The organism is Luteimonas sp. Soil_C_16 (genome assembly GCF_057657295.1).
The window spans coordinates 170,858-227,401 of the sequence record NZ_JBDGIS010000007.1 but is presented as its reverse complement, the minus strand read 5'-3'; the positions used below and the strand labels follow the sequence as shown (position 1 = coordinate 227,401).

The 56,544-nt window shown below is 67.9% G+C and carries 52 protein-coding genes (1 of these 52 running past the window's edge); 34 read left to right on the top strand and 18 right to left on the bottom strand.

Annotated elements, in window-relative coordinates; translation table 11 throughout:
• Positions 1 to 332 precede the first annotated feature (332 nt).
• The 7 genes from rpsM to AC3A5T_RS14285 all read left to right on the top strand — a co-directional run bounded on the left by rpsM (position 333) and on the right by AC3A5T_RS14285 (position 5,543).
• Entirely contained in the window at positions 333 to 689 is a 357-nt protein-coding gene (rpsM, locus tag AC3A5T_RS14315; RefSeq protein WP_232134471.1) for a 30S ribosomal protein S13, read from the top strand.
• Positions 690 to 700: 11 nt separating this feature from the next.
• A complete protein-coding gene (rpsK, locus tag AC3A5T_RS14310) occupies positions 701 to 1,093 on the top strand; it encodes a 30S ribosomal protein S11 (RefSeq protein ID WP_232134472.1) in 393 nt (130 codons plus the stop codon).
• A gap of 14 nt (positions 1,094 to 1,107) precedes the next feature.
• Entirely contained in the window at positions 1,108 to 1,743 is a 636-nt protein-coding gene (gene rpsD, locus AC3A5T_RS14305; protein ID WP_159679869.1) for a 30S ribosomal protein S4, read from the top strand.
• A 55-nt stretch (positions 1,744 to 1,798) separates the two neighbouring features.
• Positions 1,799 to 2,797 (top strand): DNA-directed RNA polymerase subunit alpha, encoded by a 999-nt coding sequence (locus AC3A5T_RS14300; RefSeq protein WP_232134473.1) that lies wholly within the window; start codon positions 1,799 to 1,801, stop codon positions 2,795 to 2,797.
• A 269-nt stretch (positions 2,798 to 3,066) separates the two neighbouring features.
• On the top strand, positions 3,067 to 3,447 hold the full coding sequence (gene rplQ / locus AC3A5T_RS14295) for a 50S ribosomal protein L17 (RefSeq protein WP_332076391.1): 381 nt from the start codon (positions 3,067 to 3,069) through the stop codon (positions 3,445 to 3,447).
• A gap of 130 nt (positions 3,448 to 3,577) precedes the next feature.
• Positions 3,578 to 4,078 (top strand): disulfide bond formation protein B, encoded by a 501-nt coding sequence (locus AC3A5T_RS14290; protein WP_487629144.1) that lies wholly within the window; start codon positions 3,578 to 3,580, stop codon positions 4,076 to 4,078.
• Between the two features lie 67 nt (positions 4,079 to 4,145).
• Positions 4,146 to 5,543 carry a class II 3-deoxy-7-phosphoheptulonate synthase gene (locus tag AC3A5T_RS14285; protein ID WP_332076393.1) on the top strand — a complete coding sequence of 466 codons (1,398 nt, stop codon included), beginning with the start codon at positions 4,146 to 4,148 and terminating at the stop codon, positions 5,541 to 5,543.
• A 35-nt stretch (positions 5,544 to 5,578) separates the two neighbouring features.
• Here AC3A5T_RS14285 and AC3A5T_RS14280 read toward each other — a convergent pair whose 3' ends face one another.
• The 4 genes from AC3A5T_RS14280 to typA form a co-directional block, all read right to left on the bottom strand.
• Entirely contained in the window at positions 5,579 to 6,136 is a 558-nt protein-coding gene (locus AC3A5T_RS14280) for a hypothetical protein (RefSeq protein ID WP_487629143.1), read from the bottom strand.
• 72 nt (positions 6,137 to 6,208) lie between these two features.
• The gene (locus AC3A5T_RS14275; RefSeq protein WP_332076395.1) at positions 6,209 to 6,667 is read right to left on the bottom strand and encodes a DUF2127 domain-containing protein; all 459 of its coding nucleotides are present in this window, start codon (positions 6,665 to 6,667) and stop codon (positions 6,209 to 6,211) included.
• Entirely contained in the window at positions 6,667 to 7,251 is a 585-nt protein-coding gene (locus tag AC3A5T_RS14270) for a 2'-5' RNA ligase family protein (protein ID WP_487629142.1), read from the bottom strand. Before AC3A5T_RS14270 ends, AC3A5T_RS14275 begins: the two co-directional genes overlap by 1 nt.
• Entirely contained in the window at positions 7,248 to 9,077 is a 1,830-nt protein-coding gene (typA, locus tag AC3A5T_RS14265; RefSeq protein WP_332076397.1) for a translational GTPase TypA, read from the bottom strand. Before typA ends, AC3A5T_RS14270 begins: the two co-directional genes overlap by 4 nt.
• Positions 9,078 to 9,249: 172 nt before the next feature.
• Here typA and AC3A5T_RS14260 point away from each other — a divergent pair, with 172 nt between their 5' ends.
• From AC3A5T_RS14260 to prpE, 6 genes are all read left to right on the top strand, one after another.
• Entirely contained in the window at positions 9,250 to 9,744 is a 495-nt protein-coding gene (locus AC3A5T_RS14260) for a peptidylprolyl isomerase (RefSeq protein ID WP_332076398.1), read from the top strand.
• Between the two features lie 53 nt (positions 9,745 to 9,797).
• Entirely contained in the window at positions 9,798 to 10,586 is a 789-nt protein-coding gene (locus AC3A5T_RS14255; RefSeq protein ID WP_487629141.1) for a hypothetical protein, read from the top strand.
• A 104-nt stretch (positions 10,587 to 10,690) separates the two neighbouring features.
• Positions 10,691 to 11,890 (top strand): aminotransferase class I/II-fold pyridoxal phosphate-dependent enzyme, encoded by a 1,200-nt coding sequence (locus AC3A5T_RS14250; protein ID WP_487629140.1) that lies wholly within the window; start codon positions 10,691 to 10,693, stop codon positions 11,888 to 11,890.
• 70 nt (positions 11,891 to 11,960) lie between these two features.
• Positions 11,961 to 12,947, top strand: a complete 987-nt coding sequence (locus AC3A5T_RS14245) for a malate dehydrogenase (protein WP_487629139.1) — start codon at positions 11,961 to 11,963, stop codon at positions 12,945 to 12,947.
• A gap of 89 nt (positions 12,948 to 13,036) precedes the next feature.
• A complete protein-coding gene (locus AC3A5T_RS14240; protein ID WP_487629138.1) occupies positions 13,037 to 14,017 on the top strand; it encodes a hypothetical protein in 981 nt (326 codons plus the stop codon).
• A 99-nt stretch (positions 14,018 to 14,116) separates the two neighbouring features.
• Entirely contained in the window at positions 14,117 to 16,018 is a 1,902-nt protein-coding gene (gene prpE, locus AC3A5T_RS14235; protein ID WP_487629137.1) for a propionate--CoA ligase, read from the top strand.
• Between the two features lie 4 nt (positions 16,019 to 16,022).
• On the opposite strand, the gene AC3A5T_RS14230 is transcribed toward prpE, so the two are convergent.
• Complete coding sequence (locus AC3A5T_RS14230; protein ID WP_487629136.1) at positions 16,023 to 17,240, bottom strand: citrate synthase family protein; 1,218 nt, start codon at positions 17,238 to 17,240, stop codon at positions 16,023 to 16,025.
• A gap of 104 nt (positions 17,241 to 17,344) precedes the next feature.
• Between AC3A5T_RS14230 and prpB the strand changes: the two genes are divergently transcribed.
• From prpB to AC3A5T_RS14200, 6 genes are all read left to right on the top strand, one after another.
• Complete coding sequence (gene prpB / locus AC3A5T_RS14225) at positions 17,345 to 18,232, top strand: methylisocitrate lyase (RefSeq protein ID WP_487629135.1); 888 nt, start codon at positions 17,345 to 17,347, stop codon at positions 18,230 to 18,232.
• A gap of 52 nt (positions 18,233 to 18,284) precedes the next feature.
• Positions 18,285 to 19,445, top strand: a complete 1,161-nt coding sequence (gene prpC, locus AC3A5T_RS14220; protein ID WP_487629134.1) for a bifunctional 2-methylcitrate synthase/citrate synthase — start codon at positions 18,285 to 18,287, stop codon at positions 19,443 to 19,445.
• A gap of 161 nt (positions 19,446 to 19,606) precedes the next feature.
• Positions 19,607 to 22,204: a Fe/S-dependent 2-methylisocitrate dehydratase AcnD gene (gene acnD / locus AC3A5T_RS14215; protein ID WP_487629133.1), complete on the top strand. Its 2,598-nt coding sequence runs from the start codon at positions 19,607 to 19,609 to the stop codon at positions 22,202 to 22,204.
• A 21-nt stretch (positions 22,205 to 22,225) separates the two neighbouring features.
• A complete protein-coding gene (locus AC3A5T_RS14210; RefSeq protein ID WP_487629132.1) occupies positions 22,226 to 22,747 on the top strand; it encodes a 2'-5' RNA ligase family protein in 522 nt (173 codons plus the stop codon).
• A 37-nt stretch (positions 22,748 to 22,784) separates the two neighbouring features.
• A complete protein-coding gene (gene prpF / locus AC3A5T_RS14205) occupies positions 22,785 to 23,981 on the top strand; it encodes a 2-methylaconitate cis-trans isomerase PrpF (RefSeq protein WP_487629131.1) in 1,197 nt (398 codons plus the stop codon).
• Between the two features lie 151 nt (positions 23,982 to 24,132).
• Entirely contained in the window at positions 24,133 to 24,654 is a 522-nt protein-coding gene (locus AC3A5T_RS14200) for a hypothetical protein (protein WP_487629130.1), read from the top strand.
• A 66-nt stretch (positions 24,655 to 24,720) separates the two neighbouring features.
• Here AC3A5T_RS14200 and AC3A5T_RS14195 read toward each other — a convergent pair whose 3' ends face one another.
• From AC3A5T_RS14195 to AC3A5T_RS14185, 3 genes are all read right to left on the bottom strand, one after another.
• Complete coding sequence (locus AC3A5T_RS14195) at positions 24,721 to 25,335, bottom strand: glutathione S-transferase family protein (RefSeq protein WP_487629129.1); 615 nt, start codon at positions 25,333 to 25,335, stop codon at positions 24,721 to 24,723.
• A 76-nt stretch (positions 25,336 to 25,411) separates the two neighbouring features.
• Positions 25,412 to 25,891: a cell wall hydrolase gene (locus tag AC3A5T_RS14190; RefSeq protein ID WP_332076412.1), complete on the bottom strand. Its 480-nt coding sequence runs from the start codon at positions 25,889 to 25,891 to the stop codon at positions 25,412 to 25,414.
• A gap of 372 nt (positions 25,892 to 26,263) precedes the next feature.
• Positions 26,264 to 28,309 carry an oxidoreductase gene (locus AC3A5T_RS14185; RefSeq protein ID WP_487629128.1) on the bottom strand — a complete coding sequence of 682 codons (2,046 nt, stop codon included), beginning with the start codon at positions 28,307 to 28,309 and terminating at the stop codon, positions 26,264 to 26,266.
• A gap of 126 nt (positions 28,310 to 28,435) precedes the next feature.
• Between AC3A5T_RS14185 and AC3A5T_RS14180 the strand changes: the two genes are divergently transcribed.
• From AC3A5T_RS14180 to AC3A5T_RS14170, 3 genes are read left to right on the top strand one after another with little or no spacing between them, the layout of a single operon-like run.
• The gene (locus tag AC3A5T_RS14180; RefSeq protein WP_487629127.1) at positions 28,436 to 29,893 is read left to right on the top strand and encodes a hypothetical protein; all 1,458 of its coding nucleotides are present in this window, start codon (positions 28,436 to 28,438) and stop codon (positions 29,891 to 29,893) included.
• Entirely contained in the window at positions 29,890 to 30,612 is a 723-nt protein-coding gene (locus tag AC3A5T_RS14175) for a hypothetical protein (protein WP_487629126.1), read from the top strand. Before AC3A5T_RS14180 ends, AC3A5T_RS14175 begins: the two co-directional genes overlap by 4 nt.
• On the top strand, positions 30,605 to 33,415 hold the full coding sequence (locus AC3A5T_RS14170) for an AAA family ATPase (RefSeq protein WP_487629125.1): 2,811 nt from the start codon (positions 30,605 to 30,607) through the stop codon (positions 33,413 to 33,415). Before AC3A5T_RS14175 ends, AC3A5T_RS14170 begins: the two co-directional genes overlap by 8 nt.
• Before the next feature lie 36 nt (positions 33,416 to 33,451).
• On the opposite strand, the gene yczE is transcribed toward AC3A5T_RS14170, so the two are convergent.
• Both yczE and AC3A5T_RS14160 read right to left on the bottom strand, forming a co-directional pair.
• The gene (gene yczE, locus AC3A5T_RS14165) at positions 33,452 to 34,072 is read right to left on the bottom strand and encodes a membrane protein YczE (RefSeq protein ID WP_487629124.1); all 621 of its coding nucleotides are present in this window, start codon (positions 34,070 to 34,072) and stop codon (positions 33,452 to 33,454) included.
• A 95-nt stretch (positions 34,073 to 34,167) separates the two neighbouring features.
• Positions 34,168 to 35,187, bottom strand: coding sequence for a zinc-binding alcohol dehydrogenase family protein (locus AC3A5T_RS14160; RefSeq protein ID WP_487629123.1), 1,020 nt, complete (start codon positions 35,185 to 35,187; stop codon positions 34,168 to 34,170).
• A 105-nt stretch (positions 35,188 to 35,292) separates the two neighbouring features.
• On the opposite strand from AC3A5T_RS14160, the gene AC3A5T_RS14155 reads away from it, so the two are divergent.
• From AC3A5T_RS14155 to AC3A5T_RS14140, 4 genes are all read left to right on the top strand, one after another.
• Positions 35,293 to 36,225: a LysR family transcriptional regulator gene (locus AC3A5T_RS14155; protein WP_487629122.1), complete on the top strand. Its 933-nt coding sequence runs from the start codon at positions 35,293 to 35,295 to the stop codon at positions 36,223 to 36,225.
• Positions 36,226 to 36,526: 301 nt separating this feature from the next.
• Positions 36,527 to 37,600 (top strand): OmpA family protein, encoded by a 1,074-nt coding sequence (locus AC3A5T_RS14150; protein WP_487629121.1) that lies wholly within the window; start codon positions 36,527 to 36,529, stop codon positions 37,598 to 37,600.
• 237 nt (positions 37,601 to 37,837) lie between these two features.
• Positions 37,838 to 38,338, top strand: a complete 501-nt coding sequence (locus AC3A5T_RS14145; RefSeq protein WP_332076421.1) for a hypothetical protein — start codon at positions 37,838 to 37,840, stop codon at positions 38,336 to 38,338.
• A 58-nt stretch (positions 38,339 to 38,396) separates the two neighbouring features.
• Complete coding sequence (locus tag AC3A5T_RS14140; protein ID WP_487629120.1) at positions 38,397 to 39,167, top strand: pseudouridine synthase; 771 nt, start codon at positions 38,397 to 38,399, stop codon at positions 39,165 to 39,167.
• Here the strand turns inward: AC3A5T_RS14140 and AC3A5T_RS14135 are convergent.
• From AC3A5T_RS14135 to tdh, 4 genes are all read right to left on the bottom strand, one after another.
• Complete coding sequence (locus AC3A5T_RS14135; protein WP_487629119.1) at positions 39,127 to 39,522, bottom strand: HNH endonuclease; 396 nt, start codon at positions 39,520 to 39,522, stop codon at positions 39,127 to 39,129. The two genes, AC3A5T_RS14140 and AC3A5T_RS14135, sit on opposite strands and share 41 nt — an antisense overlap.
• Positions 39,523 to 39,525: 3 nt before the next feature.
• A complete protein-coding gene (kbl, locus tag AC3A5T_RS14130; protein WP_487629118.1) occupies positions 39,526 to 40,728 on the bottom strand; it encodes a glycine C-acetyltransferase in 1,203 nt (400 codons plus the stop codon).
• Between the two features lie 45 nt (positions 40,729 to 40,773).
• Positions 40,774 to 41,832 carry a hypothetical protein gene (locus AC3A5T_RS14125; RefSeq protein ID WP_487629117.1) on the bottom strand — a complete coding sequence of 353 codons (1,059 nt, stop codon included), beginning with the start codon at positions 41,830 to 41,832 and terminating at the stop codon, positions 40,774 to 40,776.
• Positions 41,833 to 41,944: 112 nt separating this feature from the next.
• Positions 41,945 to 42,979 (bottom strand): L-threonine 3-dehydrogenase, encoded by a 1,035-nt coding sequence (tdh, locus tag AC3A5T_RS14120; protein ID WP_487629116.1) that lies wholly within the window; start codon positions 42,977 to 42,979, stop codon positions 41,945 to 41,947.
• Between the two features lie 237 nt (positions 42,980 to 43,216).
• On the opposite strand from tdh, the gene AC3A5T_RS14115 reads away from it, so the two are divergent.
• From AC3A5T_RS14115 to AC3A5T_RS14090, 6 genes are all read left to right on the top strand, one after another.
• On the top strand, positions 43,217 to 45,304 hold the full coding sequence (locus tag AC3A5T_RS14115; protein ID WP_487629147.1) for a S46 family peptidase: 2,088 nt from the start codon (positions 43,217 to 43,219) through the stop codon (positions 45,302 to 45,304).
• A 136-nt stretch (positions 45,305 to 45,440) separates the two neighbouring features.
• On the top strand, positions 45,441 to 46,085 hold the full coding sequence (locus AC3A5T_RS14110; RefSeq protein WP_487629115.1) for a histidine phosphatase family protein: 645 nt from the start codon (positions 45,441 to 45,443) through the stop codon (positions 46,083 to 46,085).
• Positions 46,082 to 47,356, top strand: a complete 1,275-nt coding sequence (gene folC / locus AC3A5T_RS14105) for a bifunctional tetrahydrofolate synthase/dihydrofolate synthase (RefSeq protein ID WP_487629114.1) — start codon at positions 46,082 to 46,084, stop codon at positions 47,354 to 47,356. The genes AC3A5T_RS14110 and folC overlap by 4 nt, the downstream gene beginning before the upstream one ends.
• A gap of 55 nt (positions 47,357 to 47,411) precedes the next feature.
• Positions 47,412 to 48,446, top strand: coding sequence for an SPOR domain-containing protein (locus tag AC3A5T_RS14100; protein ID WP_487629113.1), 1,035 nt, complete (start codon positions 47,412 to 47,414; stop codon positions 48,444 to 48,446).
• Positions 48,447 to 48,521: 75 nt separating this feature from the next.
• Entirely contained in the window at positions 48,522 to 49,988 is a 1,467-nt protein-coding gene (purF, locus tag AC3A5T_RS14095; RefSeq protein WP_487629112.1) for an amidophosphoribosyltransferase, read from the top strand.
• A complete protein-coding gene (locus AC3A5T_RS14090) occupies positions 49,985 to 50,815 on the top strand; it encodes a ferritin-like domain-containing protein (RefSeq protein WP_487629111.1) in 831 nt (276 codons plus the stop codon). The genes purF and AC3A5T_RS14090 overlap by 4 nt, the downstream gene beginning before the upstream one ends.
• 95 nt (positions 50,816 to 50,910) lie before the next feature.
• Here AC3A5T_RS14090 and lpxH read toward each other — a convergent pair whose 3' ends face one another.
• Positions 50,911 to 51,657 (bottom strand): UDP-2,3-diacylglucosamine diphosphatase, encoded by a 747-nt coding sequence (gene lpxH, locus AC3A5T_RS14085; protein WP_487629110.1) that lies wholly within the window; start codon positions 51,655 to 51,657, stop codon positions 50,911 to 50,913.
• 80 nt (positions 51,658 to 51,737) lie between these two features.
• Between lpxH and gltX the strand changes: the two genes are divergently transcribed.
• Both gltX and AC3A5T_RS14075 read left to right on the top strand, forming a co-directional pair.
• Positions 51,738 to 53,150 carry a glutamate--tRNA ligase gene (gene gltX / locus AC3A5T_RS14080; RefSeq protein ID WP_487629109.1) on the top strand — a complete coding sequence of 471 codons (1,413 nt, stop codon included), beginning with the start codon at positions 51,738 to 51,740 and terminating at the stop codon, positions 53,148 to 53,150.
• Between the two features lie 608 nt (positions 53,151 to 53,758).
• Positions 53,759 to 54,259, top strand: coding sequence for a transcriptional repressor (locus tag AC3A5T_RS14075; protein ID WP_487629108.1), 501 nt, complete (start codon positions 53,759 to 53,761; stop codon positions 54,257 to 54,259).
• A gap of 24 nt (positions 54,260 to 54,283) precedes the next feature.
• On the opposite strand, the gene AC3A5T_RS14070 is transcribed toward AC3A5T_RS14075, so the two are convergent.
• The 3 genes from AC3A5T_RS14070 to AC3A5T_RS14060 all read right to left on the bottom strand — a co-directional run.
• Complete coding sequence (locus AC3A5T_RS14070) at positions 54,284 to 55,519, bottom strand: MFS transporter (protein WP_487629107.1); 1,236 nt, start codon at positions 55,517 to 55,519, stop codon at positions 54,284 to 54,286.
• Positions 55,516 to 55,965, bottom strand: coding sequence for a MarR family winged helix-turn-helix transcriptional regulator (locus tag AC3A5T_RS14065; protein ID WP_487629106.1), 450 nt, complete (start codon positions 55,963 to 55,965; stop codon positions 55,516 to 55,518). The genes AC3A5T_RS14070 and AC3A5T_RS14065 overlap by 4 nt, the downstream gene beginning before the upstream one ends.
• A gap of 163 nt (positions 55,966 to 56,128) precedes the next feature.
• Positions 56,129 to 56,544 carry the end of a TonB-dependent receptor gene (locus AC3A5T_RS14060; RefSeq protein WP_487629105.1) on the bottom strand. Its footprint extends 1,780 nt past the window's final position, so 416 of the gene's 2,196 nt are visible here — the last part of the coding sequence; the start codon falls outside the window, past its right edge — the gene reads right to left on this strand; it ends in the stop codon at positions 56,129 to 56,131.

Here is a 56,544-nt window from a genome sequence, read left to right as displayed (position 1 = left end):
CACTCCCCATGTCGCATCGCACCGCCCCGACGGGCGGCGCACGAAGTCCGGACCTACGCGCCGGACTTCAGATGGGCGACTCGCACGGCGGTCTCGTGTGCGGGTGGTCCAGGAAGATCCGCACGCCAGAGTAGCGCGCGGGGCAGGCGAGGGGGAGTTCCCCGAAAGCTGCCGGTCCTGGACTGTCGCCGGAGCATGGGCACGCTCCCCATGCCGGGTTCACTGGCGCCTTGGCGCCGTGGGCTTCCTGAAACCACGAGGCCCTGCTATTATTTCTTGTTCCCTTTTGCCGGGATTGAACCCCTGGCAGCAAACCAGTTGGAGATCCGCGCATGGCGCGTATTGCAGGTGTGAACCTGCCTGCCCAGAAGCATGTCTGGGTTGGGCTTCAAAGCATTTTCGGCATTGGCCGTACCCGTTCGAAGAAGGTCTGCGAGGCTGCAGGCGTGACCTCGACCACCAAGATCCGCGATCTGTCCGAACCGGAAGTCGAGCGTCTGCGCTCGGAAGTCGGCAAGTACGTGGTCGAGGGCGACCTGCGTCGCGAAGTCGGCATGGCCATCAAGCGTCTGATGGACCTGTCGTGCTACCGCGGCCTGCGTCACCGTCGTGGTCTCCCGCTGCGTGGTCAGCGCACCCGGACCAATGCCCGCACCCGCAAGGGTCCGCGCAAGGCCATCAGGAAGTAAGGAGTTAAGCCATGGCCAAGCCCGCAGCTACCAAGACCAAGAAGAAGATCAAGCGCGTCGTCACCGACGGCATCGCGCATGTCCACGCTTCGTTCAACAACACGATCATCACGATCACCGACCGCCAGGGCAACGCGCTCTCGTGGGCGACCTCGGGCGGTGCCGGTTTCCGCGGCTCGCGCAAGTCGACCCCGTTCGCAGCCCAGGTCGCCGCAGAGAAGGCCGGCAAGGTCGCGCTCGATTACGGCGTCAAGTCGCTTGAAGTCCGCATCAAGGGCCCGGGTCCGGGTCGTGAGTCGGCCGTGCGCTCGCTGAACAACGTGGGCTACAAGATCATCAACATCATCGACGTGACGCCCATCCCGCACAACGGATGCCGCCCGCCGAAGAAGCGTCGCGTCTAAAGGAGCGATTAGAAATGGCTCGTTACATCGGTCCTACCTGTAAGCTCGCGCGCCGTGAAGGCGCCGACCTGTCCCTCAAGAGCCCGACCCGCGCGCTCGACTCGAAGTGCAAGCTGGAGCAGAAGCCCGGCCAGCACGGTGCCGGTACCGGCGCGCGTCGCAGCAAGCTCTCGGATTACGCCACCCAGCTTCGCGAGAAGCAGAAGGTCAAGCGTATCTACGGTCTGCTCGAGCGTCAGTTCCGCAACTACTACAAGAAGGCGTCGAACAAGAAGGGCAACACGGGTGAAAACCTGCTGCAGCTCCTCGAGACCCGCCTCGACAACGTCATCTACCGCATGGGCTTCGCGGTGACCCGTCCGGCCGCGCGCCAGCTGGTGTCGCACCGTGGCGTCACGGTCAATGGCCAGTCGGTGAACCTGCCGTCGTACCAGGTCAAGGCAGGCGACGCGATCGCACTGTCGGAGAAGGCACAGAAGCAGCTTCGCGTGCAGGAAGCGCTCACCGTGTGGTCGACGATGGATCTGTCCCCGTCGTGGGTCGAAGTCGACTCCAAGGCGTTCAGTGGTGTGTTCAAGTCCGTCCCGGATCGTGCAGATCTGCCGGCAGACATCAACGAAGCGCTGATCGTCGAGCTGTACTCGAAGTAATTCAACCAGGTACCGCCGCGTCGTAAGCGCGGCGGTCCTCAGGAGACACACACACATGACGGCTACCGCCAACCAGGTCCTGCGTCCCCGCGGCCCTCAGATCGAACGTCTCGCCGGCAACCGCGCGAAGGTCGTGATCGAGCCGCTGGAGCGTGGGTATGGGCACACGCTGGGCAATGCCCTGCGTCGCGTGCTCCTGTCGTCGATTCCGGGCTTCGCGATCACCGAAGTCGAGATCGACGGCGTGCTGCACGAGTACAGCACCATCGAGGGCCTGCAGGAAGACGTGCTGGAAGTCCTGCTGAACCTCAAGGACGTCGCCATCCGCATGGGCACCGGCGAAAGCTCGACGCTGTCGCTGTCGAAGACGGGTGCGGGCGTCGTGACGGCCGCCGATATCAAGACCGACCACAACGTCGAGATCCTCAACGGCGAGCACATCATCTGCCACCTGACCAAGGACGCGTCGATCAACATGCGTCTGAAGATCGAGCGCGGCTTCGGCTACCAGCCGGCCTCCGCACGTCGTCGTCCGGACGAGGAGACCCGCGCCATCGGTCGCCTGATGCTGGACGCGTCGTTCTCGCCGGTCCGTCGCGTGGCCTATGAAGTCGAAGCGGCGCGCGTCGAACAGCGCACCGACCTCGACAAGCTGGTGCTGGACATCGAAACCAACGGCACGATCGATGCCGAGGAAGCCGTGCGCACCGCCGCCGACATCCTCACCGATCAGCTGTCGGTGTTCGGCGACTTCACGCACCGCGATCGCGGCGCGGCGAAGCCGCAGGCACCGGGCGTCGACCCGATCCTGCTGCGTCCGATCGACGATCTGGAGCTGACGGTGCGTTCGGCCAACTGCCTCAAGGCCGAGAGCATCTACTACATCGGCGACCTGATCCAGAAGACCGAAGTCGAACTGCTCAAGACCCCGAACCTCGGCAAGAAGTCGCTGACCGAGATCAAGGAAGTCCTGGCGCAGCGCGGCCTCGCGCTCGGCATGAAGCTCGAGAACTGGCCGCCGACCGGCGTGTCCGCTCACGGCATGCTTGGGTAAGCATCCCGCGTGCAGCCGATGCCGTCAGGCATCGGTTGCGGGATGAGAACGCCCGGTGTGCTTCGCCGGGCCGGGAGTGCAAACGCGGCGCGAGCCGCGGCTCCCGATCTGCATTGACGCTGTATGCAAGACCGCGCCGACGGGCAGAAGCCCGCGGCGTTGCCGGTGAAGGACGACCGGTTCCGGACCATCCGCAGTCCAAGTTCCAACGCCAGGACGGCGCCAAAGCCTCACACAGACCCACCATTCCAATCTGAAGGATCCATCCCATGCGCCACCAGAAAGCCGGTCGCAAGTTCAACCGCACCAGCGCCCATCGTGAAGCGATGTTCCGCAACATGGCCGCCTCGCTGATCAAGAGCGAACTCATCAAGACAACCCTGCCGAAGGCCAAGGAACTGCGTCGCGTCGCAGAGCCGCTGATCACCCTCGGCAAGATCGACAGCGTCGCCAACCGTCGTCTCGCTTTCGCGCGTCTGCGCGACAAGGAAGCCGTCGGCACGCTGTTCACCACCGTCGGCCCGCGCTACAGCGCGCGTCCGGGTGGCTACCTGCGCATCCTCAAGTGCGGCTTCCGCGCCGGCGACAACGCGCCGATGGCGTACGTCGAGCTGGTCGATCGCCCGCAGGCGTCGGTCGACGCCGAGTAATCCGCGTCGTGACGACCTGCGCCGCGTGCGCAGGTTCCCGTCATCGATGGAACGAAGCCCCGGCACATGCCGGGGTTTTTGTTTGCGCGGCGCGGGACGATAATCGCGACACCCTATCGACGGTCTGCCCATGAATCCTGTCCGCTGGTCGTTCCGCACGCTGATGTTCGTCGGCGCCGTCGCCTGTTTCGCCCTGATCGGTTTCGCGATCTATTCGCAGCTGCAGTGGGGGCTCGAACCGTGTCCGCTGTGCATCTTCCAGCGACTCGCCTTCGCGGCTCTCGGTGTGGTGTTGCTGATCGCCGGCATCCACGCACCGCGCGGACGCGGTGGCCGTACGGCCTACGGTCTGCTGGGCTTCGCAGCGGCCGCGGTCGGCATCGGCATCGCCGGGCGTCATGTGTGGCTGCAGATGCATCCGCCGGGCTTCGCGACCTGCGGCGCACCGTTCGCCTTCATGCGAGAGACCATGGACACGCCGACGCTGATCCAGAAGGTGCTGACCGGCTCCGGTGACTGCGGCACCGTCGACTGGACCTTCCTCGGCCTGTCGATGCCGGCCTGGAGCCTGGTGTGGTTCCTGCTGCTGGCGGCGGTCGCGCTGTTCGCCGGACTGCGCACACGCCGCTGAGCGGTTGCCTGCGTTTTGACGCAGGGCAGCAAACTGCGATGATGGCCGCCCGCGAGAGGAACACCCCATGTCGTCGTCCAACGAGCGCAGCCTGCATCCCGTGAACCTGCCCGAAGACTGGCAGCCGGAGAGCTGGCGCACGCGCCCGGCCAAACAGCTGCCGACCTATCCCGACCAGGCCGCGCTGGCGGCCGTGCAGGAAGAGCTGCGTGCGCTGCCGCCGCTGGTGACGTCGTGGGAGATCCTGAGCCTCAAGCAGCAGCTGGCCGAGGCCCAGGAGGGCCGCCGCTTCCTGCTGCAGGGTGGCGACTGCGCCGAGAATTTCGGCGACTGCACGTCCGACGTCATCTCGAACCGGCTCAAGGTGCTGCTGCAGATGAGCCTGGTGCTCGTGCACGGCATGCGGCTGCCGGTCGTCCGGGTCGGCCGGTTCGCCGGCCAGTATGCGAAGCCGCGCTCGGCCGACACCGAGACGCGCGATGGCGTGACCCTGCCGTGTTACCGCGGCGACGTGGTCAACGCGCCGGCGTTCACGCCCGAGGCGCGGACCCCGGATCCGCGTCGCATGGTGCGCGCGCATGCGCGTTCGGCGATGACGATGAACTTCGTGCGCTCGCTGATCGACGGTGGTTTTGCCGATCTGCACCATCCCGAGTACTGGGGACTGGAGTGGGTGGGCGAGTCGCCGCTGGCCGAGGAATACCAGCGCATGGTCTCCGGCCTCGGCGACGCCGTCCGTTTCATGGAGACGCTGGCCGGCACCCAAGTGCACAACCTCAACCGCGTCGACTTCTATACCTCGCACGAAGCGCTGCTGCTGCCATACGAAGAAGCGAACACGCGTCAGGTGCCGCGTCAGTGGGGCTGGTTCAACCTCAGCACGCACTTCCCGTGGATCGGTGTGCGCACGGCGGCGCTCGACGGCGCGCACGTGGAGTACTTCCGCGGCCTGCGCAATCCGATCGGCGTCAAAGTCGGCCCGACGTCGACGCCGGACGAACTGCTGCGTCTGATCGACGTGCTCAATCCCGATGACGAACCCGGCCGCCTGAGCCTGATCCACCGCATGGGGGCGACGCAGATCGCCGAACGCCTGCCGCCGCTGCTCGACGCGGTGCGCCGGTCCGGCCGTCGCGTGCTGTGGATCTGCGATCCGATGCACGGCAATACCGAGTCGACCAGCAACGGCTACAAGACGCGCCGCTTCGACAACATCCGCAGCGAGATCGAGCAGGCCTTCGACCTGCACGCCGCGGCCGGCACGCGCCTGGGCGGTGTGCATCTGGAGCTGACCGGCGAAGACGTCACCGAGTGCATGGGCGGCGCGCGCGCCTTGACCGAAACCGATCTCGAACGCGCCTACAAGAGCCAGGTCGATCCGCGTCTGAACTACGAACAGGCGCTGGAGACGGCGATGCTGATCGTGCGCAAGCAGGTGCAGGTCAGCGGGCTGTCGCGCCAGTAACGCCGCCGGCCGCCTGTCGCGGCAGTGCGTGCAGTTCAATCATCGGGCACTTCCGCCGCCGCGGCGGCGAGCATCGCAGCGGCCACGGCCGCCTCATGTGACGTCAGGACACGTCCGGATTCGGTACGCGCGTCGAGATCCAGAGCGCGCGCGTCGATGCGGGCCGCCGCCGCGGTGCACGTGGCGACATCGGCAATGCCGTCGGGGAAGTACCGGTCCCGGAACACGTGCGCTTCGTCGATGATCATGGCGTTCCGGCCCTCGACGAATTCGCGTCGGCTTCCTGCGATGCCGTGCGCGTCCAGCAGGTCTTCGAAGCGGGTCATCCAGCGCAGCGCGAGCTGGATCACGCCGTCATTGCGTGCCGCCCAGGCGGCGTAAGCGCGCTGCGCGTCCGTGCCGACAGGTGCTGGAAGCGCGCCGCAGGCGTCGACGAGTGAGGATCGGGCGAAGTAGGCCGCGGCCAGCGTCTGGACGGCGGCGAACGTCGGTTCGATCAGACGATCGTCCGCGCGCGCGTGCGGCAAGTTCGTAAGCAGCACGAGGCCGAGCGCCAGCGCCGGGTGGCGCGTCTTCAGGCTGGAAAGGACCATGGGCAGGACACTCCACGCGCGACGGATGTCGTACGACGAGCCTGGCGGTGACGCGCGCCTGCAACCCTCGGCTCAGACCGCGTTGCGGCGTCGGCGCAGATCGCGCGCGAGCACCAGCACGATCATCAGGTTGAGCAGGAAAACACCCCAGGTCATCCAGTCCGGGTGCTGCCACAGGGCGTAGATCTCGAACGGCAGATACGCCGCCGCGCCGATCACGCCCAGCCATGAGGCCCAGGCGCGATGGCCCCACAGGCCCCAGCCTTCGACCAGTCGCATCACGGCGTAGATCACGGCGACGCCGATCGCGATGTGCAGCCGTTCCGGGGTGATCGCATCGAGCATCGCGGTGCCGCTGCGTTCGGCGTCGACACCGAAGCGCGCGAGCACGCGTTCGAGTTCGTGCTGCAGCGCGTCCGGGCCGATCGCCGCGAGGGCGCCGGCGACGAGCAGAGCGAAGACGCCCTTGGCGGCCTCGAACAACGCGATCGCGCGCAGGCCTTTGTGGGTGTCGGTGCGATCGTCGGTCATCAGAACAGGGCGTCCTGTCGGGGTGGCGCGGGCAATGCAGCGCCGGTCAGTGGCCATGCGCCGAGCGCGTCGTAGCGGCCACCAGGATTGAAGAGCAGTTCGAATGCGTCGACGTCGAGGACGTCGGCGCCGCAGTCCACCGTATCGAGCCACGGCTGCGGCGGCAGTCCGCGTTCGAGGAACGCGAGCGTCACATGCGGCCGCGTCGTCCGCTCCATCGGCGCGATACCGGCGCGGCGGACCGCGTCGTGGCTCGCATCGCACAGGGCCTGCAGTGCAGGGCAGGGCGCCGGCAACGCGACGACTGCGCCGGAGTGGCGCCAGTAGACGAGACGTTCGAGGGTGAAGCGGTGCGGCGGAATGCGGGTCGCGGCTTCGGCGAACGCATCCAGGAGCGCCGGTGCGGCCACGGGTCCAGCGGACTCACCCACGAAGCACAGGGTGATGTGCCACTGGTCGGCGCGCCGCAGTTGCAAAGAAGGCGCGTCCGATGGACGCGCCTCCTGCAAACGGTGCGACACCGTCGCGAGCACCGCCCGGCCGTCGGCACTGGGCCGCCACGCCGGGAACAGCGCCTGGCTCACGCGGCGCGGGACGCGCGCTTGCGATCGCTCTCGGTCAGGAACTTCTTGCGCAGGCGGATTTCCTTCGGCGTGACTTCGACAAGCTCGTCGTCATCGATGAAGTCCAGCGCCTGTTCCAGCGAGAACTTGATCGCCGGGGTCAGCGCGATGGCATCGTCCTTGCCCGAAGCGCGCATGTTGGTCAGCGGCTTGGTCTTGATCGCGTTGACGGTCAGATCGTTGTCCTTGGAGTGGATACCGACCAGCTGACCCTCGTACACGTTGTCGCCTTCGGCGGCGAACAGCTTGCCGCGCTCCTGCAACGGGCCGAGCGAGTAGGCCGGCGTGGCGCCCGGCGCATTGGCGATCATCACGCCGTTGAGGCGCTTGGCGATCGCGCCGGTTTCCTTCGGGCCATAACGGTCGAACACGTGGAACAGCAGGCCGCCGCCCTGGGTCAGGGTCTTGAACTCGTTCTGGAAACCGATCAGGCCGCGGGCCGGGATCTCGTAGTCCAGACGCACGCGTCCCTTGCCGTCCGACTCCATGTTCTTCAGCTGGCCCTTGCGGATGCCGAGCTTCTCCATCACGCCGCCCTGGTGCTGCTCTTCAACGTCGACCACCAGCTGCTCGATCGGCTCCATCTGCTGGCCGTCGATCTCCTTGATGATGACTTCCGGGCGCGACACGGCCAGCTCGAAGCCTTCGCGGCGCATGTTCTCGATCAGCACCGACAGGTGCAGCTCGCCGCGGCCGGAGACCAGGAACTTGTCCGCGTCTTCCAGCTGCTCGACCTTCAGCGCCACGTTGTGCACGGTCTCGCGCTCGAGGCGGTCCTTGAGCTGGCGGCTGGTCAGGAACTTGCCGCCCGACAGATCCTTGTTGCCTGCGAACGGCGAGTTGTTGACCTGGAAGGTCATCGAGATCGTGGGCTCGTCGACGGTCAGTGCAGGCAGCGCTTCGGGGGTATCCAGGGCGCAGACGGTGTCGGAAATGGTCAGGTCCTGGATGCCGGAGATGGCGACGATATCGCCGGCCTCGGCGGTGTCCTGCTCGATGCGCTCCAGGCCGAGGAAGCCGAGCACCTGCATCACCTTGCCCTGGCGCTTCTTGCCTTCACGGCTGATCACCGACACCGGCATGTTCTTCTTCAGGGTGCCACGCTGGATGCGGCCGATGCCGATCACGCCCACGAAGTTGTTGTAATCCAGCTGGCTGATGCGCATCTGGAAGGCGCCGTCCGGGTCGACTTCCGGCATCGGTGCGTGCTGCATGATCGCTTCGTACAGCGGGGTCATGTCACCCGAACGCGCGGCGTCGTCGAGGCTCGCGTAACCGTGCAGCGCCGAGGCGTAGACGATCGGGAAGTCGAGCTGCTCGTTGGTCGCGCCGAGCTTGTCGAACAGGTCGAACACCTGGTCGATCACCCAGTCCGGACGCGCGCCCGGGCGGTCGATCTTGTTGACGACGACGATCGGCTTGAAGCCCATCGCAAACGCCTTCTGGGTCACGAAGCGCGTCTGCGGCATCGGGCCGTCCATCGCATCGACCAGGATCAGCACGGTGTCCACCATCGACAGCACGCGCTCGACCTCGCCGCCGAAGTCGGCGTGGCCCGGGGTGTCGACGATGTTGATGCGGTTGCCGTTCCAGGTGATCGCCGTATTCTTGGCGAGGATCGTGATGCCACGTTCCTTTTCCTGGTCGTTGCTGTCCATCACGCGCTCGGCGAGCACGGTGCGCTCGGAGAGGGTGCCCGACTGCTTCAGCAGACAGTCGACGAGGGTGGTCTTGCCGTGGTCGACGTGGGCGACGATGGCGATATTGCGCAGGCGTTCGATGGACATGGGCAAGGCTGCGCCAGAGTCGAAGACCGGGGCGCACAAGAGTCAGTGAAAGAGCCCAGCATTATACGGTGTTGCGCTGCCGCATGGAGGGCCGCTTGAAACCGGGCGTGGACAGCCACATGTCGCGGGTTCGTCGGCCTGCCGATGATTTTCCCTTCAACCAGGATTCCTCATGTCCCTGAACGCCGTATTCGACACCGACCGTGGCCAGATCACCGTCGAGCTGTATGCCGACAAGGCACCTCTGACCGTCGCCAATTTCGTCAACCTGGCCCAGCGCGGCTTCTACGACGGTCTGAGCTTCCACCGCGTCATCGCCGACTTCATGGTCCAGGGCGGCTGCCCCGAGGGCTCCGGCCGTGGCGGCCCGGGCTACCGGTTCGAGGACGAGACCAACAATGGCGTGAAGCACGAGCGTGGCGTGCTGTCGATGGCGAACGCGGGCCCGAACACCAACGGCAGCCAGTTCTTCATCACCCACATCAAGACCGACTGGCTGGACGGCAAGCACACCGTGTTCGGCAAGGTCACCGAAGGTCTGGACGTGGTCGACGCGGTGAAGCAGGGCGATGCGATCAAGTCGATCAAGATCGTCGGCGACACCGAAGCGGTGCTGGCGGCCAAGGCCGACCGCGTCGCCGAGTGGAACAAGACGCTCGCTGCGTAAGCGACACCGACAGGCCGGCCAGTCGCCGGCCTGTTTTCTTTTGGGGGGATGGAATGGCCTCGAGCAGCAGGTGGTGGTGTGGTCTGGTGCTGGCGCTGGCGCTGGGCGTCGGCGCGCTGTCAGGGTGCGGGCCGTCCGCGCCCGATCCCGACATCGACGGCGTCGGCCCGGAGACTGCGGCCACGCCGCAGGCGCAGGATCTCGAGCGCAGCCTCGAAGGCATCTGGAGCACCGGCGTTTCCAGCGGCGACGATGCCGAAACGATCTACGCCATCGAATGGCTGAGCGCCGGCGACCTGCGCATCCTGCGCGACGGCAGCTGGCTCGCCGGCACGGTCGAGGATGTCGATGTCGACAACCAGGCCCTGGCCTTCCACATCACCCGTGAGAACGGCCCCGACGAGACCGTGACCCTGCGCAAGGTGCAGGACACGGCATCCGGCGAGGGCTTCCATCTGCGCGTCACCTGGGCGCAGGGCCAGACCGAAACGCTGGGCTTCGTGCGCCGGCTGACCGATCGCGACCGGCAGGCGATCGTGCTGGAAGTCCGCCAGAGCACGGTGCTGCCCGAGGCGGTCGCGTGCGGCGGCGATGCACCGGCGGGCAGCCTGCGGGCGACACTGGCCTGCAGCCAGAGCGACTTCGCCGAACTCGACCGCGGAATGCGCACGCAGCTGGTCGAACTGTCCGCGCGGTACCCCGACGGCGACCGTACGGCGGCCGCGGTCGTCCAGCAGCTCGATGCCTGCAAGACGCCCGAGTGCCTGCGCGAGGCCTATGCGCAATGGCAGACCTATTTCGACGAGAACTACGACCTCGGCGACGTGCTCGACTACCTCTGAAGCCACGCCGCGCCGGCAGGCGCCGCAGGGCTGCGTGGTACCATCTGCCGCCGAAATTCAGCGCTTCCGCCGCACTCCCGACGCGCCACCAAGAGATTTCCCCGATGCCCCAGCTCGCCGCGCGGACCGCTCGCGCCAAGCCCAGCGCCATCATGCAGGTCGCCGAAAAGGCCAAGCGCCTGAAGGCCGAAGGCCGGGACATCATCAGCTTCTCGATCGGCGTGCCGAACTTCCTGCCCGGCCCGCATGTGTATGCCGCCGCGCGCGAAGCGCTCGACCACGACAGCGGCCAGTACGGCAGCAACCGCGGCAGCGATGCGCTGCTCGACGCGTTCATCGGTCATCTCGACCGCATCGGCCTGCCGAGCTACACCCGCGCGCATTGCGCCAGCGGCATCGGCGCCAAGCACATCCTCTACACGCTGGCCGAAGTGCTGCTCGACGAGGGCGACGGCTTCGCATTCGCCACGCCGTACTGGACGACGTATCTGGACATCGCCGAGATCGTCGGCGCCGACATCCAGCTGCTGCCGTGCCCGCCCGAACAGGACTACAAGCTGACCCCGGCGCAGCTCGATGCCGCGCTGGCGCGCAAGCCCAAGGTCTTCCTGTTCAACAATCCGTCGAACCCGACCGGCATGGTCTACACGCAGGGCGAGATCGCCGCACTGGCCGACGTGCTGGTGCGCCATCCCGACACGTGGATCGTCACCGACGACATCTACAACCGCATGGTCTTCGACGGTATCGGCTACCACAACGTCGTGCAGGCGCGGCTTGAACTGCGCGAGCGCACGATCTTCGTCGACTCGCTGTCCAAGACCTACGGCATGCCGGGCTGGCGCGTCGGCCTGCTGGCCGGTCCCGAAACCGTCGCGAAAGCCTTCGCGACGATGAACTCCAACCACATCACCAATGTGCCGGAAGTCGTCACCGCCGCCGCGGTCGCCGCGCTGTCCGGCCCGCAGGACGTGCCGACGGCGAAGTGCGCCGAATTCCAGGCGCGCCGGGATGTGGTGATGTCGGCGCTGGCGGAGATTCCGGGCGTGGTCTGCCCGAAGCCCGCCGGCGCGTTCTATGTGTTTCCCGACATCAGCGTCGCGTTCGGCAAGTCGCATGGCGACCTGCGCATCGGCAACGACGTCGACCTGTGCAATGCGCTGCTCGAAGCGAAGGGCGTGGCCTGTGTGCCGGGCTCGGCGTTCGGCGAGCCGCGCGCGTTGCGCATCAGCTACACCTGTCCCGAAGCGCAGCTCGCGCCGGGACTCGCCCGGATCCGCGAATTCTTCGCGGAACTGACCTGAGCCGGCCAGCCTCCGCCCGCCGGTTGTTTCCCACCCACGTACCGTTCGATTTGATACGAGAGGAATGACGATGAAGAAGCCCGTCCGTGTTGCCGTGACCGGCGCTGCCGGCCAGATCGGCTATGCGCTGCTGTTCCGGATCGCCTCCGGCGAAATGCTGGGCAAGGACCAGCCGGTGATCCTGCAGCTGCTCGAACTGCCGATCGACAAGGCACAGGCCGCGCTGAAGGGCGTGATCATGGAGCTCGAGGATTGCGCGTTCCCGCTGCTGGCCGATGTCGTCGGCACCGACGATCCGGAAGTCGCGTTCAAGGACGCCGACATCGCCCTGCTGGTCGGCGCGCGTCCGCGCGGCCCGGGCATGGAGCGCAAGGATCTGCTGCTCGAGAACGCCAAGATCTTCACCGCCCAGGGCGCGGCGCTGAACAAGGTCGCCTCGCGTGACGTCAAGGTGCTGGTGGTCGGCAACCCGGCCAACACCAATGCCTACATCGCCATGAAGTCGGCGCCGGATCTCAACCCGCGCAACTTCACCGCGATGCTGCGCCTCGACCACAACCGCGCGCTGAGCCAGCTGGCGACCAAGGCCGATGTGGCCGTGGGCGACATCGAAGGCCTGATCGTGTGGGGCAACCACAGCCCGACCATGTACCCGGACTACCGCTTCGCGACCGCGAACGGCCAGAACCTGAAGGACAAGGTCAACGACGCCGACTGGAACGCCAACACCTTCATCCCGCAGGTCGGCAAGCGCGGCGCGGCGATCATCGAGGCGCGTGGCCTGTCCTCGGCCGCGTCGGCCGCCAACGCCGCCATCGACCATATCCACGACTGGGTGCTGGGCAGCAACGGCAAGTGGGTGACGATGGGCGTGCCGTCCGACGGCAGCTATGGCATTCCCGAAGGCGTGATCTTCGGCTTCGCGGTGACCACCGAGAACGGCGAGTACACGCTGGTCAAGGACATCGAAGTCGACGACTTCAGCCAGAAGGCCATCGACAAGACGCTGGCCGAGCTCGAGGAAGAGCGTTCGGGCGTGGCGCACTTGCTGGGCTGATCGCCGCGACAGGGTGTACAAGAAGCGCCGGGATTCCCGGCGCTTTTTTTTTGCCCCGCCCGGGGCGGCGACCGGCGGCAGGGAGGCGCATGATCGTTCCGCAGTACTGGGCCGAAGGTCGGCTGCAACATCGCTCGAAAGGCAGGCAAGTCACGGTACGCCGTTTCGGCTGGTCCGATCTGAGCCTCGAAGATGCGCAGGTGCTGGCCAATGCGCGAACACGCGAGGCATTCGATCGAGTGTTGGCGGGCGAGCCGCTGCCGCGGCGAGAAGCCAAGCGCCCATACAACGGCGCCGATGGCGTGCCGATCCGAGAAGAAATCGTCGCGCGGGAGGGGAGCAGCGTCATCACCCGCAACGGCTATGGCGCGCGCTGCCTCAACACGCCGGATGCTCTGTTCGTGGATATCGATCTGCTGGATCACGGGCCCAGCCACGCGCTCAAGTGGAGCTGCAGAGTGCCGCTGCTTGCGCTCGCTATCGTGGCTGGTGTCGTGAAGACTTCCTGGCTTACGGGCCTGCAGGCGGCGGTCATCGCGCTTGTTCTGGCGGCGTTGATCAGCCGGCTCATCCACAAGGCCCGAATCTGGAAGGACGGCGGGCTGGAAGCGGCTGCGGACCGGCGCATCGAAGCTTTCGTGCGCCTGCATCCGGCATGGCGGCTGCGACAGTACCGGACGCCGGCGGGTATCCGGTTGCTGGCCATGCACCGCGGCTTCGATCCCCGCGAGCCGGAAGTGTCGGCGTGTTTCGAAGCCTTGGGCGCCGATCCGCTGTACGCGCGGATGTGCGTACGACAGCGCTGCTTCCGTGCGCGTGTCAGTCCAAAACCGTGGCGCATTGGTATCGAGCGGCATCTGCGGCCACGGCCCGGGACGTGGCCAATCAACCCTGCGCGGATACCGGAACGCCAACAGTGGATCGTTGCGTACGAGCGGCGCGCGAATGCGTTCGCAGCATGTCGTTACGTACGCACTCTTGGCGAGGCATCTGTCGATCCTCGCATCGATGCTGTGCGTGCACTGCATGACGATCTCTGCCGCGCGGAGCGTACGTTGCCACTGGCGTGAGCCAGAGCGGTCCCGCATCGCGCATGCGACGAAGGTCTGGAGGCCAGTCTCCAGGCGCAGGACTATGCTGCGGGAAGTCGTCGCATCCGGGAGGTCGTCATGGGCTACGAGGAATTCCACCGCCGCTCCATCGAAGATCCCGAAGGGTTCTGGGGCGAGCAGGCGCAGGCGATCCACTGGCACAAGGCGCCCGAGCGCATCCTCGATTACTCGAATCCGCCATTCCGTCGGTGGTTCGTCGGTGGCGAGACCAATCTGTGTTTCAACGCCGTCGACCGGCATCTCGACGCGCGTGGCGACCAGCTGGCGCTCGTCGCGATCTCGACCGAAACGAACGAGACGCGCGAGATCACCTACGCGCAGCTGTATCGCGAGGTCAACGATTTCGCTGCAGTACTTAAAGCGCTCGGCGTCGGGCGCGGCGACCGCGTCGTCATCTACATGCCGAACATGGCCGAGGCCGCGTTCGCGATGCTGGCCTGCGCGCGCATCGGCGCAGTGCACTCGGTGGTCTTCGGCGGTTTCGCCGCGCACAACCTCGCGCTGCGTATCGACGATGCGAAGCCCGCGCTGCTGATCGCCGCGGACGCAGGCAGTCGCGGCGGCAAGGTCATTCCGTACAAGCCGCTGGTCGATGCCGCGTGCGAGGAAGCGCAGTCCCCACCGCCGCATGTGCTGATCGTCGATCGCGGGCTCGATCCCGGCTATGCGCGCGTCGACTGGCGCGACGTCGATTACGCGACGCTCCGCGCGCGGCACGCCGGCACCGATGTGCCGGTGGCATGGCTGGAGTCCAACGAACCGAGCTATCTGCTCTACACCTCCGGTACCACCGGCAAGCCGAAAGGCGTGCAGCGCGACGTCGGCGGCTACGCGGTCGCGATGGCGTTGTCGATGTGGTCGATCTACGACATCCGTCCCGGGCAGGTGATGTTCACCACGTCCGACGTGGGCTGGGCGGTCGGGCATTCGTACAACGTCTACGGCCCGCTGATCGCAGGCGCGACGGTGATTCTCTACGAGGGCCTGCCGATCCATCCCGACGGCGGCATCTGGTGGAAGATCTGCGCCGACTACGGCGTGCGCACGATGTTCTCCTCGCCGACTGCAGTGCGCGTGCTGAAGAAGCAGGACCCGAAATTCCTGAAGCAGTACGACCTGTCGAAGCTGCAGTACCTGTTCCTCGCCGGCGAGCCCTTGGACGAGCCCACTGCGAACTGGATCAGCACCGGCCTCGGCGGTACGACGATCATCGACAACTATTGGCAGACCGAAACCGGCTGGCCGGTGCTGGCGCTGATGCCGGGCGTCGAGCTCAAGCCGGTGAAATTCGGCTCGCCCGGACTGCCGACGCCGGGCTACGACCTGCGCGTGATCGACGAAGCCACCGGCGAACGCGTCCCGCCCGGCACCAAGGGCGTGCTGGTGATCCAGCCGCCGCTGCCGCCCGGCTGCATGACCACGGTGTGGAACGACGATCAGCGCTTCCTGTCGAGCTACTTCTCGCACTTCAAGGAGCTCGTTTACAGCTCATTGGACTGGGCGATCCAGGACGAGGACGGCTACACCTTCATCCTCGGCCGCACCGACGACGTCATCAACGTCGCCGGCCATCGCCTGGGCACGCGCGAGATCGAGGAATCGGTGTCGAGCCATCCGGCCGTCGCCGAGGCCGCGGTGATCGGCGTCGCCGACGAACTGAAAGGCCAGGTGCCGATCGTGTTCGTGACGCTCAAGCAGGCATCGGCGGATGCGGACGCGCAGCACGCGACCGCGGGCGAGATGATGCGCACCGTCACCGACCAGCTCGGCGCCGTCGCGCGGCCGGCGCGGGTCTACGTGGTCAACGCGCTGCCGAAAACGCGCTCGGGCAAGTTGTTGCGGCGTTCGCTGCAGGCGCTGGCGGAATCACGTGATCCGGGAGATCTCTCGACGCTCGACGATCCGAATGCGCTGGAGGAAGTGCGCCGCGTTCTCGCGCGGGGCGCAGACGCCGGCTGAGCCTTTAATCTGCCGGCGCAACGCCGGTGTAGTGCGCGCGCGGGCGGATCAGCATGCCGAGTTCCTGCTGCTCCAGCGCGTGCGCCAGCCAGCCGGCGAGCCGGCCGGCGGCGAACATGCACAGCGCCGGCGTGGCCGGCAGTCCGTGCACGAAACAGATCGCCGCGAGCATGCCGTCGATGTTGGGATGGCGGCCGCTGGTCTCGGCCGCGGAGGTGAGCACCGCTTCGACTTGCTGCATGCGTGCATCGCCCGCATGACGGGCGCGCAGCATCGCCAGCACTTCGGCCGCCCGCGGATCGCCGTCGGGATACAGCACGTGATGGAAGCCGGGCAGGTCGTCGCCGCGTTGCCAGCGCTCGGCGACGAAGGCAGCGGGCGAGGGCGCATCGCAGGCCTCGCGGATCAGCGCGTGCGCACGCGCGGTCGCGCCGCCATGGCGCGGACCCGACAGCGCGGCGAGTCCCGCGCATACGGTTGCATGCAGATGCGCGCCGGTGGACGCGACCACACGCGCGGCGAAGGCGGACACGTTGAGTTCGTGGTCCGCGCACAGCACCAGCGCCGCGCGCACGAGATCGGCGAACGCCGCGTCGCCGGGACGCCATGCATCGGCGAGCAGTACGTGGACGGGGCGCGCATCCGGCGTGCCGGCGACCAGCAACGCCGCGTTCTGGCGCAGCAATGTGGCCGCGACGCCGCGCTTGGCCGTAGGCGCGGCGCTCAGCGAATGCCGCAGGTCCGGTGCGAGCAGCGGGATCGCGGCCATCGCACGTTCGATCGGCGGTAGGGTGGCATCGCCGGCGATCGCGGCGACGCGCGCGGGCCAGTCGCCGGTCGCGGCGTCGAAGGGATCGGCATCGCCGCAATCCCACAACAGCCGCGCGGTGTCTTCGAGCGTGGCGCCGCTGCGGACCATCGCGACCGCGGAACGTCCGCGGTAATACGGACTGTCGGGCCGGATCAGGGAGATCCGCGTTTCCATCACCGGCAGGCCGCGGTCGAGGCTCTGCGCCGCACCGCGCGCTGCGCCACGGCCGGCGCGTTTGCGCTGGGTCAGACGCTCGACGTCCTGGCGCAGGTACACGCGGCTGCGATGGTCGGCGCCGGGGCGCGATTCCAATAGGCCGCGGCTGACGTAGGCGTAGAGCGTCGCGGTACTGATGCCGAGCGCCGCGCAGGCTTCGGCGGCGGACATCAGGTCGCCATCGTTCGCATTCACAGTGAATCCCGATGTATTGATTGATTCGATCAAGATTGATCAACCATTCGGATGGTGCCAGATTGCACGCCATCGCGGTACACCGCAGCTCCGGAGTCGCACCCATGACCACGCTTTCCGCAGGCGCGAAATTCCGCGCCGCGCTCGCCGCCGAATCGCCGCTGCAGGTGATCGGCGCGATCAACGCCAACCACGCACTGCTGGCCAAGCGCGCCGGCTTCCAGGCGATCTATCTGTCGGGTGGCGGCGTCGCCGCGGGCTCGCTGGGTCTGCCGGATCTGGGCATCAACACGCTCGAAGACGTGCTGATCGACGTGCGCCGCATCACCGACGTCTGCGATCTGCCGCTGCTGGTCGACATCGACACCGGCTTCGGCGCGAGCGCCTTCAACATCGAGCGCACCGTGAAGTCGCTGATCAAGGCCGGCGCGGCGGCGTGCCATATCGAAGACCAGGTCGGCGCCAAGCGCTGCGGCCATCGTCCGGGCAAGGAGATCGTGTCGCAGGGCGAGATGGTCGACCGGGTCAAGGCCGCGGCCGATGCGAAGACCGATCCCGACTTCTTCCTGATCGCGCGCACCGATGCGATCCAGGTCGATGGCGTCGATGCCGCGATCGAACGCGCGGTCGCGTGTGTCGAAGCCGGCGCCGACGGCATCTTCGCCGAGGCCGCCTACGACCTCGACACCTATCGCCGCTTCGTCGATGCGGTCAAGGTGCCGCTGCTCGCCAACATCACCGAGTTCGGCAAGACGCCGCTGTTCACCCGCGACGAGCTGGCCTCGGCCGGTGTCGCGATCCAGCTGTTCCCGCTGTCGGCATTCCGTGCCGCGAACAAGGCCGCCGAGAACGTCTACGCCGCCGTGCGCCGCGACGGCCACCAGCAGAGCGTCGTCGACGCGATGCAGACCCGCGAGGAACTCTACGAGCGCATCGGCTATCACGCCTTCGAGCAGCGGCTGGACGCGCTGTTCGCATCGAACAAGCAGTAACCGAGTCCCGATCTTTCCATCCGTGCCCGCGGGCATCCAACGGAGATTCCAGATGAGCGACACCGCCACCACCGCCCCCGGCTTCAAGCCGAAGAAGTCCGTCGCGCTCAGCGGCACGGCCGCCGGCAACACCGCGCTGTGCACCGTCGGCCGCAGCGGCAACGACCTGCACTACCGCGGCTACGACATTCTCGATCTCGCGCGCACCAGCGAGTTCGAGGAAATCGCCTACCTGCTGGTCCACGGCAAGCTGCCGACCGAAGCGGAACTGCGCGGATACAAGGCCAAGCTGAAGTCCCTGCGCGGCATTCCGGCGGCGGTGAAGGCCGCGCTCGAGGAGCTGCCGCCGTCGGCGCATCCGATGGACGTCATGCGCACCGGCGTGTCGGTGCTCGGCTGCGTGCAGCCGGAGAAGGACGACCACAACCATCCGGGCGCGCGCGACATTGCCGACAAGCTGATGGCGTCGCTCGGTTCGATGCTGCTGTACTGGTATCACTGGAGCCACAACGGTCGCGCGATCGATGTCGAGACCGACGACGATTCGATCGGCGGGCACTTCCTGCATCTGCTGCACGGGCATGAGCCCCGCGAGTCCTGGGTCAAGGCGATGCACACCTCGCTGATCCTGTACGCGGAGCACGAGTTCAACGCGTCGACCTTCGCCAGTCGCGTCATCGCCGGCACCGGCAGCGACATGTACTCGTGCATCACCGGTGGCATCGGCGCGCTGCGTGGCCCCAAGCACGGCGGCGCGAATGAAGTCGCCTTCGAAGTGCAGAAGCGCTACGACACGCCGGACGAAGCGGAAGCCGACATCAAGGCGCGCGTGGAGAAGAAGGAAGTGATCATCGGCTTCGGCCATCCGGTCTACACCGTCAGCGACCCGCGCAACGAGGTGATCAAGCAGGTCTCGAAGGAACTCTCGGAAGAGGCGGGCAGCCGCAAGATGTACGACATCGCCGAGCGCCTGGAGACGGTGATGTGGGACATCAAGAAGATGTTCCCGAACCTCGACTGGTTCAGCGCGGTGAGCTACCACATGATGGGCGTGCCGACGGCGATGTTCACGCCGCTGTTCGTCATCGCCCGCACCGCCGGCTGGAGCGCGCACGTCATCGAGCAGCGCATCGACGGCAAGATCATCCGCCCGAGCGCGCACTACACAGGTCCAGAGGACCAGGCGTTCGTGCCGATCGCCGAGCGCAAGTAACGCCGTCCTGCATTGGTCCCCGCACACGCGGGACCCACGGTCCGTCATTCCCGCGCAGGCGGGAATCCAAGGACGTTGCTCAGATCGATGAAAGTCCCTGGATTCCCGCCTGCGCGGGAATGACGAGCGTTAGACACTCTCTTTTTTCCAGACAGCCAGCCATGAACAGCCAGCACCGCAAACCCCTTCCCGGCACGCAACTCGATTGGTTCGACGCGCGCGCGGCCGTCGACGCGCTCGTACCCGGCGCGTACGACCGCATGTCCTACACCGCACGCGTGCACGCCGAGAATCTGGTGCGGCGCTGCGAGCCCGCGCAGCTCGACGACGCGCTGCGGCAGCTGATCGAACTGCGGCAGGACATCGACTTTCCGTGGTATCCGGCGCGCGTGGTCTGTCACGACATCCTCGGCCAGACCGCGCTGGTGGATCTGGCCGGTCTGCGCGATGCGATCGCCGACCAGGGCGGCGATCCGGCGAAGGTCAATCCGGTCGTGCCGGTGCAGCTGATCGTCGACCACTCGCTGGCGGTGGAATGCGGCGGCTATGACCCGGATGCATTCACCAAGAACCGCACGATCGAAGACCGCCGCAATGCCGACCGCTTCCACTTCATCGACTGGACCAAACTCGCGTTCCACAACGTCGAGGTGATTCCGCCGGGCAACGGGATCATGCATCAGATCAATCTGGAGAAGATGTCGCCGGTGGTCTACGTCCAGGACGGCGTCGCGTTTCCGGACACCTGCGTCGGCACCGACAGCCACACGCCACACGTCGATGCGCTGGGCGTGATCGCGATCGGCGTCGGTGGTCTCGAAGCCGAGAACGTCATGCTCGGCCGCGCGTCGTGGATGCGCACGCCGGAGATCGTCGGCGTCGAACTGGCAGGCCGGCCCGGCCCCGGCATCACCGCGACCGACGTCGTGCTGGCGCTGACCGAGTTCCTGCGCAAGTCGAAGGTGGTCGGTGCGTATCTGGAATTCCGTGGTCCCGGCGCAGCTGCGCTGTCGGTCGGCGATCGCGCGACGATCTCCAATATGGCGCCCGAGTACGGCGCGACCGCGGCGATGTTCTTCATCGACGACAACACGCTCGACTACCTGCGCCTGACCGGCCGCGAGGACACGCAGGTCGCACTGGTCGAAACCTACGCGAAGGCCGCCGGCCTGTGGGCCGATGCGCTGGCCAGCGCCGAGTACGTGCGCACGCTGCACTTCGACCTGTCGAGCGTGGTCCGCAACATGGCCGGCCCGTCGAACCCGCACAAGCGCGTGGCGACCAGCGATCTCGCCGCCAGCGGCATCGCCGGCGCGTGGGAGATGCCGACCGAGGGCACGATGCCCGACGGCGCGGTGATCATCGCCGCGATCACCAGCTGCACCAACACCTCGAACCCGCGCAACGTCATCGCCGCCGCGCTGCTGGCGCGCAACGCGAATGCGCGCGGCCTGACGCGCAAGCCATGGGTCAAGAGTTCACTCGCGCCGGGTTCCAAGGCCGTGCAGCTGTATCTCGAAGAGAGCGGCCTGCTGCCGGATCTCGAGCAGCTCGGTTTCGGCATCGTCGCGTTCGCCTGCACCACCTGCAACGGCATGAGCGGTGCGCTGGATCCGGCGATCCAGCAGGAGATCATCGACCGCGATCTGTACGCGACCGCCGTGCTCAGCGGCAACCGCAACTTCGACGGCCGCATCCATCCCTACGCCAAGCAGGCCTTCCTCGCGTCGCCACCGCTGGTCATCGCGTATGCGATTGCAGGCACCGTGCGCTTCGACATCGAGAAGGACGTGCTCGGCATCGATCAGGACGGCAACGCGGTGACGCTCAAGGATCTCTGGCCGTCCGATGAAGAAATCGACGCGGTGGTCAAGGCCAGCGTCAAGCCCGAACAATTCCGCGCCGTCTACGGCCCGATGTTCAAGTTGCACGTCGATACGGGCGAGCGCGTTGCGCCGCTCTACGACTGGCGCGAGATGAGCACCTACATCCGCCGTCCGCCGTACTGGGAAGGTGCGCTGGCCGGCGCGCGCACGCTGACCGGCATGCGCCCGCTCGCGGTGCTCGGCGACAACATCACCACCGATCACCTGTCGCCGTCGAACGCGATCATGGCCGACAGCGCGGCCGGCGAGTACCTCGCGAAGATGGGCGTGCCGGAAGAGGACTTCAATTCCTACGCCACCCATCGCGGCGACCATCTGACCGCGCAGCGCGCCACGTTCGCCAATCCGAAGCTCGTCAACGAGATGGCGATCGTCGACGGCACCGTGCGCCAAGGCTCGCTGGCGCGCATCGAGCCGGAAGGCCAGGTCGTGCGCATGTGGGAAGCGATCGAGACCTACATGGACCGCAAGCAGCCGCTGGTGATCATCGCCGGCGCCGACTACGGCCAGGGCAGCTCGCGCGACTGGGCGGCCAAGGGCGTGCGTCTGGCGGGCGTGGAAGCGATCGTTGCCGAAGGTTTCGAGCGCATCCACCGCACCAACCTGATCGGCATGGGCGTGCTGCCGCTGGAATTCCAGCCCGGCGTGACCCGCCTGACGCTCGGCATCGACGGCACCGAAACCTTCGACGTCACCGGTGACCGCACCCCGCGCGCGATGCTCACCTTGGTGATCCACCGCAAAGACGGCACCCAGCTGTCGGTGCCGGTGATCTGCCGTCTCGATACCGCCGAAGAAGTCTCGATCTACGAAGCAGGTGGCGTGCTGCAGCGGTTTGCGCAGGATTTTCTGGAGTCTTCGAAGGCGGCCTGACAGATGCGTGGACTGATACTCATGCTGCGCCCTCCTGCCGACATCGGCGACGAGATCATCCTCTGCGTGCAGGAGAAGGCGCTAGCCGGCCGGATGAGCGGAAAACTCGTGACGCGGGCGCGCCTGCACCAATCGGTGTCACTTAAGTTCGAGGATACGGAAGTGAACCTCGCAGCATTGCGGCGCGTGGGGAACAGGCTCAGCGCGCATGCGTTCGAGTTCGTCTACAACAGGATCAGGAATAGTGGTGACGGTGGGAATTGGGTTCTCTTGCCACGAGGCGACGTGCCGCAGTTTCTGGAACTACGCGATCTCGTCCAGGCTGAATTGCGTTGCGAAGGACTGGATGTCGTAGGTCACACCGCGCATATGACGCTTGCTTACGGCGTCGGTGCTTCACCAACGGAAAGCTTCGAGATCGAGCCGATTGCCTGGCCGGTCACCCAAATCGAACTTGTCCGTGCTGGTGCGCGAGCGGAGTACGGCTACGACACGTTGTACCGCTGGCCACTCAAGTCTCCGAGACAAACCGCACTCTTCTGAGTGTTCTCAATTCGCGCCAACACGTTCGACGGATCCCATGGCCTACAGCCCCCAACTCCGCATACCCGCGACCTACATGCGCGGCGGCACGTCGAAAGGCGTGTTGTTCCGCCTCGAAGACCTGCCTGCCGCCGCACAGGTGCCCGGTCCCGCACGCGACGCATTGCTGATGCGCGTGATCGGCTCGCCCGATCCCTATGCCAAACACACCGACGGCATGGGCGGCGCGACCTCGTCGACCAGCAAGTGCGTGATCATCGGGCCGGCGTCGGTGCCGGATCACGACGTCGACTATCTCTACGGCCAGGTGTCGATCGACAGCGCGTTCGTGGACTGGAGCGGCAACTGCGGCAACCTCAGCACCGCAGTCGGTCCGTTCGCGATCGCCAACGGTTTCATCGATCCGGCGCGCATTCCGCACGACGGCACCGTCGCGGTGCGCGTCTGGCAGGCGAACATCGGCAAGACCATCATCGTGCACGTGCCGGTGGCGGACGGGCAGGTGCAGGAAACCGGTGATTTCGAACTCGACGGCGTGACGTTCCCGGCGGCGGAGATCGTGCTGGAGTTCGTCGATCCCGCCGACGAGGGCGAGGGCGACGGCGGTGGTGCGATGTTCCCGACCGGCCATCTCGTCGACGATCTCGAAGTGCCGGGCGTCGGCACGCTGCGCGCGACGCTGATCAATGCCGGCATCCCGACGATCTTCGTCGACGCCGCCTCGATCGGGTACACCGGTACCGAACTGCAGGATGCGATCAACGGCGATGCCGAAGCGCTCGCGATGTTCGAGACGATCCGCGCACACGGCGCCGTGCGCATGGGGTTGATCAAGGATGTGTCGGAGGCGTCGAAGCGCCAGCACACGCCGAAGGTCGCGTTCGTCGCGCCGCCGCGCGATCACGTGGTCTCGAGCGGCAAGGTGATCGCCGCCGGCGATATCGACCTGCTGGTGCGCGCGCTGTCGATGGGCAAGCTGCACCACGCGATGATGGGCACGGCGGCGGTCGCGATCGGCACGGCGGCGGCGATTCCCGGCACGCTGGTGAATTTGGCCGCGGGCGGTGGTGCACGCACGTCGGTCCGCTTCGGGCATCCCTCGGGCACGCTGCGCGTCGGCGCGGAGGCGATCGAGGTCGACGGACAGTGGACCGTCTCGAAGGCGATCATGTCGCGCTCGGCGCGCGTGCTGATGGAGGGTGCGATCCGCGTGCCCGGCGACACCCTGCGCTGATCCCTGCAGCGCCGCAGGCGCGTCGAAAGCCATTCGCGGCGAACGTGTCGCGCGTCGCGGTTTCGACCTTGGTCTGACTGGTTCCAGGCCTTCCCGCGTGCAAGGGTCCATGCGGGGGACGGCCACGCCGTCAGTGGAAGGGGACGAAGCGATGGAGATCGCGATCGCGATACCCGCGAAGACCGACGCGGGTCGGGCGGAAATCGAAACGCGAGCGCAGCGCCTGCCGGCTGCACTGCGCTCGCTGCTGTTGCTCGTCGACGGTCAACGCGGCGCGCTGGAACTCGATGCCATCGCGCGCCGGCTGCATGCGCCGGCCGATGCACTCGAACAACTGGCGGCGCTCGGGCTGGTCACCGCATCGGGCGCAGGCGCCGCGCATCCAGCCGATGCTGCAGCGTCGATCCACGAAGCGCGCAGCGACAGCGATGCGCAACGCCATCTTATTCTCTATGCACTGATGAACGATGCGACGCGCGCGCATCTCGGTCTCGTCGGCGGCTATCTCACCCAGCTCAAGCTGGAACGCGCCGACGATGCGGCCGCGCTCGAAGCCCTGTTGCCGATGCTGCAGACGGCGCTCACCAAGGCGCGCGATGCGCGTGTGGCCGCGGAGATCATTGCAGGCATACGCGCCGCGGCGGACACCGGCGCAGGCGCAGGCGCAGCGTAAGCAGGCCCACCGCAGCACATCGAACCGGCGCGCCGCAGGATGCGACGCGCCAGTTCGACGGATCGATCAGATCAAGCCTTCGGTGGTCATTGCCGCGCGGACGCCATCGTCGGCGCGCATGCGCGCATCGAACGCGTGCAGATTGTCGAGCCCGCCCAGATCGAGCTTCAGACGCTTGGCCCACTGCAGGGTCACGAACAGATAGGGATCGGCGATCGAGCGCGTGCCGACGAGATAGTCGCGATCTGCGAGCTGCGCGTCGATGCGTTCATACAGGCCGCGGATCTTCTGCATCGCGTGCGTGCGCGTGCGGTCCACGACATCCGCGTCGTCCAGATACTTCGTGCTGCCGAACAACGGGTGGAACGCGGGGTGCAGATCGGCATTGAGCAACGCCAACCAGCGGTTGACCTCGGCGCGGCCCTTGGGCGTGCCGTCGCCACCGAGCTTCGCATCGGGATGGCTGTCGGCCAGATAGTTGAGGATGGCGGCGTTCTGGGTCAGCACCCAGTCGCCTTCGACCAGCACCGGCACCGCACCGGCGGGATTGAGCGCGAGGAACGCGGGTTCCTTCATCTGCGTCGCGTCGACGACGCGCGCTTCGAACGGCGCGCCGATCCACTGCAGCACGATGTGGTCGGCCAGCGAGCAGGCGCCGGGTTTGGTGTGAAGGATGCGCATGGCGGTCCGGTGGTTGAACGGGGCCGCCATCATGCGCCGGGCGTCGCGGGCGGGGAAGCCGGCGACGCGGCGCGGATCAGCCGCGCTCGCTGTCGGCGGTCGGACGCGCCGGGCGCAGCGACTGCACGCGCAGGAAGGTGTGGTCGCCGATCGTCGCCACCTGGTGCGCGCTGCGCCAGGCCGGGGCCGCGATGGCATGGGCCATGAAGTGGCTCGCGCCGGGCACCACCTGACGGCGTTGCTCGGGCGGCAGCGCCCAGTTGCGCTCCGACTCCAGCGCCACGCTGACCGCGCGGGTCCAGGCGTTGGTATTGGCCAGACGCGTGTTCGGCGACAGGATCGTCGGCGCGAACTGCTTGCGCGCGGTCACCACCTCGCACATCGACTCGCCCCACAGACCGCTCTCCTGGCGGCGCAGAGCCACCTCGGCGACGGCTTCCTGTCCGCGGACGGACTGGTCGCGGGCTTCCAGATACACCGTCGTACTCAGACAGAGCGAATCGGCGGCGGGGGGCGGCAGCACGGAGGCCAGCCACATCACCCATTCAAGTTTCATCAACGACTCCTTGCTGCGTTGCGCCGGGCCGCACGTCGTCGTCCTCCTTACGGAAGACACGCAGACGACTGCGGAAACCGGCATGGCGTATTGGGGAGGGCGGCGGACTCTGTGGTGCGCTTGATCGCCCGGGCACCGAAGTCCGCAGAAGGCGGGTCGGGCCGGTGTCCCGCCGAAGGGGGCGGAACGAAGTGACGGCACGGTAGCCCCGGTTTTTCGAATCAAACGTGAATGCGGGGCACTGGCGTCGGGGGGATTTGTGTGGCTGGACCGCCGACTTCACAATGCCTATTCAGGTTTATCGCGGTCGCGTGGCGCTCGAGCCGACCGCCGCGTCATCAAATCCGGAACCTGAACAGGACGGCATTTTCTTCAGAGATGCGCGGCCAGACGGCTCGCCTGCGCGATCGCGCGCTTGGCATCGAGTTCCGCGGCCACATCGGCGCCGCCGACCAGATGCACGACCGTGCCGCTGGCATGGAGGGCGTCGAACAGGTCGCGACGGGGTTCCTGGCCGGCGCAGATCACGACGTGATCGACGTCCAGGGTCTGCTCCACGCCGTCGACGCGGATGCGCAGGCCGGCATCGTCGACCCCGAGGTATTCGACCCCGCCGAGCATCGTCACGCCCTTGGCCTTGAGCGTGCTGCGATGGATCCAGCCGGTGGTCTTGCCGAGCCGCGCGCCCGGGCGGCCAGGACTGCGCTGCAGCAGCCACAGCGTTCTTGCGGGCGGCGCGGGCGCGGGCGGGACGAGGCCGCCGGGCTGTTCGAACGTCGGATCGATGCCCCATTCGCGCATCCATGCGGCCGCGTCGAGACTCGGCGACCGGCCCGCGTGTTCGACCAGAAACTCGCCGACATCGAAACCGATGCCGCCGGCGCCGATGATCGCCACGCGCGCGCCCGGCACGACGCGACCTTCGATGACGTCCACGTAGCCGACCACCTTGGGATGGTCGCGGCCGGGGAAGTCGACGGCGCGCGGCACCACGCCGGTCGCCAGCACCACGGCGTCGAACCCGGCCAGATCGTCGGTCGCGACGGGGGTCGACAGGCGCACGTCGACGGCGGTCTCCACCAGCCGTGTGCGGAAGTAGCGCAGCGTCTCGTCGAACTCTTCCTTGCCCGGAATACGCCGGGCGAGGTTGAACTGGCCGCCGATGTCGGCCGCCGCATCGAACAGCGTCACCGCATGGCCGCGTTGCGCGGCGACCGTCGCGCAGGCCAGGCCGGCAGGGCCGGCACCGACCACGGCGACGCGCAATGGCGTGGCCGCCGGGAAATAGTTGAGTTCGGTTTCCGCGCACGCGCGCGGATTGACCAGGCAGCTCGCGGTGCGGTTCGCGAAAACGTGGTCGAGACAGGCCTGGTTGCAGGCGATGCAGGTGTTGATGCGGTCGGGCGTGCCGGCGCGCGCCTTGGCGACCCACTGCGGATCGGCCAGCAACGGCCGCGCCATCGACACCATGTCGGCCGCGCCACTGGCGAGGATGCGCTCGGCGACGTCGGGCATGTTGATGCGGTTGGTCGCCACCAGCGGCAGCGTCACGTGCGGGCGCAGCTTGGCGGTGACGCCGGCGAATGCGGCGCGCGGCACCGAGGTCGCGATCGTCGGCACGCGCGCTTCGTGCCAGCCGATGCCGGTGTTGATCAGCGTGGCGCCGGCGGCTTCGACCGCGCGGGCCTGCTGCACGATGTCGTCCCAGGCGGACCCGTCGGGCACGAGTTCCAGCATCGACAGGCGATAGACGATGATGAAATCGTCGCCCGCGGCCGCGCGCACGCGACGCACGATCTCGGTCGCGAAGCGCATGCGCTGCGCGGTGTCGCCGCCCCAGGCGTCGTCGCGCGCATTGGTGCGCCGGCTGAGGAACTGGTTGATCAGATAGCCCTCGCTGCCCATTACCTCGACGCCGTCGTAGCCGGCTTCGCGGGCGAGCTTCGCGGCATGCGCGTAGGCATCGATCGTGCGTTCGACACCCCGCGCCGACAGCGCCCGCGGGGTGAACGGGTTGATCGGCGCCTTGATCCGGCTCGGTGCGACCTGCAGCGGGTGATAGCCGTAACGGCCGGCGTGCAGCAGCTGCAGGCAGATCTTCGCGTCATGGCCGTGCACGGCCTCGGTGACCTGCCGGTGCCGCCGCGTTTCCCAGCGCCACGACAGCTTGCCGCCGAAGGGTTTGAGCCAGCCGGCGATGTCGGGCGAGAAACCGCCGGTGACGATCAGGCCGACGCCGCCCTCGGCGCGTTCGGCGAAGTAGCGTGCGAGCTTGGGGAAATCCGCCGCGCGGTCTTCGAGACCGGTGTGCATCGAGCCCATCAGCACGCGGTTGCGCAAGGTGGTGAAGCCCAGATCGAGCGGCGCCAGCAGATGCGGATAGGAAGCGGCGACGGGCTGGCCGGAGGCTGGCGTCATGATCAGGATACGCGTGCGTATGGATCGCCCAGCGTGCCGGGAAAGCCACGTCCGGGCAAGCGCGACGGACGCAGGCGGCCACGCGCGGGCTGTCAAGAGTTGCCAGTGCCGGGCCGCGCCCTGAACATGTCGCGCCCCGCACCAGGGACGGCTGCCATCCAACCTTTCCAGGACTACCTGCGCGACGGCATCGTCGCCGCCGATCTGCCGGACCTGCATCCGCTGCTGGCGGCGCGCGAGCAGCTGCGCGCGTTCTCGACGCTGTTCCATGGCGGCGAGGAGATCGTGATGGTGCGCCTGCTGGTGCTGCGCGCGATCGGCGAACGTGGCGACGCGCCGGACTGGTCGCCGCAGGAACTGCGCGAGCATTTCGCCTGGCTCGATCCGGTCAAGTTCGACACGGTGATCGGTCGTCTGCGCGACAACGGTCTGATGGCCTGGGACGCGCACAGCCAGCGCTATCGCATCAGCCCGGTCGGCCGGCAGGCGCTGTCGGCGCTGGGCCTGCTGGTGCAGTTCAATGCCGAAGGCGATGAGCTGGCCTACGTCACCGCGCAGCTCGCCGCCGGCCAGGCCGTCGGCAAGGTTGGCGCGGCGGACCTGCAGCATCTGCTGTCGCGGCTAAACGAACTGCGCGAGGATTTCGACCAGGCCGTGCTCAGCGGTTCGGAGCACCGCATCCGCCAGGCCGCGGACACCTTGCAGTCGGTGTGGCACTGGGTGGAGAAGGGCACCGAGCTGATCCGCGCGATTGCCGCCGACGACGATCTTGATGTCGCCACGCATCGCGTCGCGCAGCAGATCGGCCGCGCGCAGAGCGCGATGTTGCGCCAGGCGTCGGTGTTCCAGCGCGCCTTGAACCAGCTCGACCGGCATCGCGTGCATCTTGGCGCCAGCGGTTTGTCGTCCTCGGACGTCAACCGCTTCCTGCGTGCCTGCGATCCGGCCGCGCTCGCAGACATGGCCACCGATGCGTTGACCATCGCGCCGCAGCCGGCATTCGTGCTCGGGCCGATTGCGCTCGACGTCGCCGAGTACGAACTCGTCGAACGCGAACGCGAAGCCGCCGATGAGGCCGGCCTGCCGCCGCCGCGCGAGGCGCCCGAGGATCTGCAGGCGCCGGTCGCTGCCGACGACTACGCGCACGCCGCGCAATGGCTCGACCAGCTGCGCGCGCTCGACACGGCCGCGCCGCTCGGCGACTGGGTGCCGCAGGACAGTTTCGCGGTCAGCGCGTATCGCCTGTCTTTGCTTGGCTTGATCGGCGATGCCGGTGCGGAGAACCGCAGCGGCGTCAGTGCGCAGCTCGCGCAGTTGCCGATGCAATGGCGCGTCGACGCGGCATTCGATCGCATCGACCGTGCCGGCGTCGCCCTGATGAGCCGCGGGCGTTTGTTGCCCGCGGGCGTCGACGACGCGGCCGCGCCCGACATCGAGATGCCCGACATGACCGCGCATGGCGTCACCGACGACGTCGACAGCGACGATGCCGTTGCGCCCGTCGCGCGCCGTCGCCGCGCCGCGACACCTTCCGCGGAGACCGGCACCTCGCCGGCACCCGCACGACGCAAGAAGACCGCATGACCGACTCCACCGCTTCCCTGATCGCGCGGCTGCTCGCCGAGCGCTGGCTGCCGCGCGAAGACCGCGCCGTGCGCCAGATGCTGGTCGATGCCGAGCTGCGCGAGGACATCGACCGCCGCCTCGCGGCCGCCGGCCTGCGCCTGCTCGAACATCCCTACGCAGCGCACGTTGCGGTCGGCATCGCGCGCCATCACGAGGCCGACGTGTTCGGCCACGGCGACGCCTGGGCCGCGAGCAACCTGCAACTCAGTCGCGACGCGCTCGCGCTGCTGGTGGTGCTGTGGTCGCTGCTTGTGCTGCCCAAGCGCCAGCGGCAGATCGCGCGCCAGCAGACCGATCTGTCGCAGGACCAGGAACAGATGTTCGCCGAGCTCAAACCGGTGCCGGTCGGCGCGGAAGTCGTCGAGCCGGTCAACGAACGCACGCTGCTCGCGGACTTCGGCGCGCAGCTCGGCGGCAAGGGCCGCATCCACATGAATCTCGGCACGCTGCAGCGGCAGGGCTTCATCGCGCGACGCAAGGAGCGGATCCACGAAGGCCCGCTGCTCGATCTCGCCTTCGACTACGAGCGCATCGCCAGCCGCGTCATGGACGGCGCGCTGGCGCACGTGATCGCCGAGAGTCGCGTGGGACAGGGACTGGACGTTGACGACGTCGACGATCCGGACGACACGATCCACGATGCCGACATGACCGAGGAGGCACAGGCCGATGTTTGAGTTCCGCAGCCTCGAAGTCGTGCATTGGGATTACTGGCAGCGCTACGCCCTGCCGCTCGATGCCTCGATCATCACCGTCGTCGGCCCGAACGGCTCCGGCAAGACCACGCTGCTCGACGCGCTGCGCACCCTGCTGGCGATCGACGATCGCGACATGGCGCGCGATTACAAGACCTATCTGCGCCACAACGGCAAGCCGTTCGCGTGGCTGCGTGCGGTGGTCAGCAACCCGGTCGATCGACGCGGCCGGCGCGCGTTCTTCCCGTGCATGGACGAGCAGGTGACGATCGCCTGCCGCGTGCGCAAGCGCGGCGGCGACTGGACCCGCGATTACCAGATCGTCGCCGGCGACGTGCCGGTGGAAGCGCTCGACGCCGGCGGCGAATGGCTGGGTGTGCGCGATTACCGCGTACGGCTTGCCGGTGCCGGCCTGAGTCGCGCGATCTGCCGTGTGTTGACGCTCGAGCAGGGCGCCACCGACAAGCTGTGCCAGCTCTCGCCGCGCGAACTGCTGCAACTCGTCTTCGACGTATTCGAGGACAAGGCGGTGATGGACGACTACCAGCGCGCCCGCGCCGAGCAGTTCGACATCGACAAGGAAATCGCCGAACTGCAGCAGGGCCTGGCCGAACTGCACATGCGGCTGGAATCGTCGCGCGCCGATGTGCGGTCCTACGAGGACGGCATGGCGCTGCGCAACCAGCGGCAGCTGCTGGAGGCGGAGATCGCGCCCAAGGTGGAACTGGCCGACCTGCGCGCGACCATCGACGGCGCCAAGCCGCGCCTGACCGGCCTGCGCCGTGGGCTGCGCGAACGCCATGCGGCGCACGCTGCGCTGCAGGCCGAGGACGCGGCATCGATCGACGCGCGCGCCGGCCTGCAGCAGTCGATCGCCGACGCACGCGCAGCGTTGCAATCGGCCGAGACGCGGTTCACCGGCGCACGTGACCAGGCGCGCGATGCCGAGCAACTGGTGCGCCGCCACGACGAACTCGCGCGGCTGCAGGCCGAACGCGGCGGCGCGGATGTCGATGCGCTCAGCCGCGAGGTCGAACAGGGCCGGCGTCGTCAGGCCGAGTTGCGCCTCGAGGCCGAACGCGATCGCGCGCGCGGTGGCGAGATCGCCGCGCAGGTCGCCGCGCTGCGAGGCGGCGGGCGTGTCGTCGAGCCTTTTGAACGCGAGTTCCGCGCCGCGCTCGATCGCGCCGACATCGGCCATGCAGTGCTGACCGAACTGGTCGAGATCGCCGATCCGCAATGGGCCGTCGCGCTCGAGGCCGTGCTCGCGCCCTACCGGCATCTGCTGGTGCTCGATTCGGCGAAGGATGCGCGTGCGGCCTGGCAGCTCGGCGAGCGCCTGCAGTACCGGCACTTCGTCGTTGCCGAACGCGCGCCGGCCGGTCCTGCGACGCGCGGCTCGCTGCTCGAAGTCGTGCGTTTCAATGCCGATCCACCGTCTTGGCTGCCGCGTCAGCTCGACCGCGTGCAGCGCGTCGCCGATGTCGAAGCCGGCCAGCGCCTGCCCAAGGGCCAGGACTGGATCACCGCGCAGGGCTATCTGCGCGAGCATCGCGGCGGTCGGCACATCGGCGGCGGCCAGCATCACTTCGGCACCGGTGCGCGCGAGGCGCGGCTCGCGTCCTTGCATGCCGAAGCCATCGCATTGCAGGAGCGCTCCCAGGCGCGCGAGAACGCGCTGACCACGTTGGGTCGCGAGGTCGATGCGGCGCAGTCGCGCCTGCTCGGTCTCGACGCCGGCCAGGAACTGGTCACGCGCGCGGCCGAATTCGCCGATGCGCAGTCGCGCCTGCCGGCGCTGGCCGAGGCCGCGCAGGCGGCCGCTGAGGCGCTGACCGAGGCGCGCGCTGCGCTCGATGCCTGCGAACGGCGCGACAAGGACGGCAGCATTGCCGCCGCCACGCGCGCGGGCGAGCTGCGCACGCTGGCGCAGGAACTGCGCGACCGCGGCAGCCAGATCGCGCAGGAGCGCGTGGCGCTGGTGCAGCGTCTGGTCGATTTCCGCAAGCGCCGTGCGCGCATGCCGGCTGCATGGCGCACGCGCGACGCGCTGCGCGAGGCACGCGAGGCCTACGAAAGCGCAGGCGCCGTGCGGCGCGAACTCGAGCGCATCGACGAGCGGCTCGCACGCGGCAGCTTCGTCGAGGACGCCGCCTGCGTGGCGATGCGCGACAAGTTCGCCGCCGACCACGACGCACTCGAAGCGGCGATCGGCAAGCGCGAAGCGCATCTGCACCGCGCGCGCCGGCTCACCGAGGACGCGCGCGGCGCCTACATCAATGTGCTGCGCGCGACCGTGCGCCGCTACCGCAAGAACCTGACCGCGCTCGGCGAACTCGCCGGCATCGGTGTCGACGTCGGCATGCCGGAACTGGCGAACGAGGATGTCGCGCTGGCCCAGGCCGGACTCACCGTGCGCTTCGATTTCGACCGCAAGGGCTGGATCGGCCTCGACGATGGCGAGGCCTCCGGCGGCCAGCAGGTGATGAAGTCGCTGCTTCTGCTGGTCGCACTGCTGCGCGACGAGGACCAGCCGGGCGGCTTCGTGTTCATCGACGAACCGTTCGCGCATCTCGACGTCGCCAACATCGAGAAGGTCGGCCGCTTCCTGCGCAGCACGGATGCGCAGTACATCCTGACCACGCCGATCACCCACAACCTCAACGTGTTCGAGCCATCGGACCTGGTGCTGGCCACCAGCAAGCGGCGCGCGGGCAGTGCGTGGGCGGAGCCGGTCGCGGTGCTCAAGCGCGACCGGACGGATTCTGTCGACGCCGCGGCGTGATCGCGCCCGGTTGAAGTGCCGCAGACCGCGCTGGATTTACAGCGGCGCGGCCGGCGGCGCGACGCCGCGCGGTGCGAACAGGGGCAAGGTGCGGCCGCACAGCGGTCCGATCAGCAACGCGAATGCCAGCGTGCCCCAGCCGACATTGCCGCCCAGCCACCAGCCGGTGGTCAGCACCAGCGCTTCGACGAGCGTCCGCGCGATCCAGATCGGCACGCCCGTCCGTGCGTGCAGGCCGGTCATCAGGCCATCGCGTGGGCCGGCGCCGAACTGCGCACCGATATAGAGACCCGTCGCCAGCGCCAGCAGCACGAGCCCCACGGCGAACACGCACACCTGCAGCACGACGCCGTGGACGTCGGGCAGCAGCCACAGGCCGAGGTGCGCACTCGGGCCGATCAGCAGAACATTCAGCAGCGTTCCGAGTCCCGGCGTCTGCCGCAGCGGCAGCCACAGCACGAGCACGCCGATGCCGATCAGGTTCGTCACCAAGCCGAACGACAGGCCGCTCTGCAGCGAGATACCCTGGGTCAGCACATCCCAGGGCGCGACGCCGATCCCGGCGCGGACCATCAGGCTGATGCCGATGCCGTAGCAGAACAGGCCGGTCAGCAGACGCGCCAGGCGTTCGACGCGCGAGGGATGTGCTGTGGGCATCCGGAGTTCCAAAAGCGGCTATGAAAAAACGTCCGGCCCCCAACGGGCCGGACGCGTGATCCCGACGACTGTGCTTGAAGGTCAGACCGTGCGGATCATGCCCAGCCGGCGACGACCAGCTTGCCGATCGTGCTGCCCGATTCGAGCCGGCGATGCGCTTCGCGCAGCGTCTCCGCATTGATCGGCGACAGCATGTCCGACAGCGTGCCGCGCAGTGAACCGGCGTCGATCAGCTCGGCGACGCGCGCGAGAATCCTGCCCTGTTCGGCCATGTCCGCGGTGCGGAAGCGCGGCCGCGCGAACATCATCTCCCAATGGATGCCGATGCTCTTGGCCTTGTAGGGATCGCCGATCTTCAGCGCGCCCGACGGCTCGACGATCAGGCCGACGTGACCCAGCGGCGCGAGCAGTTCGCCCAGCGCGGTCCAGTAACGATCGGTATCGGCGAGATTGAGCGCAGCGTCGACGGTCTCGAAGCCGAGCGCCTGGAGCTGTGGCGCAAGATCCTCGCGGTGGTCGATGACGTGGTCGGCGCCCATGACGCGGCACCACGCGATGGTCTCCATGCGCGATGCGGTCGCGATCACGGTGAAGCCGGCCCGCTTCGCGAGCTGGATCGCGATCGATCCGACACCACCGGCGCCGGCGATGACCAGCAGCGTCTTGCCATCGCCACCACCGTCGATGTCGAACGGCATGCGCTGGAACAGCAGCTCCCATGCGGTGATCGCGGTCAGCGGCAGGGCGGCGGCCTGGGGGAAATCGAGCGAGTCGGGCTTCTTCGCGGCGATCCGCGCGTCGACGAGCTGGTATTCGGCGTTGCTGCCGGGACGGGTGATGTCGCCCGCGTAATAGACGGCGTCGCCGACCTCGAAGCCCGTCACCTCGCTGCCGATCGCGTCGATCACGCCGGCCGCGTCGTAACCGAGCACCTTCGGTGTCGCCTCGGTCTGCGGTTTCGGTGCGCGCACCTTGGTGTCGACCGGATTCACCGAGACCGCCTCGATGCGCACGCGCAGGTCGTGCGGGCCGGGCTCGGGCAGATCGAGTTCGACATCCTGCAGCGACTGCGGATCGTCGATCGGGAGATAGCGGGTCAGGGCGACGGCTTTCATGGGGCATCCTCGGGAAGTGGAGCGGCCCGCGCATTGTCGACCCCGCGTGTTCCTGTCGAACAGCGATAGGATCACCAATCACCTTCAAGGGATTCTTTCGAATCAATGGACCGGATCGGCGACATCGCCCTGTTCCTGCGCGTGCTCGACACCGGCTCGATCAGCGCCGCGGCGCGCAGCCTCGACCTGTCGCCGGCCCTGGCGAGCCAGCGTCTGAAGCGGCTCGAGGATGCCCTGGGCGTGCGCTTGCTGCACCGGACTACGCGGCGGCTGCATCCCACCCCCGAAGGCCTGCGGCTGGCCGGCGAGGGGCGCGCGCTGGTCGAAGCACTCGACGGTCTCGCGGGCAGCCTGCGCGAAAGCGGTGGTCAGGCGGTGGGCGGCACGCTGCGGGTCACGATGTCGGCGTCGTTCGGCCGCCAGCACATCTCGCCGCGCCTGCCGCGCTTTCTCGCTGCGCATCCAGGCCTGCAGCTCAGCGTGCATATGAGCGACCAGCAGGTCGATCTCGTCCGTGAAGGCTTCGATCTCGCGATCCGCATCGGCGATCTCGACGACTCGCAGCTGGTCGGACGGCAGATCGCAGCCAATCCGCGCGTCCTCGTCGCCTCGCCGGAGTACCTGGCGAGGCGCGGCATGCCCGCGACACCGGCGGATCTCGTCGCGCACGCGTGTCTGGTGCTCGTCGGCAGTCGGGGTAGCCAGGATCGTTGGCAACTGCGCGACGGCGCAGGCGGCGAGTCGGTCGTCACCGTCGCAGGGCCATTGGAAAGCAATCTTGGTGAAGTGCTGCGCGACGCGGCGCTGGAGGGTGCAGGGATCGCGATGCACGCGCTGTGGCATGTGGTGAATGATCTGCACTCGGGACGCTTGGTGCGCGTACTTCCACGGCACGCGCCGCCGGAAACCGGCATCCACGCGGTGATGCCCGATCGCATTTTCGTGCCGCCGCGTACGCGCGCATTCGTCGCGTTCTTGCAGGCGGAGTTCGGATCGGCGGCGCCGCACTGGCTCATGTCACCCGCGGAAACCCGTTAAGGCGCGCTGTCGTCCTGAGCCGGAAAACGTCAATTCCGCATCAAGCAACGGTTAAGAGCGCGGCAACGTTCTTGACGCCACGCGCACATCATCCTCACGACAATTCCGCCGCGTTGAGGTTCCTGACCAAACCAAAGCCAAGATGAATACCCGGCGGCCGGGGTGTAGGAAGCTCTCAACCGTTATGTTAGCGTTAACAACGTCTTCACGCTGCTGACTTTAGGCTATGTGCAAGGCGTTTGCGTTTGACGCCTCAACCGATGCCATGACGCATTCCCCCTTTTCTAGGAGCTGAAAAAACATGAACAAGAAACTCCTCTGCGCCGCGCTGCTCGGCGGTCTTGGTCTGGCGGGTCACGCCAGCGCCCAGGAGTTCGACGACCGTTGGTACCTCACCGGTTCGACGGGCTTCAACTTCCAGGCAGAAGATCGCCGCACCGACGACACCCCGTTCGTCACGCTGGGCATGGGTAAGTTCATCAGCCCCAACTGGTCGATCGACGGTGAGCTGAACTACCAGAACCCGGGCTTCGACAGCTCGGTCGAAGGCGCCAACAACGATCTGAACTGGAGCCAGTACGGCATCTCGGTCGACTTCCGCTACCACTTCATCTCCGAAGGCCGTGGCTGGAATCCGTACCTGCTGGCCGGTGTCGGCTACCAGCGTTCGGAAGAAGAGTTCGACGCGTTCCCGAGCCCGAATTCCCCGGGTCAGCGCGAAGAAGGTAACTTCGCTGCCAAGGTCGGTGCCGGTCTGCAGACCACCTTCGACAAGCGCGTTGCCGTGCGTGCCGAAATCGCTTACCGCGCTGACTTCGACGACAACAGCGTCGCTGCAAACGGTGCGCGTGACTGGGCTGGCTATCCGCACAATGCGGAAGAAAGCTACTTCGGTGACGTGATGGCTTCGGTCGGCGTCGTGATCCCGCTCGGCCCGCCGCCGGCTCCCCCGGCTCCGCCGGCTCCGCCGCCGCCGCCGCCGGCTCCGGCTCCGGCCCCGCCGCCGCCGGCTCCGATCACCATCGATCTGAACGGCGTCAACTTCGACTTCGACCGTGCGACGCTGCGTCCTGACGCGGTGGCAATCCTCAACGAAGCCGTCGAAATCCTGAAGCGTTACCCGGAGCTGCGCGTTGAAGTCGCCGGTCACACCGACTCGGTCGGTACCGATGCCTACAACCAGCGTCTCTCCGAGCGTCGCGCCAAGGCGGTCTATGACCACCTTGCCAGCAACGGCATCATGGCCGACCGTCTGGTGGGTCCGACCGGTTACGGCGAGAGCCGCCCGATCGCGCCGAACACCAACGCCGATGGTTCGGACAACCCGGAAGGCCGTGCGCGCAACCGCCGCACCGAGCTGAACGTTCAGAACTAAGAACGTCCGGTCGTGACACCAGAAAGCCCGGCCTCGTGCCGGGCTTTCTGCTTGTGGGGCCGAATCTTTCTTCGTATACGGATTGCTGTGGCGACGCGGTTGCGCGGTCCCGGCCAATCGGCAGCGCGACGCTGCACGTACGCGATATCGTGAATGCGCGAACGCCCAGTTTTCCCTTGTATGGCGTGTACTTGCCGCCTACACTTCAGGCCAATTCGACCTCGGGGATTGCCTCTCATGCGTGCTTTGTTTTTGTTGCCTCTGCTGGCGCTTCCACTCGTCGGCCATGCCGCTGACTGCAGCACGCTCGACACCCGCACCGCACGCCCCGTGCAGGCCACCGTGCTCGAACCCGTGTCTCCCGAACTCGCCGCGCCGACGTATCGCCTCGGCACGAGCGCCGTGCTCGCGCGCGCCTATGACGAGGCGCAGTCCGCCGAGCAGGTCGTGCTGCGGCTCGAGATCGAGAAGTGCCAGAACGTCGCGATGGCTGCGCCGGCTGCAGGCGCCGTCAGTGCCAACGATCCGGCTGCCTACGTGAAGCAGACCGAGTTCGACAACACGCCCTACCGTTTCAACATGACCCAAGGCGGCAAGCGCATGACCGCCGACGATTTCGACGCGTGGATCAAGGCCAACGGTTACACGGTCGGCAGCCGCCGCGCTGATCCGAACGCGCCGGCTGCACCGGCCGCTGCGGAAACCGCGCCGCCCGGCGAGACCCCGCCCGTCGAATGAGTGCTGCGCGTCTCTGCATCGACGGTATGAGGACGGCCCGCGCAAGCGGGCCGTTCGCATGTCGAGGTGCCGTGTCTTGAAGCCCGTCGTGCGTCCGCCGCGCTACGGCCTCGCGCGCGTGCTGTCGAAGCGCGGGCTGTGTTCGCGCAGCGAAGCCGAGCGGCGCGTACGCGAGGGGCGTGTGCGGGTGGCCGGCAGGATCGTGCGCGATCCGGAGTTTCCGGTGGCACTGGACGCGTCGAACATCGTGCTCGATGGCGATGCGGCGCGCGCAACCGCGCACCAGTATCTGGTGCTCAACAAGCCACGCGGGCTGGTGACGACCGCGCGCGACGAGCACGGCCGCGACACCGTCTATCGGTGTTTCGACGGCGCGGACCTGGGCTGGATCGCGCCGGTGGGCCGGCTCGACAAGGCCAGCGAAGGCCTGCTGCTGTTCACCAGTGATCCTGCTTGGGCCGCACGCGTCACCGATCCCGAGCAGGGGCCGCAGAAGACCTATCACGTCCAGGTTGACGGGCTGCCCGACAACGCCTTGCTCGAAGCGCTGGTGCTGGGCGTCGACGACGCGGGTGAGCGACTGCAGGCCGCGTCCGTAAGCCGGTTGCGTCAGGGCGCACGCAACGCCTGGCTGGAAATCGTGCTCGACGAAGGCCGCAACCGGCAGATCCGCCGACTGCTCGCTGCGCATGATCTGGGTGTGCTGCGACTGGTGCGCGTCGCGATCGGCGATCTCGCGCTGGGCGATCTGGCCAAGGGCGCGTGGCGCCCCTTGGCAGCCGGCGAAATCAGCGCGCTGGCGCGTCCATCGGATCCCGCCACCGGCTGAGGCGTGTCGCGAGCAGAGCTTCGACGACTTCGCGTGCGCGCACGTCGCCGGGACCCCGCGCATCGTGACCTTTGCCCTTGTCGTGATTGCAGCGTGCGCAGGCGAGCGCAAGGTTGCGTGGATCGTCCGCATCGTCGCCGACCTGCGCCGTCAGTGCAGACGCTGCGCGTCTGCCGAACCAGGCCTGCGGCACCACGTGTTCCAGCGTCGCGAGCCCCAGCGGCTCGCCGTCGTCGCGCACCTGCAGCGCGCTGCGGCAGTGCAGGCAGCGCGTCGACCAGATGCCGTCGTCTAGCACCGCGAGCGCATCGGTCTGCGCTGCGATCAGCAGACGCCGTCGCAGCGCGGCGCGCATGCTTCAGGCCTTCAAGACGCCCAGCTCGTGGCCGATGCGGGTGAACGCATCGATCGCGCGATCCAGGTGTTCGCGCGTGTGCGCGGCGCTGATCTGGGTGCGGATGCGCGCCTGGTCCTTCGGCACCACGGGGAAGAAGAAGCCGATCGCGTAGATGCCTTCCTCGAGCAGGCGCTGCGCGAAGCGCTGCGCGAGCTTGGCGTCGTAGAGCATCACCGGGCTGATCGGATGCACGCCGGGGCGCACGTCGAAGCCGGCGTCGGTCATCCGCTCGCGGAAATAGCGGGTGTTCTCGACCAGCTGCGTGCGCAGATCGCCCGCGGCGTCGAGCATCTCGAACGCCTTGATGCCGGCGGCAACCACGTGCGGCGGCAGCGAGTTCGAGAACAGGTACGGGCGCGAGCGCTGGCGCAGCAGTTCGATGACTTCGCGTTTGGCGGTGGTGAAACCGCCGAGCGCGCCGCCCATCGCCTTGCCGAGCGTGCCGGTCACGATGTCGATCTTTTCCAGCACGCCCTTCACTTCCGCCGAGCCACGGCCGGTGTCGCCGAGGAAACCGGTCGCATGGCATTCGTCGATGTGCACAAGCGCGTCGTACTTCGCGGCCAGCGCGGTGATTTCGTCGAGCGGCGCGATGAAGCCGTCCATCGAGAACACGCCGTCGGTTGAAATGAGGATCGTGCGTGCGCCATCGGCGCGCGCCTGCTGCAGCTGCTTTTCCAGATCCGCCATGTCGCAGTTGGCGTAGCGGTAGCGCTTGGCCTTGCAAAGGCGGATGCCGTCGATGATCGACGCGTGGTTGAGCGCGTCGGAGATGATCGCGTCCTCTTCGCCGAGCAGTGGCTCGTACAGACCGCCGTTCGCATCGAAGCAGGCGGCGTAGAGGATGGTGTCCTCCTTGCCGAAGAAGTCCGTGATGGTCTGCTCGAGCTGCTTGTGCAGATCCTGCGTGCCGCAGATGAAGCGCACCGACGCCATGCCGAAGCCGTGCGTATCGAGTGCGTCCTTGGCCGCGGCGATGATGTCCGGGTGGTCGGCCAAGCCCAGATAGTTGTTGGCGCAGAAGTTCAGCACCGTGCGGCCGTCTTCAAGCGTGATTTCGGCCGACTGCGGGCCGGTGATCACGCGCTCGGCCTTGAACAGCCCGGCGTCGCGGATCTCGTCGAGGGTGTCGGCGTAGCGCTGGGTATTGGAGACGGCGGCCATCGGGCATTCCGGAAACGGGAAGGCCGCGATTCTACCAAGCGGCCGTCAACGGGCCGGCGCTGCGTCCGTCTCCGGCGACGGCGCACGCGCAGCGAGCCACTGCGTCCAGGCCGCGTCCAGTGCAGCGATCGACGCCGGCAAGCCGTACTGCGCGCCGTGCGCGGCGAGCCAGCCGTCCATGTCGCCACCGTCTGCCAGAAATGCGGCGATGCTGCCGAACACGGCCGGGTCGTTGCCGGACGCCAGCAGGAAATCGGCGACGCTGCGGGCCTGCGCGTAGAACCAGGCGGCATCCCCGGCCAGGCGCTGCGCCTCCGGTCCGGAAATCACGTGCGCGCCGGGGCCCATGGCAGTCAGCTCGGCCATGCGCACGGACATCGGATGCGGCATCGCGAAGAACGTAGCGAGCTTTTTCAGATGCGCCGAGGCTTCGGGTGCACGCAATTTTTCGCGCCGGGCGTCGGTCATCGTGTCCGATTCCATCAGCACGGCCGCAAGCTCGTCGAGCCAGTCAGGGCCCGGGCCGCCGTAGTGCGCGGATGTCGTGGGTGCCGCCGGCTCCGACACAGGCCAGAAGCTGCGGATCAGCAGCATGTGACCGATTTCGTGACGCAGTGAACTGCGATCGACCGCATTGTCCGGCGTCGCAGCAGTTGGAGCGGGCAGTGCAGCGTCGATGCGCGCCTGGCGTTGCGCGTCATCGAGATCGGGCATGCGCGCGCGCAGCTGGCGCTCGACCGCCGATCGTTGCAATGCGCGGCGCCCGTCCGCGTCGAGCCAGGGCAGTTGCCACACGGCGCCCGCGTTCGTCAGCGCGTGCCGGTCCGCATCCGAAATGGCCTGTCCCGCACCCGCTGCAATGAGCGCGCCGCGCGGCGCGGATCGGCCGAAGTAGGTGATGAAACTCTGCGCCGCGAGTGCAGCGTCTTCCGCCATCTGCGTGGCGGCGTCAGGTGACGCGGCGTAGAACCAGCCCTGGGCTGACGCCACGCAGTCCAGTGTCGGCGTGTCGGCCAGGACCGGGCAGTCGGTGTCCTGCGCGAGCGATGCGGTCGCGACGCAGGTGAGCAGCAGTCCAGCGGTCAGAATGTTCCGGTGTCGCATAGACGTCCCTGTCGAATGATCGAACAGGGACCATAGGCGCGACGCGAGGCCGGCGGAACGTGTCGTACGTCATGGGCGACACGCGGCGGTTCGCCGCGTGTCGCGCGAGGCATCAACGCCAGTCGAGGACGACCTTGCCCGACTTGCCCGATTCCATCAGGTCGAAACCCTTCTGGAATTCGTCGGCCGGCAGCTGGTGGCTGAGCACCTTGCCGAGCGGAAAACCCGACAGCACGAGCTGGGTCATCTTGTACCAGGTCTCGTACATCTTCCGGCCGTAGATGCCCTGCACGGTGAGGCCCTTGAAGATGATGCGATCCCAGTCGATGCCGGCGCCCTTGGGCAGGATGCCGAGCAGCGCGACCTTGCCGCCGTGGTACATGCAGTCGAGCATGTCGTTGAACGCGACCGGGTTGCCGCTCATCTCCAGGCCCACGTCGAAGCCCTCCATGTGGAGGTCCTTCATGACGTCCTTGAGCGAGGTGTTCGACACGTTGACCACGCGCGTGGCGCCCATGTCGGCGGCCAGCTTGAGGCGGAAGTCGTTGACGTCGGTGACCACGACGTTGCGCGCGCCAATGTGCTTGCAGATGCCTGCGGCCATGACGCCGATCGGGCCGGCGCCGGTGATCAGCACGTCCTCGCCGACGACGTCGAACTCCAGCGCGCAGTGCGCGGCGTTGCCGTAGGGATCGAAGAACGCGGCCAGCTCGCTCGGAATCTGGTCGGGGATCGGCCACAGATTGGTCGCCGGCATGACCACGTATTCGGCGAACGCGCCGTTGCGGGTGACGCCGATGCCGACCGTGTTCGGACACAGGTGCGGCCTGCCGGCGCGGCAGTTGCGGCAGTGGCCGCAGACCAGGTGGCCCTCGGCCGAGACGCGCTGGCCGACTTCGTAGCCGGTGACCGCCGAGCCCAGCTCGACGATGCGGCCGACGAATTCGTGGCCGATGACCAGGCCCGGCGTGATCGTGCGCTGGCTCCACTCGTCCCACAGGTAGATGTGCAGGTCGGTGCCGCAGATCGCGGCCTTCTCGACGCGGATCAGGACATCGTTCGGCCCGGGGGCCGGCACCGGCACTTCGGCCATCCAGATGCCTTTTTTCGCGTCGCGCTTGACCAGCGCCTTCATTGTCTGGGCCATTGTGTCGTGTCTGCGGATGCCGGAAAGAGCCGGCGATTATACGGCGCAGGCCCGTCGCGGCCGTGCTGCACCCGCACGTCGGCCAGCCGGCGTTGGCCTGCGCCGGGCGGGCGGGTTGGCTAGACTTGGCCCCCCGTCACGATCCACAGGACCACCATGCGCCATCCGTTACTGGCCGCGACGCTGCTGGGCGTCTTCTTCAGTTGCAGTGCGCCAAGGGTGGTGGCGGGCGAGGGCATGTGGGTGCCGCAACAGTTGCCTTACATCGCGCCGGCGCTGCGCAAGGCCGGGTTGAAGTTGGATCCGAACCGCCTGGCCGATCTGACCGGCGACCCGCTGGGCGCCGTGGTCTCGCTGGGTGGCTGTACCGCGAGCTTCGTTTCGCCGCAGGGTCTGGTGCTGACCAACCACCACTGCGCCTACGGCGCGATCCAGCTGAATTCGACCCCCGAGAACAATCTGATGCGCGACGGCTTCAACGCCGCGGCGATCGGCGACGAGATCTCGGCCGGCCCGAACGCGCGCATCTACGCGCTCGACAGCATCCAGGACGTCACCGCCGAGGTCCGCGCCGCGATCGACGCCGCGCCTGATGGCCTGGGGCGCACCACGGCGCTCGACACGATCGAGAAGACCCTCGTCGCGCGTTGCGAAGCCGATGCCGCGTATCGCTGCCGCCTGTACAGCTTCCTCGGCGGCAACAGCTACCGCCTGTTCCGCAACCTCGAGATCCGCGACGTGCGCCTGGTGTACGCGCCGGCGGGCGGCATCGGCAGCTTCGGCGGCGATGTCGACAACTGGATGTGGCCGCGCCACACCGGCGACTTCGCGTTCTACCGCGCCTATGTGGGCCGCGACGGCCGCCCGGCCGACTACGCGCAGGACAACATCCCCTACGCCCCGCAGCGTTTCCTGCGCCTGGCCGACAAGCCGCTGCGCGAGAACGATTTCGTCATGGTCGCCGGTTATCCGGGGCGCACCAGCCGCTACGCCTTCGCCGACGAGTTCTCCGAGACCGTCGCCTGGCGCTACCCGCAGATCGGCCGCCACTACCGTGCGCTGATCGATCTCGTCGAGGCGCGCGGCAAGGAAGATCCCGAGATCGACGTGCGTTACGCCAGCGCGGTGCGCGGCTGGCAGAACACGCTGAAGAACTACGAAGGCCAGCTGCAGGGCTTCGAGCGCATCGGCGCGCTGGCGCGCAAGCAGTCCGAGGAAACCGCGGTGCTCGAGTGGCTGCGCAGCCGCGGCGGCGATGGCGCGGCCGCGCTCGACGCGCATACGAAGATCGTCGCCCTCGACGCCCAGGCCAAGGCCACGCGCGAACGCGACCTGGTGCTGTCGCTGCTCGACAACAGCGGCCTGCTGTCGACCGCCAATCGCCTGTACCGCCTGTCGATGGAGAAGGAAAAGCCCGACGCGATGCGCGAGCAGGGCTACCAGCAGCGCGACCTGCCGGCGATCGAGGGCGGCCTGAAGCAGATGGACCGCCGCTTCGTGCCGGCGATGGACCGCGAGCTCACGCGCTACGCGTTGCTGCAGTACATCCAGCTGCCGCCCGAGCAGCGCATCCAGGCGATCGACACCTGGCTGGGCGGCAACGACGTGGCCGCGATCGACCGCGCGCTGGACCGCCTGCAGCGCAGCACGCTGGCCAACAGCGACGAGCGCCTGAAGTGGTTCGCCGCCGATCGCCACGAGTTCCTGCGCAGTCGCGATCCGGCGCTGATGTACGCCGCGGCGGTGACGCCGGAACTGCTGCAGATCGAACTCGCGTCCAAGGCCCGTGCCGGCGATCTGCTGCAGCTGCGTCCGACATATCTGCAGGCCGTGGCCGATTACCGCGCCGGCCGCAAGGAAGCGGTGTATCCGGATGCGAATTCCTCGCTGCGCATCACCTTCGGCAACGTCGTGGGTTACACCAACCTCGCCGGCGCCCAGCAGACGCCGTTCACGCGTCTGGAGGAAATTCCGCCCAAGGCCACCGGTACCGAGCCCTTCGACGCGCCCAAGGCGCAGCTCGATGCGATCGCCGCGCGTCGCGATGGCGGGCTCGCGGATCGCCGCCTGCGTAGCGTGCCGGTCAACTTCCTGTCCGATCTCGACGTCACCGGCGGCAATTCCGGCTCGCCGGTGCTCGACGCCGATGGCCGCCTGACCGGCCTGCTGTTCGACATGACCTGGGAAGCGGTGGTGTCGAACTGGGTGTTCGATCCGGCGATGACGCGCACGATTTCGGTCGACCAGCGCTACATCCGCTGGGTCATGCAGGAAGTCGATCCCGCGCCGCGCCTGCTGCAGGAAATGGGCGCGTCCGCGCGCTGATTCTCGTTTGCGCGCCCGGGCCGTATCCCCGGCGCGCGATGCATTCTGCGGTCGGGATCCCGGCCGCTTCGGTGGTGCCCCTCCCGTAAACTGTCGCGCCGGCATCGCCGGAGCCCCCCATTCGAGGAACCGCGCGATGAGAATCCTGCTCGCCCGCCACGGCGAAACGCCGTGGAATGCCGAAGGCCGTTACCAGGGACAGGAAGACATCCCGCTGTCGGAAGTCGGTGAACGTCAGGCGACGCTGCTGGGCGCACGTCTGGCCGATGTCCGCATCGATCGCGCGGTCGCCTCGCCGTTGTCGCGCGCCGACCGCACCGCGCGTCTCGCGCTCGGCGCAACCCGTGCGTCGATGCTGTCGACCGATCCGGGCCTCGCGGAAATCGCGCACGGCACCTGGGAAGGCCTGCTGGCCAGCGAGATCCGCGAGCGCGATCCCGAGCGCCTGACCGCCTGGCGCGACGCGCCCGACACCGTACAGATGCCCGGCGGTGAGTCGCTGCAGCAGGTATTCGACCGCGCCTGGCCCGCGTTCGCGCGCGCCGTTGATGGCCTCGGCCCGGACGACACCGCGCTGATCGTCGCCCACGATGCCGTCAACCGCGTGATCCTGTGCCGCGTGCTCGGCATTCCGCTCTCGCGCCTGTGGACGTTCCGCCAGGCACCGACGACCTTGAATCTGCTCGAAGGCCCCGACGTCGATCATCTCGACGTCGTGCGCCTCAACGACTGCGCGCACCACACGGCGTTCTTCGGCGAGGCGGTCCACCGCGCGCTATGAGTGAATCCCGTTCGCTGGCCGACTGGCTGTCGGCGATCGAAGCGCGCCACCCGACCGAGATCGAGATGGGCCTGGACCGCGTGGGTGCGGTGCATGCGCGCATGGCGTGCGGACGCCCGGCGACGCAGGTGATCACGATCGCCGGCACCAACGGCAAGGGCTCGACGGTGGCCTTCGTCGAGTCGATCGCGCGCGCGGCGGGTTGGCGCGTCGGCGCGTACACCTCGCCGCATCTGCTGGCCTACAACGAGCGCGTGCGCATCGATGGCGTGGACGTCGACGACGCCGCGCTGGTCGAGGCGTTCGAGGCGGTCGAGGCCGCGCGCGGTGACACGCCGCTGACCTACTTCGAGACCGGCACGCTGGCGGCGCTGTGGCTGTTCGCGCGTGCGGCGCTGGATCTGGCCGTGCTCGAGGTCGGCCTCGGTGGCCGCCTCGACGCGGTCAACATCGTCGAGCCGGATGTCGCGGTGATCACCACGGTCGGCCTCGATCACCAGGACTGGCTCGGCGACGACGTCGAGACGATCGGGCTGGAAAAGGCCGGCATCGCGCGCGCATGGAAGCCGTTGATCGTCGGCGATACCGATCCGCCGGCCAGCGTGTTGCGGCATGCCTACCGCATCGGCGCGGTCGCGGTCCGCGGCGGCAGCGATTTCCTGTATGCACCGACGGATGCAGGCACCTGGATCTGGCGCGAGGTCGGCTTCGAAGTCGAGCTGCCGATGCCGACGCTGGCCGCGCCGGTGCAGTTGCGCAATGCGGCGGTCGCGATCGCCGCGATCCGTGCGCTGGATCGCGATCTCGACAACGCCGCGCTCGCGGCCGGGATCGCCGGCGCCACGGTGGCCGGCCGCCTGCAGCGCTTCGAGCGGGACGGCGTGGCCGTCGTCGTCGATGTCGCGCACAACCCGCAGGCGGCGCAGGCGCTGGCTGACTGGCTGGTCGCCACGCCTGCGTCCGGGCGCACGGTCGCGGTCTACGCCGCGCTCGCGGACAAGGACGCAGCAGGCGTGGTGGGTGCGCTGGCACCGTCGATTGCGCACTGGCATCTGGCCGGATCGACGGTCGCCGGCGCGCGCGGCCAGGACGCCGCCACGCTGCGCGCGCGCCTGTCCGATGTACTGGAGGACGCGGTCACCACTCACATCGATGTCGTCGCGGCGCTGGCGGCCGCGCTCGACGAAGCCGCGCCCGGCGACCGCGTACTGGTGTTCGGCACGTTCCACGCCGCGGCGGCCGCCCTGCAGGTGTTGCAGGGCAGGCGTTAAGAAGCAGGACGGGACGGCGCGTATAATTCGCGCGGCACCCGTGTCCGGATCCCGCATGTCGCCTGCATTGAAACAACGCCTGATCGGCGCCGCCGTGCTGATCGCGCTCGCGGTCATTTTTCTGCCGATGCTGATCAAGGGCCCCGCGCCCGCGAGCGGCCTGCCGGACATGTCGCTGGATGTGCCCGATGCGCCGACTGGCGACTACAAGACCGTCGACCTGCCGCTGATCGCGCCGCCCCCGGCGCGCGAGGGCGGCGCACTCGCCGGCGCGACCCCGGTGGCGGAAACCGCGCCCGCCGCGCCGGCGGCCACGCGCCCCGACGGCAGCGCGCTGCCGACCGTCGACACCTCCGAACAGGACAATCCGCTGCCCGCGACCGTCGCCGGCGGCGGCTACGCGGTGCATTACGCCGCGTTCGCCAGCGAGGCCGATGCCGAGGCGATCCTGCGCCAGCTCGGCGGGTCCGGCTTGCGCGGCTACCGCGAGAGTTTCACCCTCAACGGCAAGCCGGCCCAGCGCGTGCGCCTGGGACCGTATGCCAACCGCGCCGATGCCGAGATCGTCCGCGTGCGCGCGGCGCAGGTCCGCGACGACGTGACCCCGCGCGTGGTCGCGCTCGATGCGGGCGCCCGCCCGGACGTGCCGCGCCCGGAAACGCCGGCAGCGACACCGACGCCGGCGCCCGCCGCGTCGCGCCCGACGGCTGCGCAGACGCCTGCCGCGCCGACCACCGAACAGTTGCCCGAAGACGCGCCCGTCGCGCGGACGCCTGCACGCACGCCGCCGGCGCAGACACCGCCCGCCACGCCTGCGACGCCTTCGGCACCGCCCGCCGCGGCGCCGACGTCCGGCACCGGCTTCATCGTGCAGCTGGGCGCCTTCAGCAACGCGGCCGAAGCCAACCGTCTGCGCGATCGTCTGCGCGGCGCCGGCATCACCGCGTTCACCGATTCGGTCGACACCGACAAGGGCCGCCTGACCCGGGTCAAGGCCGGTCCGGTCGCGTCGCGCGGCGAAGCCGACCAGCTCAAGACGCGCGTCCGCAGCGCGGTGGGCGTCGACGGTCTGGTCCGATCGCACCCCTGACCGGCGCCGCAAGACACGTCGTCCGACACTCATACCGGCGCGTTCGCGCGCCTCAAGCAGAACTGGAAATCGAACATGTGCGGGATCGTCGGGATTGTCGGAACCTCTGAAGTCGCAGCCGCGTTGTACGACGGCCTGACAGTGCTGCAGCATCGCGGGCAGGACGCGGCCGGCATCGCCGTCGCCAGCGGCACGGTGATGCGCGTGCACAAGGGCAACGGCCTGGTGCGCGACGTGTTCGACACCAAGGCGATGGATCTGCTGCAGGGTCGCGTGGGCATCGCGCACTGCCGCTATCCCACCGCGGGCAGCGAGGGCCACGACGAAGCGCAGCCGTTCTACGTCAATTCGCCCTACGGCATCGCACTCGCGCACAACGGCAACCTGGTCAACACCGATCAGCTGCGCCAGCAGGTGTTCGAGACCGATCGCCGCAACGTCAACACCGAATCGGATTCGGAAGTGCTGCTCAACGTGTTCGCGCACGAGCTCGACCGCGAGAAAGCACTGACCCCAGAGGCTGCGTTCCGCGCTGTCGAAGGCGTCAACCGCCGCGCCAAGGGCGGCTACGCCGTGGTCGCGACGGTGCTGGGTCTGGGCCTGGTCGCGTTCCGCGATCCACACGGCATCCGCCCGCTGGTGCTGGGCAAGCGCGAGACCGCCGAAGGCACCGAATACGCGGTGGCATCGGAATCGGTCGCGCTCGACATCCTCGGCTTCGAACACCTGCGCGACGTCGAGCCGGGCGAGGGTATCGTGATCACCCCGCGCGGCGAGCTGCATCACCGCCAGTGCGCGCCGCAGCAGCCGCACGCGCCGTGCATCTTCGAATACGTGTACTTCGCGCGTCCGGATTCGATGATCGAGAACATCTCGGTGCACAAGGCGCGCATGCGCATGGGCGTGACCTTGGGCGAGAAGATCCTGCGCCTGCGGCCCGACCACGACATCGACACGGTGATCCCGATTCCGGACACCTCGCGCGACGCGGCGCTGGAGATTTCCAACACGCTCGGCGTGAAGTACCGCGAGGGCTTCATCAAGAACCGCTACGTCGGCCGCACCTTCATCATGCCGGGGCAGGGCGAACGCGCGAAGTCGGTCAAGCGCAAGCTCAATCCGATCCCGCTGGAATTCCGCAACCGCGTGGTGCTGCTGGTCGACGATTCGATCGTGCGCGGCACCACGTCCAAGCAGATCGTGCAGATGGCGCGCGACGCCGGCGCCAAGAAGGTGTATCTCGCGTCGGCCGCGCCGCCGGTGCGGCACCCGAACATCTACGGCATCGACATGCCGTCGGTCGACGAGCTGGTCGCGCACAACCGCACCGAGAAGGAGATCGAGGAATTCCTCGGCTGCGACTGGCTGATCTACCAGGACTTGGCCGATCTCGAATCCGCGGTCGCCGGCCCGAAGTTTCCCGAGCGCCGCTTCGACAGTTCCTGCTTCAGCGGTGAGTACGTTACCGGCATCGAAGCGGGCTACTTCGAGCGCCTGCAGCAGCTGCGCAGCGACGACGCGAAGAAGAAGCGCCGCGCGTGAGCACGGCGGTGGTCGCGGACGCCGCGGATCTGTTCGCGGCCGCGCGCCAATGTCTCGATGCGCGCGATCCCGATGACAAGATCGCGCTGACCGCGGAATATGCGCGCCGGTTCCGCGACGGCGCGTTGCCGCTCGATGCGAACGCGCCTGCGCCCGAGCCGATCGGCATGCCGGGCCGCCCCGAGCGCCCGAAACTCGTACATCCGCGCGAACTGCCGCGGCGCGGTTTCGGCAGTGACGAAGGCCGTGCGGCCTTCATCCACGCGATCGCGCATATCGAACTCAACGCGATCGATCTCGGCTGGGACGCGGTCTACCGCTTCCGCGATCTGCCTGACGATTACTACGCCGACTGGGTATCGGTCGCTGCCGACGAGGCACGGCATTTCGTGCTGCTGCGCGACCGGTTGCGCGCGCTCGGGTTCGATTACGGCGATTTCGACGCGCACAACGGCCTGTGGGAAATGTGCGAGAAGACCGCGCACGACGGCATGGCCCGCATGGCGCTGGTGCCGCGTGTGCTCGAGGCGCGCGGGTTGGACGTCACGCCCGGCATGATCGTGAAGCTGCGCGCGCTCGGCGATCTCGAGACCGTTGCCGTGCTCGACGTGATCCTGCGCGAGGAAGTGGCGCATGTCGCCGCCGGCAGCCGCTGGTTCCGCTGGTTCTGCGAACGCCGCGGCGTACCGCCCGAATCGACGTTCCGCGATCTGCTGTCCGAGTACGCGCGCGCCGTGCTGCACGGCCCGTTCAATATCGACGCACGCGCCGCGGCGGGATTCAGCGAAGAAGAACTGGCCGCGTTGCAGGCGATCGCCGAACGCTGACCGCATCCCGCTTTTGTGGGGGCGCGCTTGCGCGCGATGGGCCGTTACCGGGAGCGCCTTCGAGCAAGCGCGTGCCCGCAGTGATGGTGAAGCGATCAGGCCGTGCCGGACAGCGCCGACAACTCCAGCCGCCCATCGGCATACGCACGCAGCACCGATCCCTGTTCGAACCAGTCGCCGAGCACGATGCGGCGACAGTCGCGGCCGGCGATGTGCAGGTCGTGGATCGCGGGGCGATGCGTATGGCCGTGGATCATCGTGTCCACGCCATAGCGCGTGAACCAGTCCTCGACCGTCGCCGGTGCCACATCAGTGACGGTTTCCATCGTGCCGTCGCCGCGCAAGCTCGCGGCACGCGCCTGGCTGGCATCGCGTGCGTGCTGGGCGAACGCGAGCCGCGCCGGCAGCGGCTGCGCGAGCATGTGCGCCTGCCACGCCGGATCGCGCACCTGGCGGCGCACGGCCTGGTATTCGACATCGCCGGTGCACAGCAGATCGCCGTGGGTCAGCAGCACCGGGCGGCCGTAGAGCGTGATCACCGCGGGGTCGGGCAGCAAGGTCATGCCGGCGCGGCGTGCGTATTCGTGGCCGACCAGGAAATCGCGGTTGCCGTGCATGAAGGCGACCGGCACGCCGGCGGACGACAAGGCGAACAGACGCGCGGCGACCTGCGCGCCGGCCTCCGACGGATCGTCATCGCCGACCCACGACTCGAACAGATCGCCGAGCACGTACAGCGCATCCGCGCTGCGCGCCTCACCATCGAGGAACGCGAGGAACAGCGCGGAGATCTCCGGACGCGCCGGATCCAGATGCAGGTCGGAGATGAAAAGCGTCGTCATGGCGCCATTGTAATCCGGCCGCCGGGGCCGGCTGGGCGCGCCGGTTAGAATGCGCGCTGTCCCCACGCCGAGTTCCGCGCATGTCCTGCCGCACCCGTTTCGCCCCCAGTCCCACCGGCTACCTGCACATCGGCGGCGCGCGCACCGCGCTGTACTGCTGGCTGGAGGCGCGGCGTCGCGGCGGCGAGTTCGTGCTGCGCATCGAGGACACCGACCGCGAGCGCAGCACCCAGGCCGCGATCGACGCGATTCTCGAGGCGATGGAGTGGCTGGGCCTGGGCTACGACGAAGGCCCGATCTACCAGACCCACCGCCTGGATCGTTACGCCGAGGTCGCCGAGCAGCTGGTCGCCGACGGCAAGGCCTACTACGCCTACGAGTCGAAGGCCGAGCTCGACGCGATGCGCGAAGCGGCGATGGCCGCGGGCGACAAGCCGCGCTACAACGGCGCCTACCGCGAGCGCAACGAACCGAAGCGCGACGATCCCAACCGCGTGATCCGCCTGAAGAATCCGCTCGAAGGCACGGTGGTCTGGGAGGACAAGGTCAAGGGTCGCATCGAGATCGCCAACAGCGAACTCGATGATCTGGTGATCTTCCGCCCCGACGGCTACGCGACCTACAACTTCGCCGTCGTCGTCGACGATCTGGACATGGGCATCACCGACGTCGTACGCGGCGACGACCACGTCAACAACACCCCGCGGCAGATCAACATCTACCGCGCGCTCGGCGCCGACGTGCCCGCGTTCTCGCACCTGCCGATGATTCTCGATGAGCAGGGCGCCAAGCTGTCCAAGCGCACCGGCGCCGCCGACGTCATGCAGTACCGCGATGCGGGCTATCTGCCGCACGCGTTGCTGAACTATCTCGTGCGTCTGGGCTGGTCGCATGGCGATCAGGAGATCTTCTCGATCACCGAGATGCAGCAGCTGTTCGATCTCAAGGACGTCAACGCCAAGGCCGCGCGCCTCGACATGGCCAAGCTCGGCTGGCTCAACCAGCAGTACCTGAAGTCGGACGAGCCGGCTGCGGTCGCCGCGCATCTGGAATGGCATCTGCGCAACGACGGTTACGACCTGTCGGCAGGTCCGGCGCCGGCCGATGTCGTCATCGCCCTGCGCGACCGCGTGCAGACGCTCAAGGAAATGTCCGAGCGCGCGGCGGTCTGGTATCGCCCGATTGCCGCGTATGACGAGAAGGCAGTGGCCAAGCATCTCAAGGCCGAAGCCCGCGCACCGCTGGCAGATGTCCGCGCGCGTTTTGCCACGTTGCCGGACTGGAACGTCGAGGCGATCGATGCGGCGTTCCGCGAGACGGTCGAGACGTTGGGTCTGGGCATGGGCAAGGTTGCGCAGCCGTTGCGTGTGGCGATCACCGGCACGCAGGTGAGTCCGGATATCGGGCATACGGTGTATCTGGCGGGGCGCGAGGAGGCGCTGGCGCGGATCGATGTGGCGATCGGGATGATTCCGGAGGGGGATGCGGGCTGAGGCCGCGTTGCTCTGGATTCTGTTTCGCGGGTTGCTCTGCTCTTGCGATCGCGCCTGATTACCCATTGCCGCCAGTGCTCTGCGTTTCATGAGCTTTGACGTGGCAACGCTGCATAGAAACCCGTAGGGCGCTGCCCATGGATGGGCGGCGTTTCCCGACCGAGGCAGGATGCCGAGTCGGAAAATCCCGGTGCGCGTGACGCCGCGGGCTGTGGACGTGTCGGGGAGGCCGTTTTCTTTGGTTCCGTTCCTTTGACTCGCATCTTCGAACCTCGCCCCTCCGGGGCCGGCTGCGCCGTTCGCGCTGCGCGCGTGGGCGTCAACCAAAAGAAATGAACTCGGCCGTTCCAGGATTTTTCGACTCACCATCCTGGCTCGGTCGAAAAACAGCATGCATCCATGCCCGCTGCCCTACGGGTCCGCAGAGATCCGCTTCGCCGTCATGAAAAGCGAGATCAACAGCAGGCGGCTCAGCCACACGTTGCAACGTCGCGATCGAGATGATCTGCCGAAGCGTTCGGCGAGCTGTCGACGATGGGGCGTGAAGCCCACTCAAGAAAAACTCGAGCACGCTTGAGTCAGTGCCCCCTCGCACCCATCATGGACGGATGGCCAAGCACGACCACACCTGCACGGATCCGCACCACCACGTCGATGACGCCGCGAGCTTCATCCGCGCGGTGGAGCACGCCTCCAGCGAACGCGGCCTGCGGCTGACGCCGATCCGCGCGTACGTGCTGGGATTGATCGCCAAGGCCGGCAAGCCGCTCAAGGCCTACGATCTGCTCGACCAGGTGCGCGAGGGCGATGGCCCGGGTGCCGCGGCGCCGCCGACGGTCTACCGCGCGCTGGATTTCCTGCTGGCCAACGGCTTCATCCACAAGCTGCAGTCGGTGAATGCCTTCGTGGCCTGCCACCACCCGAGCACCGCGCAGCATTCGGTGCCGTTCCTGATCTGCGACCGCTGCCACAGCGCCGTGGAGCTGGAAGACGAGGCGGTCGTCGCTTCGCTCGACGAGCGCGCCCGTGCACTCGGATTCGTGCCGCAGGCGCAGACGCTGGAAGTGCACGGCCTCTGCGCGCACTGCGCGGACGCTGCCGCAGACTGACTGCAGCGATCGGAATCGGGTTGCTCAGGCCGCGACAGGCGCGCGGGCAGGCAGACGGGCCTCGCGGATCGGCAGATTGGACGCGGCCGCCAGCAGCGCCAGCGCCATGTCGGCGTACCAGACCCACAGATAGGAGCCGGTCTTCGCGACCGCGACACCGCCCAGCCACGCGCCGAAGAACGCGCCGGTCTGGTGCGAGAGCAGAGTCAGTCCGAACAGCGTCGCCAGATAGCGCGGGCCGAACAGCTTGCCGACGAGTCCGGCGGTCGGCGGCACGGTCGCCAGCCAGCTCATGCCCAGGCCGATCGCAAACAGAATGAACGTGGTCGGCGTCGGCGGCGACAGCACGTAGATGAGGATCATCACCGCGCGACTGGCGTAGATCGCGGTCAGCAGCCACTTCATGCGGTAGCGCTGGCCGAGCCAGCCGGCGCCGATGCTGCCGACGATGTTGAAGAGGCCGATCAACGACAGCGCCATCGCCGACACGCCGGCCGACAGGCCGCACATCGCGATCTCGGTCGGCAGGTGCGTGACCAGAAACGCGATGTGGAAGCCGCAGGTGAAGAAGCCCAGGTGCAGCAGCCAGTAGCTGCGGTCGCGCAGGGCGATGCGCAGTTGCGCGCGCAGGCCGATGTCGTCGTCCGCGATCGGCAGTACGGCCGCGCCGGGCGCAGCGGGCGGCAGCTTGCGACGACGCAGCGGCCAGGCCAGCGGCAGCGTCGCCAGCGCTGTCGCCGCCATCGCCCATGCGGCGGCGGCCCACCCGAATGCGCCGATGACCGTGGTCGCGAACGGCGCGTACAGAAACTGCCCGAACGAGCCGCCGGCATTGACCACGCCCGAGGCCATCGAGCGTTTCTCGGCCGGAATCACCCGCGCGGTGCTGCCGATCAGGATCGAGAAACTGCCCGCGCCCGCGCCGGCTGCGCTGATCAGGCCGAGCGTCAGCAGCAGGCCCCATTCGGAGGCGAAGAACGGCGCCGCGGCCATGCCGGTGAACAGCAGCACGCCGCCGAACACCAGCACGCGACCGCTGCCGCGCTGGTCGGCGATCGCGCCGAACACCGGCTGCACCGCGCCCCAGACGAACTGGCCGACGGCCAGCGCGAAGCTGATCGCGGCGATGCCGAGGCCCGTATCCGCGGCGATCGGCTGCACGAACAGGCCCAGCGACTGCCGGATGCCCATCGTGATCATCATCATCGCGGTGGCGGCCAGCACCAGCGGCCACCAGCGCGAGGCGACGGGCGCGCTCATGCCGCGAGCTTCCGGGTGACGCGATCGAGCACCGCGTGCAGGCGGCCGACCTCGTCGACGCCCATCAGCGCTTCGACCTGCACCTGCGCTGCGCGCCACAGCGGCTCGGCATGTGCGAGCACTGCGGCACCGGCGGGCAGCACGTCGATCCGCCGCTGGCGCGCGTCATCCGGATCGCGCAACAGGCGTACCCAACCGGCAGCGACCAGGTGCTTGAGGTCGCGGCTGAGCGTGCTGCGCTCCATACCGAGCGTCGTGGCGAGCTCGCCGACGGTGCGCGGCTGGATCTGCGCACGGCGCAGGATCGCGTACTGGTTGACGTTGAGCCCGGCCGGCGCCAGCGCCTGGTCGTAGCGCTGGGTCATCATCCGGCTCAGCTTGCGCAGGCGATGGCAGCTGCATCCGAAGGCGGGAGCGTCGCGTGATTCGGGTGTGGAGGCGGCCATTGCGTGTATCTGCATCGGATTTTGGATGTATATACACCCAATTTGGACCGCGGGTGAGATCGAGTGCGGCGTGCCCATAAAAAAAAGCCCCGCACCGGAGACCGGGGCGGGGCGGTGACGCACGCGTCACTGGAGAGAACGGAAACCTGTCAGCGCACGCCGATCAGAAGTAGACCCGGATGCCGCCGGCGATGGTGCGGCCCGGCAGCGGCGCGAAGTCGCGCAGCAGCGAGGTGTGCGGACGGGCTTCTTCGTCGGTCAGATTGCGGCCGTCGAGGAACAGCTCCCACTGGGTGCCGTCCGCCTCGCCGACGCGCCAGGCGACGCCTGCATTGACCAGCGTATAGCCGGGGCTCGGCGCCTCCAGCGCAGCCACGCGGTCCTGCTTCTGATAGCGCACCGCGCCGACGTTCGCGCGCCAGCCGCCGAGGGTCCAGTTGATGTCGGCGCCGATACGCGACGGTGCGATGCGCGGCAGGTCGCCGCCCAGCGCGATGTCGGTTTCGTAGTTGTGCGCGTGGTCGCCGTGCGGCACCGCGAACTGCACGGTGCGCGTGCCGCTGCCGTCGAGCTCGGCGC

Bases quoted from the DNA above. Each gene is read 5' to 3' on its own strand.
- rpsM (WP_232134471.1), top strand. From the start codon at position 333: ATGGCGCGTATTGCAGGTGTGAACCTGCCTGCCCAGAAGCATGTCTGG.
- rpsK (WP_232134472.1), top strand. From the start codon at position 701: ATGGCCAAGCCCGCAGCTACCAAGACCAAGAAGAAGATCAAGCGCGTC.
- rpsD (WP_159679869.1), top strand. From the start codon at position 1,108: ATGGCTCGTTACATCGGTCCTACCTGTAAGCTCGCGCGCCGTGAAGGC.
- AC3A5T_RS14300 (WP_232134473.1), top strand. From the start codon at position 1,799: ATGACGGCTACCGCCAACCAGGTCCTGCGTCCCCGCGGCCCTCAGATC.
- rplQ (WP_332076391.1), top strand. From the start codon at position 3,067: ATGCGCCACCAGAAAGCCGGTCGCAAGTTCAACCGCACCAGCGCCCAT.
- AC3A5T_RS14290 (WP_487629144.1), top strand. From the start codon at position 3,578: ATGAATCCTGTCCGCTGGTCGTTCCGCACGCTGATGTTCGTCGGCGCC.
- AC3A5T_RS14285 (WP_332076393.1), top strand. From the start codon at position 4,146: ATGTCGTCGTCCAACGAGCGCAGCCTGCATCCCGTGAACCTGCCCGAA.
- AC3A5T_RS14280 (WP_487629143.1), bottom strand. From the start codon at position 6,136: ATGGTCCTTTCCAGCCTGAAGACGCGCCACCCGGCGCTGGCGCTCGGC.
- AC3A5T_RS14275 (WP_332076395.1), bottom strand. From the start codon at position 6,667: ATGACCGACGATCGCACCGACACCCACAAAGGCCTGCGCGCGATCGCG.
- typA (WP_332076397.1), bottom strand. From the start codon at position 9,077: ATGTCCATCGAACGCCTGCGCAATATCGCCATCGTCGCCCACGTCGAC.
- AC3A5T_RS14260 (WP_332076398.1), top strand. From the start codon at position 9,250: ATGTCCCTGAACGCCGTATTCGACACCGACCGTGGCCAGATCACCGTC.
- AC3A5T_RS14255 (WP_487629141.1), top strand. From the start codon at position 9,798: ATGGCCTCGAGCAGCAGGTGGTGGTGTGGTCTGGTGCTGGCGCTGGCG.
- AC3A5T_RS14250 (WP_487629140.1), top strand. From the start codon at position 10,691: ATGCCCCAGCTCGCCGCGCGGACCGCTCGCGCCAAGCCCAGCGCCATC.
- AC3A5T_RS14245 (WP_487629139.1), top strand. From the start codon at position 11,961: ATGAAGAAGCCCGTCCGTGTTGCCGTGACCGGCGCTGCCGGCCAGATC.
- AC3A5T_RS14240 (WP_487629138.1), top strand. From the start codon at position 13,037: ATGATCGTTCCGCAGTACTGGGCCGAAGGTCGGCTGCAACATCGCTCG.
- prpE (WP_487629137.1), top strand. From the start codon at position 14,117: ATGGGCTACGAGGAATTCCACCGCCGCTCCATCGAAGATCCCGAAGGG.
- prpB (WP_487629135.1), top strand. From the start codon at position 17,345: ATGACCACGCTTTCCGCAGGCGCGAAATTCCGCGCCGCGCTCGCCGCC.
- prpC (WP_487629134.1), top strand. From the start codon at position 18,285: ATGAGCGACACCGCCACCACCGCCCCCGGCTTCAAGCCGAAGAAGTCC.
- acnD (WP_487629133.1), top strand. From the start codon at position 19,607: ATGAACAGCCAGCACCGCAAACCCCTTCCCGGCACGCAACTCGATTGG.
- AC3A5T_RS14210 (WP_487629132.1), top strand. From the start codon at position 22,226: ATGCTGCGCCCTCCTGCCGACATCGGCGACGAGATCATCCTCTGCGTG.
- prpF (WP_487629131.1), top strand. From the start codon at position 22,785: ATGGCCTACAGCCCCCAACTCCGCATACCCGCGACCTACATGCGCGGC.
- AC3A5T_RS14200 (WP_487629130.1), top strand. From the start codon at position 24,133: ATGGAGATCGCGATCGCGATACCCGCGAAGACCGACGCGGGTCGGGCG.
- AC3A5T_RS14195 (WP_487629129.1), bottom strand. From the start codon at position 25,335: ATGCGCATCCTTCACACCAAACCCGGCGCCTGCTCGCTGGCCGACCAC.
- AC3A5T_RS14190 (WP_332076412.1), bottom strand. From the start codon at position 25,891: ATGAAACTTGAATGGGTGATGTGGCTGGCCTCCGTGCTGCCGCCCCCC.
- AC3A5T_RS14185 (WP_487629128.1), bottom strand. From the start codon at position 28,309: ATGACGCCAGCCTCCGGCCAGCCCGTCGCCGCTTCCTATCCGCATCTG.
- AC3A5T_RS14180 (WP_487629127.1), top strand. From the start codon at position 28,436: ATGTCGCGCCCCGCACCAGGGACGGCTGCCATCCAACCTTTCCAGGAC.
- AC3A5T_RS14175 (WP_487629126.1), top strand. From the start codon at position 29,890: ATGACCGACTCCACCGCTTCCCTGATCGCGCGGCTGCTCGCCGAGCGC.
- AC3A5T_RS14170 (WP_487629125.1), top strand. From the start codon at position 30,605: ATGTTTGAGTTCCGCAGCCTCGAAGTCGTGCATTGGGATTACTGGCAG.
- yczE (WP_487629124.1), bottom strand. From the start codon at position 34,072: ATGCCCACAGCACATCCCTCGCGCGTCGAACGCCTGGCGCGTCTGCTG.
- AC3A5T_RS14160 (WP_487629123.1), bottom strand. From the start codon at position 35,187: ATGAAAGCCGTCGCCCTGACCCGCTATCTCCCGATCGACGATCCGCAG.
- AC3A5T_RS14155 (WP_487629122.1), top strand. From the start codon at position 35,293: ATGGACCGGATCGGCGACATCGCCCTGTTCCTGCGCGTGCTCGACACC.
- AC3A5T_RS14150 (WP_487629121.1), top strand. From the start codon at position 36,527: ATGAACAAGAAACTCCTCTGCGCCGCGCTGCTCGGCGGTCTTGGTCTG.
- AC3A5T_RS14145 (WP_332076421.1), top strand. From the start codon at position 37,838: ATGCGTGCTTTGTTTTTGTTGCCTCTGCTGGCGCTTCCACTCGTCGGC.
- AC3A5T_RS14140 (WP_487629120.1), top strand. From the start codon at position 38,397: ATGTCGAGGTGCCGTGTCTTGAAGCCCGTCGTGCGTCCGCCGCGCTAC.
- AC3A5T_RS14135 (WP_487629119.1), bottom strand. From the start codon at position 39,522: ATGCGCGCCGCGCTGCGACGGCGTCTGCTGATCGCAGCGCAGACCGAT.
- kbl (WP_487629118.1), bottom strand. From the start codon at position 40,728: ATGGCCGCCGTCTCCAATACCCAGCGCTACGCCGACACCCTCGACGAG.
- AC3A5T_RS14125 (WP_487629117.1), bottom strand. From the start codon at position 41,832: ATGCGACACCGGAACATTCTGACCGCTGGACTGCTGCTCACCTGCGTC.
- tdh (WP_487629116.1), bottom strand. From the start codon at position 42,979: ATGGCCCAGACAATGAAGGCGCTGGTCAAGCGCGACGCGAAAAAAGGC.
- AC3A5T_RS14115 (WP_487629147.1), top strand. From the start codon at position 43,217: ATGTGGGTGCCGCAACAGTTGCCTTACATCGCGCCGGCGCTGCGCAAG.
- AC3A5T_RS14110 (WP_487629115.1), top strand. From the start codon at position 45,441: ATGAGAATCCTGCTCGCCCGCCACGGCGAAACGCCGTGGAATGCCGAA.
- folC (WP_487629114.1), top strand. From the start codon at position 46,082: ATGAGTGAATCCCGTTCGCTGGCCGACTGGCTGTCGGCGATCGAAGCG.
- AC3A5T_RS14100 (WP_487629113.1), top strand. From the start codon at position 47,412: ATGTCGCCTGCATTGAAACAACGCCTGATCGGCGCCGCCGTGCTGATC.
- purF (WP_487629112.1), top strand. From the start codon at position 48,522: ATGTGCGGGATCGTCGGGATTGTCGGAACCTCTGAAGTCGCAGCCGCG.
- lpxH (WP_487629110.1), bottom strand. From the start codon at position 51,657: ATGACGACGCTTTTCATCTCCGACCTGCATCTGGATCCGGCGCGTCCG.
- gltX (WP_487629109.1), top strand. From the start codon at position 51,738: ATGTCCTGCCGCACCCGTTTCGCCCCCAGTCCCACCGGCTACCTGCAC.
- AC3A5T_RS14075 (WP_487629108.1), top strand. From the start codon at position 53,759: ATGGCCAAGCACGACCACACCTGCACGGATCCGCACCACCACGTCGAT.
- AC3A5T_RS14070 (WP_487629107.1), bottom strand. From the start codon at position 55,519: ATGAGCGCGCCCGTCGCCTCGCGCTGGTGGCCGCTGGTGCTGGCCGCC.
- AC3A5T_RS14065 (WP_487629106.1), bottom strand. From the start codon at position 55,965: ATGGCCGCCTCCACACCCGAATCACGCGACGCTCCCGCCTTCGGATGC.